This window comes from Amycolatopsis sp. NPDC004747 (assembly GCF_053601335.1).
On sequence record NZ_JBSGBQ010000011.1, the window covers coordinates 230,048 to 284,434 of the forward strand.

Annotated in this window: 59 protein-coding genes (1 of these 59 running past the window's edge); 26 read left to right on the forward strand and 33 right to left on the reverse strand. The window is 72.1% G+C overall.

Features of this window, described 5'->3' with window-relative positions; all coding sequences use genetic code 11:
• Positions 1-470: 470 nt before the first annotated feature.
• Both ACWEGE_RS20085 and ACWEGE_RS20090 read left to right on the forward strand, forming a co-directional pair.
• Complete coding sequence (locus ACWEGE_RS20085; protein ID WP_449661951.1) at positions 471-971, forward strand: RNA polymerase sigma factor; 501 nt, start codon at positions 471-473, stop codon at positions 969-971.
• Positions 968-1,945 carry a hypothetical protein gene (locus tag ACWEGE_RS20090; RefSeq protein WP_449661952.1) on the forward strand — a complete coding sequence of 326 codons (978 nt, stop codon included), beginning with the start codon at positions 968-970 and terminating at the stop codon, positions 1,943-1,945. Before ACWEGE_RS20085 ends, ACWEGE_RS20090 begins: the two co-directional genes overlap by 4 nt.
• On the opposite strand, the gene ACWEGE_RS20095 is transcribed toward ACWEGE_RS20090, so the two are convergent.
• Positions 1,935-2,873, reverse strand: coding sequence for a hypothetical protein (locus ACWEGE_RS20095; RefSeq protein ID WP_449661953.1), 939 nt, complete (start codon positions 2,871-2,873; stop codon positions 1,935-1,937). The two genes, ACWEGE_RS20090 and ACWEGE_RS20095, sit on opposite strands and share 11 nt — an antisense overlap.
• A 141-nt stretch (positions 2,874-3,014) precedes the next feature.
• Between ACWEGE_RS20095 and ACWEGE_RS20100 the strand changes: the two genes are divergently transcribed.
• Positions 3,015-3,401, forward strand: a complete 387-nt coding sequence (locus ACWEGE_RS20100; RefSeq protein ID WP_449661954.1) for a PPOX class F420-dependent oxidoreductase — start codon at positions 3,015-3,017, stop codon at positions 3,399-3,401.
• Here the strand turns inward: ACWEGE_RS20100 and ACWEGE_RS20105 are convergent.
• The 5 genes from ACWEGE_RS20105 to ACWEGE_RS20125 all read right to left on the reverse strand — a co-directional run bounded on the left by ACWEGE_RS20105 (position 3,385) and on the right by ACWEGE_RS20125 (position 6,916).
• Positions 3,385-3,861, reverse strand: a complete 477-nt coding sequence (locus ACWEGE_RS20105) for a GNAT family N-acetyltransferase (RefSeq protein ID WP_449661955.1) — start codon at positions 3,859-3,861, stop codon at positions 3,385-3,387. The two genes, ACWEGE_RS20100 and ACWEGE_RS20105, sit on opposite strands and share 17 nt — an antisense overlap.
• 79 nt (positions 3,862-3,940) lie before the next feature.
• Entirely contained in the window at positions 3,941-4,522 is a 582-nt protein-coding gene (locus ACWEGE_RS20110) for a TetR/AcrR family transcriptional regulator (RefSeq protein WP_449661956.1), read from the reverse strand.
• Between the two features lie 106 nt (positions 4,523-4,628).
• Positions 4,629-5,366 (reverse strand): bifunctional 1-(5-phosphoribosyl)-5-((5-phosphoribosylamino)methylideneamino)imidazole-4-carboxamide isomerase/phosphoribosylanthranilate isomerase PriA, encoded by a 738-nt coding sequence (priA, locus tag ACWEGE_RS20115; RefSeq protein WP_449661957.1) that lies wholly within the window; start codon positions 5,364-5,366, stop codon positions 4,629-4,631.
• A 36-nt stretch (positions 5,367-5,402) separates the two neighbouring features.
• Positions 5,403-6,020, reverse strand: a complete 618-nt coding sequence (gene hisH, locus ACWEGE_RS20120) for an imidazole glycerol phosphate synthase subunit HisH (RefSeq protein WP_449662028.1) — start codon at positions 6,018-6,020, stop codon at positions 5,403-5,405.
• Between the two features lie 32 nt (positions 6,021-6,052).
• Entirely contained in the window at positions 6,053-6,916 is an 864-nt protein-coding gene (locus tag ACWEGE_RS20125) for a hypothetical protein (protein WP_449661958.1), read from the reverse strand.
• Between the two features lie 169 nt (positions 6,917-7,085).
• Between ACWEGE_RS20125 and ACWEGE_RS20130 the strand changes: the two genes are divergently transcribed.
• From ACWEGE_RS20130 to ACWEGE_RS20140, 3 genes are all read left to right on the forward strand, one after another.
• Positions 7,086-7,262: a hypothetical protein gene (locus ACWEGE_RS20130; RefSeq protein ID WP_449661959.1), complete on the forward strand. Its 177-nt coding sequence runs from the start codon at positions 7,086-7,088 to the stop codon at positions 7,260-7,262.
• A 67-nt stretch (positions 7,263-7,329) separates the two neighbouring features.
• Positions 7,330-8,502 (forward strand): acyl-CoA dehydrogenase family protein, encoded by a 1,173-nt coding sequence (locus ACWEGE_RS20135; RefSeq protein WP_449661960.1) that lies wholly within the window; start codon positions 7,330-7,332, stop codon positions 8,500-8,502.
• A 36-nt stretch (positions 8,503-8,538) separates the two neighbouring features.
• Positions 8,539-9,081 (forward strand): NIPSNAP family protein, encoded by a 543-nt coding sequence (locus ACWEGE_RS20140; RefSeq protein WP_449661961.1) that lies wholly within the window; start codon positions 8,539-8,541, stop codon positions 9,079-9,081.
• Here the strand turns inward: ACWEGE_RS20140 and ACWEGE_RS20145 are convergent.
• Positions 9,067-9,633, reverse strand: coding sequence for an NUDIX hydrolase (locus ACWEGE_RS20145; RefSeq protein ID WP_449661962.1), 567 nt, complete (start codon positions 9,631-9,633; stop codon positions 9,067-9,069). The two genes, ACWEGE_RS20140 and ACWEGE_RS20145, sit on opposite strands and share 15 nt — an antisense overlap.
• A gap of 110 nt (positions 9,634-9,743) precedes the next feature.
• On the opposite strand from ACWEGE_RS20145, the gene ACWEGE_RS20150 reads away from it, so the two are divergent.
• Both ACWEGE_RS20150 and ACWEGE_RS20155 read left to right on the forward strand, forming a co-directional pair.
• A complete protein-coding gene (locus tag ACWEGE_RS20150; protein ID WP_449661963.1) occupies positions 9,744-9,968 on the forward strand; it encodes a hypothetical protein in 225 nt (74 codons plus the stop codon).
• A complete protein-coding gene (locus ACWEGE_RS20155) occupies positions 9,965-11,083 on the forward strand; it encodes a hypothetical protein (protein ID WP_449661964.1) in 1,119 nt (372 codons plus the stop codon). Before ACWEGE_RS20150 ends, ACWEGE_RS20155 begins: the two co-directional genes overlap by 4 nt.
• Here ACWEGE_RS20155 and ACWEGE_RS20160 read toward each other — a convergent pair.
• Positions 11,061-11,954, reverse strand: a complete 894-nt coding sequence (locus tag ACWEGE_RS20160; RefSeq protein WP_449661965.1) for a transketolase family protein — start codon at positions 11,952-11,954, stop codon at positions 11,061-11,063. The two genes, ACWEGE_RS20155 and ACWEGE_RS20160, sit on opposite strands and share 23 nt — an antisense overlap.
• Positions 11,955-11,956: 2 nt before the next feature.
• On the reverse strand, positions 11,957-12,649 hold the full coding sequence (locus ACWEGE_RS20165; RefSeq protein WP_449661966.1) for a thiamine pyrophosphate-dependent enzyme: 693 nt from the start codon (positions 12,647-12,649) through the stop codon (positions 11,957-11,959).
• A 52-nt stretch (positions 12,650-12,701) separates the two neighbouring features.
• Here ACWEGE_RS20165 and soxR point away from each other — a divergent pair, with 52 nt between their 5' ends.
• Positions 12,702-13,163 (forward strand): redox-sensitive transcriptional activator SoxR, encoded by a 462-nt coding sequence (gene soxR / locus ACWEGE_RS20170; protein WP_449661967.1) that lies wholly within the window; start codon positions 12,702-12,704, stop codon positions 13,161-13,163.
• A gap of 34 nt (positions 13,164-13,197) precedes the next feature.
• Positions 13,198-13,731 carry an RNA 2'-phosphotransferase gene (locus ACWEGE_RS20175; RefSeq protein WP_449661968.1) on the forward strand — a complete coding sequence of 178 codons (534 nt, stop codon included), beginning with the start codon at positions 13,198-13,200 and terminating at the stop codon, positions 13,729-13,731.
• Between the two features lie 164 nt (positions 13,732-13,895).
• Here ACWEGE_RS20175 and ACWEGE_RS20180 read toward each other — a convergent pair whose 3' ends face one another.
• Positions 13,896-14,489, reverse strand: coding sequence for a TetR/AcrR family transcriptional regulator (locus tag ACWEGE_RS20180; protein WP_449661969.1), 594 nt, complete (start codon positions 14,487-14,489; stop codon positions 13,896-13,898).
• 206 nt (positions 14,490-14,695) lie between these two features.
• On the opposite strand from ACWEGE_RS20180, the gene ACWEGE_RS20185 reads away from it, so the two are divergent.
• Both ACWEGE_RS20185 and ACWEGE_RS20190 read left to right on the forward strand, forming a co-directional pair.
• Positions 14,696-16,870, forward strand: a complete 2,175-nt coding sequence (locus ACWEGE_RS20185; protein ID WP_449661970.1) for an MMPL family transporter — start codon at positions 14,696-14,698, stop codon at positions 16,868-16,870.
• A gap of 230 nt (positions 16,871-17,100) precedes the next feature.
• Positions 17,101-17,847, forward strand: a complete 747-nt coding sequence (locus tag ACWEGE_RS20190; RefSeq protein WP_449661971.1) for a transposase — start codon at positions 17,101-17,103, stop codon at positions 17,845-17,847.
• Here ACWEGE_RS20190 and ACWEGE_RS20195 read toward each other — a convergent pair.
• Positions 17,831-18,859 (reverse strand): epoxide hydrolase family protein, encoded by a 1,029-nt coding sequence (locus ACWEGE_RS20195; RefSeq protein ID WP_449661972.1) that lies wholly within the window; start codon positions 18,857-18,859, stop codon positions 17,831-17,833. The genes ACWEGE_RS20190 and ACWEGE_RS20195 overlap by 17 nt on opposite strands.
• Positions 18,860-18,896: 37 nt before the next feature.
• Here ACWEGE_RS20195 and ACWEGE_RS20200 point away from each other — a divergent pair, with 37 nt between their 5' ends.
• Positions 18,897-19,457, forward strand: coding sequence for a helix-turn-helix domain-containing protein (locus tag ACWEGE_RS20200; protein ID WP_449661973.1), 561 nt, complete (start codon positions 18,897-18,899; stop codon positions 19,455-19,457).
• A gap of 4 nt (positions 19,458-19,461) precedes the next feature.
• On the opposite strand, the gene ACWEGE_RS20205 is transcribed toward ACWEGE_RS20200, so the two are convergent.
• The 4 genes from ACWEGE_RS20205 to hisD all read right to left on the reverse strand — a co-directional run bounded on the left by ACWEGE_RS20205 (position 19,462) and on the right by hisD (position 22,771).
• Positions 19,462-19,620, reverse strand: coding sequence for a hypothetical protein (locus tag ACWEGE_RS20205; RefSeq protein ID WP_449661974.1), 159 nt, complete (start codon positions 19,618-19,620; stop codon positions 19,462-19,464).
• A 132-nt stretch (positions 19,621-19,752) separates the two neighbouring features.
• Positions 19,753-20,352: an imidazoleglycerol-phosphate dehydratase HisB gene (hisB, locus tag ACWEGE_RS20210; protein WP_325152295.1), complete on the reverse strand. Its 600-nt coding sequence runs from the start codon at positions 20,350-20,352 to the stop codon at positions 19,753-19,755.
• Complete coding sequence (locus tag ACWEGE_RS20215; protein ID WP_449661975.1) at positions 20,349-21,449, reverse strand: histidinol-phosphate transaminase; 1,101 nt, start codon at positions 21,447-21,449, stop codon at positions 20,349-20,351. Before ACWEGE_RS20215 ends, hisB begins: the two co-directional genes overlap by 4 nt.
• On the reverse strand, positions 21,446-22,771 hold the full coding sequence (hisD, locus tag ACWEGE_RS20220) for a histidinol dehydrogenase (RefSeq protein ID WP_449661976.1): 1,326 nt from the start codon (positions 22,769-22,771) through the stop codon (positions 21,446-21,448). The genes ACWEGE_RS20215 and hisD overlap by 4 nt, the downstream gene beginning before the upstream one ends.
• Positions 22,772-22,854: 83 nt before the next feature.
• On the opposite strand from hisD, the gene ACWEGE_RS20225 reads away from it, so the two are divergent.
• Entirely contained in the window at positions 22,855-23,649 is a 795-nt protein-coding gene (locus ACWEGE_RS20225; protein WP_449661977.1) for a carbon-nitrogen hydrolase family protein, read from the forward strand.
• A gap of 148 nt (positions 23,650-23,797) precedes the next feature.
• Here ACWEGE_RS20225 and ACWEGE_RS20230 read toward each other — a convergent pair whose 3' ends face one another.
• From ACWEGE_RS20230 to eccB, 3 genes are read right to left on the reverse strand one after another with little or no spacing between them, the layout of a single operon-like run.
• On the reverse strand, positions 23,798-24,427 hold the full coding sequence (locus ACWEGE_RS20230; RefSeq protein WP_449661978.1) for a response regulator: 630 nt from the start codon (positions 24,425-24,427) through the stop codon (positions 23,798-23,800).
• Entirely contained in the window at positions 24,424-25,119 is a 696-nt protein-coding gene (locus ACWEGE_RS20235; protein WP_235190866.1) for a response regulator transcription factor, read from the reverse strand. Before ACWEGE_RS20235 ends, ACWEGE_RS20230 begins: the two co-directional genes overlap by 4 nt.
• An 11-nt stretch (positions 25,120-25,130) precedes the next feature.
• Complete coding sequence (gene eccB / locus ACWEGE_RS20240) at positions 25,131-26,552, reverse strand: type VII secretion protein EccB (protein WP_449661979.1); 1,422 nt, start codon at positions 26,550-26,552, stop codon at positions 25,131-25,133.
• 141 nt (positions 26,553-26,693) lie between these two features.
• Here eccB and ACWEGE_RS20245 point away from each other — a divergent pair, with 141 nt between their 5' ends.
• On the forward strand, positions 26,694-27,734 hold the full coding sequence (locus ACWEGE_RS20245; protein ID WP_449661980.1) for a type VII secretion protein EccE: 1,041 nt from the start codon (positions 26,694-26,696) through the stop codon (positions 27,732-27,734).
• A 27-nt stretch (positions 27,735-27,761) separates the two neighbouring features.
• Here the strand turns inward: ACWEGE_RS20245 and ACWEGE_RS20250 are convergent, their stop codons facing one another.
• The 7 genes from ACWEGE_RS20250 to ACWEGE_RS20280 form a co-directional block, all read right to left on the reverse strand.
• Positions 27,762-29,024 (reverse strand): glucuronoxylanase, encoded by a 1,263-nt coding sequence (locus ACWEGE_RS20250; RefSeq protein WP_449661981.1) that lies wholly within the window; start codon positions 29,022-29,024, stop codon positions 27,762-27,764.
• A 105-nt stretch (positions 29,025-29,129) separates the two neighbouring features.
• Complete coding sequence (gene eccD, locus ACWEGE_RS20255; protein WP_449661982.1) at positions 29,130-30,503, reverse strand: type VII secretion integral membrane protein EccD; 1,374 nt, start codon at positions 30,501-30,503, stop codon at positions 29,130-29,132.
• 34 nt (positions 30,504-30,537) lie between these two features.
• Positions 30,538-30,858, reverse strand: a complete 321-nt coding sequence (locus ACWEGE_RS20260; protein WP_013224119.1) for a YbaB/EbfC family nucleoid-associated protein — start codon at positions 30,856-30,858, stop codon at positions 30,538-30,540.
• Positions 30,855-31,325: a hypothetical protein gene (locus tag ACWEGE_RS20265; protein ID WP_449661983.1), complete on the reverse strand. Its 471-nt coding sequence runs from the start codon at positions 31,323-31,325 to the stop codon at positions 30,855-30,857. The genes ACWEGE_RS20260 and ACWEGE_RS20265 overlap by 4 nt, the downstream gene beginning before the upstream one ends.
• Positions 31,325-32,686: a WXG100 family type VII secretion target gene (locus tag ACWEGE_RS20270; RefSeq protein WP_449661984.1), complete on the reverse strand. Its 1,362-nt coding sequence runs from the start codon at positions 32,684-32,686 to the stop codon at positions 31,325-31,327. Before ACWEGE_RS20270 ends, ACWEGE_RS20265 begins: the two co-directional genes overlap by 1 nt.
• Before the next feature lie 3 nt (positions 32,687-32,689).
• The gene (locus ACWEGE_RS20275) at positions 32,690-33,721 is read right to left on the reverse strand and encodes a WXG100 family type VII secretion target (protein ID WP_449661985.1); all 1,032 of its coding nucleotides are present in this window, start codon (positions 33,719-33,721) and stop codon (positions 32,690-32,692) included.
• 46 nt (positions 33,722-33,767) lie between these two features.
• Positions 33,768-34,544, reverse strand: a complete 777-nt coding sequence (locus tag ACWEGE_RS20280) for a WXG100 family type VII secretion target (RefSeq protein WP_449661986.1) — start codon at positions 34,542-34,544, stop codon at positions 33,768-33,770.
• 144 nt (positions 34,545-34,688) lie between these two features.
• Here ACWEGE_RS20280 and eccCa point away from each other — a divergent pair, with 144 nt between their 5' ends.
• Complete coding sequence (gene eccCa, locus ACWEGE_RS20285; protein WP_449661987.1) at positions 34,689-38,615, forward strand: type VII secretion protein EccCa; 3,927 nt, start codon at positions 34,689-34,691, stop codon at positions 38,613-38,615.
• Here eccCa and ACWEGE_RS20290 read toward each other — a convergent pair whose 3' ends face one another.
• Entirely contained in the window at positions 38,616-39,116 is a 501-nt protein-coding gene (locus tag ACWEGE_RS20290; protein ID WP_449661988.1) for a hypothetical protein, read from the reverse strand.
• 170 nt (positions 39,117-39,286) lie between these two features.
• Between ACWEGE_RS20290 and ACWEGE_RS20295 the strand changes: the two genes are divergently transcribed.
• Positions 39,287-39,991, forward strand: coding sequence for a S1 family peptidase (locus ACWEGE_RS20295; protein ID WP_449661989.1), 705 nt, complete (start codon positions 39,287-39,289; stop codon positions 39,989-39,991).
• Positions 39,992-40,048: 57 nt separating this feature from the next.
• On the forward strand, positions 40,049-40,492 hold the full coding sequence (locus tag ACWEGE_RS20300) for a YdeI/OmpD-associated family protein (protein ID WP_449661990.1): 444 nt from the start codon (positions 40,049-40,051) through the stop codon (positions 40,490-40,492).
• Here ACWEGE_RS20300 and ACWEGE_RS20305 read toward each other — a convergent pair whose 3' ends face one another.
• Complete coding sequence (locus ACWEGE_RS20305) at positions 40,493-41,905, reverse strand: class I adenylate-forming enzyme family protein (RefSeq protein ID WP_449661991.1); 1,413 nt, start codon at positions 41,903-41,905, stop codon at positions 40,493-40,495.
• A gap of 30 nt (positions 41,906-41,935) precedes the next feature.
• Complete coding sequence (locus ACWEGE_RS20310) at positions 41,936-42,925, reverse strand: hypothetical protein (protein ID WP_449661992.1); 990 nt, start codon at positions 42,923-42,925, stop codon at positions 41,936-41,938.
• A gap of 217 nt (positions 42,926-43,142) precedes the next feature.
• Between ACWEGE_RS20310 and ACWEGE_RS20315 the strand changes: the two genes are divergently transcribed.
• The 6 genes from ACWEGE_RS20315 (at position 43,143) to ACWEGE_RS20340 (ending at position 47,217) form a co-directional block, all read left to right on the forward strand.
• Positions 43,143-43,487, forward strand: coding sequence for a WXG100 family type VII secretion target (locus ACWEGE_RS20315; protein ID WP_152603733.1), 345 nt, complete (start codon positions 43,143-43,145; stop codon positions 43,485-43,487).
• Positions 43,488-43,505: 18 nt separating this feature from the next.
• Positions 43,506-43,808, forward strand: a complete 303-nt coding sequence (locus tag ACWEGE_RS20320; RefSeq protein WP_003057455.1) for a hypothetical protein — start codon at positions 43,506-43,508, stop codon at positions 43,806-43,808.
• Positions 43,809-43,911: 103 nt separating this feature from the next.
• Positions 43,912-44,298 (forward strand): hypothetical protein, encoded by a 387-nt coding sequence (locus ACWEGE_RS20325; RefSeq protein ID WP_086847144.1) that lies wholly within the window; start codon positions 43,912-43,914, stop codon positions 44,296-44,298.
• Positions 44,295-45,602, forward strand: a complete 1,308-nt coding sequence (locus tag ACWEGE_RS20330) for a WXG100 family type VII secretion target (RefSeq protein ID WP_449661993.1) — start codon at positions 44,295-44,297, stop codon at positions 45,600-45,602. The genes ACWEGE_RS20325 and ACWEGE_RS20330 overlap by 4 nt, the downstream gene beginning before the upstream one ends.
• Positions 45,599-46,867 carry an alpha/beta hydrolase gene (locus ACWEGE_RS20335; RefSeq protein ID WP_449661994.1) on the forward strand — a complete coding sequence of 423 codons (1,269 nt, stop codon included), beginning with the start codon at positions 45,599-45,601 and terminating at the stop codon, positions 46,865-46,867. Before ACWEGE_RS20330 ends, ACWEGE_RS20335 begins: the two co-directional genes overlap by 4 nt.
• Complete coding sequence (locus ACWEGE_RS20340; protein WP_449661995.1) at positions 46,864-47,217, forward strand: hypothetical protein; 354 nt, start codon at positions 46,864-46,866, stop codon at positions 47,215-47,217. Before ACWEGE_RS20335 ends, ACWEGE_RS20340 begins: the two co-directional genes overlap by 4 nt.
• Before the next feature lie 221 nt (positions 47,218-47,438).
• Here ACWEGE_RS20340 and ACWEGE_RS20345 read toward each other — a convergent pair whose 3' ends face one another.
• The 4 genes from ACWEGE_RS20345 to nadA form a co-directional block, all read right to left on the reverse strand.
• Entirely contained in the window at positions 47,439-48,575 is a 1,137-nt protein-coding gene (locus ACWEGE_RS20345) for a S8 family serine peptidase (protein ID WP_449662029.1), read from the reverse strand.
• Between the two features lie 88 nt (positions 48,576-48,663).
• Positions 48,664-49,557, reverse strand: coding sequence for a carboxylating nicotinate-nucleotide diphosphorylase (gene nadC, locus ACWEGE_RS20350; RefSeq protein ID WP_449661996.1), 894 nt, complete (start codon positions 49,555-49,557; stop codon positions 48,664-48,666).
• Positions 49,554-51,197, reverse strand: a complete 1,644-nt coding sequence (locus ACWEGE_RS20355) for an L-aspartate oxidase (protein WP_449661997.1) — start codon at positions 51,195-51,197, stop codon at positions 49,554-49,556. The genes nadC and ACWEGE_RS20355 overlap by 4 nt, the downstream gene beginning before the upstream one ends.
• Positions 51,194-52,204 carry a quinolinate synthase NadA gene (gene nadA, locus ACWEGE_RS20360; protein WP_449661998.1) on the reverse strand — a complete coding sequence of 337 codons (1,011 nt, stop codon included), beginning with the start codon at positions 52,202-52,204 and terminating at the stop codon, positions 51,194-51,196. The genes ACWEGE_RS20355 and nadA overlap by 4 nt, the downstream gene beginning before the upstream one ends.
• Positions 52,205-52,317: 113 nt before the next feature.
• On the opposite strand from nadA, the gene ACWEGE_RS20365 reads away from it, so the two are divergent.
• Complete coding sequence (locus ACWEGE_RS20365; protein ID WP_449661999.1) at positions 52,318-52,950, forward strand: NUDIX hydrolase; 633 nt, start codon at positions 52,318-52,320, stop codon at positions 52,948-52,950.
• 40 nt (positions 52,951-52,990) lie between these two features.
• Entirely contained in the window at positions 52,991-53,707 is a 717-nt protein-coding gene (locus ACWEGE_RS20370; RefSeq protein ID WP_449662000.1) for an LON peptidase substrate-binding domain-containing protein, read from the forward strand.
• Between the two features lies 1 nt (position 53,708).
• Here the strand turns inward: ACWEGE_RS20370 and ACWEGE_RS20375 are convergent, their stop codons facing one another.
• Positions 53,709-54,387: the 3' portion of a M48 family metallopeptidase gene (locus tag ACWEGE_RS20375; RefSeq protein ID WP_449662001.1), read on the reverse strand. Its footprint extends 356 nt past the window's final position; only the last 679 of its 1,035 coding nucleotides appear in the window; the start codon falls outside the window, past its right edge; the stop codon is at positions 53,709-53,711.

Consider the following 54,387-nt stretch of genomic DNA (forward strand, 5'->3'; position numbering starts at 1 on the left):
TACGTACTCCAAGCCGTCTTACAAGCCGACCACAGGACCGAGTGGGCCGGGGTTCTTGCCTACGATTGGCTCCTCGAGACTAACCTCAACCACCCGGCATGGAACCGCGTCCTGCAGGCGCTTCTCCGCGCGACGCCACGGGACAAAGCGGTACACGAGTTGGCCGCCCGGTGGCTGGAGGCACACCGTAGCCATCCAGCCCGTAGCCGTGTAGAGGCGCTGCTATCGCGCGCACGCCGCTTATGACGGGACTGCGGGGACCTCGGGCAAGCAGCTTCGCGTAGCGCACTTCAGCATAGTCCCCCGGCCGGCGGCCACGATCAGATGCAGGCCAATGACCTTCAGTGACGTCCCGCCGCGGGGGCGATCGGCGCGTCGGCTCGATGACCTCAGCACCCGACAAAAACTTCCACCCGCCGTGCAGCGGCACGGCCCCCTCGCGCGTCCACAGGGGTGACGAGAGGACGCGTGTGACCTTCGAAGACTTCGTGGCGGAGCGGCTGGACGGGCTGCTCCGCTACGCCACCGTCCTGACGAACGACCCGCACCTGGCGCAGGACGTCGTCCAGGACGTGCTCCTGCGCGCCCAGCAGCGGTGGGACGGCATCGCCGCGCCGCCGACCTACGTGCGGCGGATGATCACCAACGAGTACCTCTCGTGGCGGCGGCGGGCGGTGCGGCGGATGGTGTCCAGCAGCCACGACGTCCTCGACGCGCTCAGCCCACCCGAACCCGACCCGTCGGCCGCCTACGACGAGCGGGACGCCATGCTCGGCCTGCTCGCCACGCTGCCGCGCAAGCAGCGCGCGGCCGTCGTGCTGCGGTACTACGAGAACTACACCGACGCCGAGATCGCCGCGGTCCTGCGGTGCGGCGTCACCACCGTCCGCAGCCAGATCTCGCGGGCGCTGGCCGTCCTGCGCCAGGCCGGGTTGCCGCACACCACCGTCACCACCGGAGCCCCCGAATGACCCGCAGCGAGCACGAGACCGAGACGCTCATCCGGGACAGCCTGGACCGCCTCGCCGCCCGCGCCCCGGACGGTCACGCGGTGCGCGACGCGCTCGCCCGCGCCGGGCGGAAGCGACGGCCGGCGACCCGGCTGGCCCTGGTCGCCGCCGCGGTGGTCGTGGTGGTCGTCGGCGCCTTCTCCGGCATCCAGCTGCTGACCCGGCCGGACCTGACGCCCGCGGCGAACCGCCCGGTGCTCACCTACGAGCCGGGCTGGCTGCCCTCCGGCCTCACCGAACAGCACCGCGGCGGCGGTCCCGGGATCACGCCGCAGGTCCGGCGGTGGATGGCGGGCCAGGCCGCGGTGACGCTGCTGGCGTACTCGACCGCCGACCCCGAGTGGGCGCAGGCCCCGCTGAAGATCGCGTCGATCAAGGACCAGGTCCTGGTGCACGGCCGGGTGGCCATGGTCCGCGGCTCCGGCAGCACCGCGGAGCTCACCTGGCTGGCCGACGACTCGCACGTGCTCTGCGCGGCGGTCACCGGGATCCCGGACGCGCGTGCGGTCGCCCAGCGGATCGCCGACTCGGTCACCGTCGAGCCGGTCGGCGTCCGCGGCGAGCTGCGGTTCGGCCCGCTGCCGCCGGGGCTGGCCGAAGGGTCCACCGCGGTGCGGGGCACCGGCCCCGCCGACGCGACCACCGAGCTGACCGCGGTCGACCCGGCCCGGCCGTTGATCCCCCTCGTGTACGCGACCGCCGACCCGGGCGCCCCCGGCCTGTCCGGCGCCACGCCGGTGACCGTCCGCGGCGGCGAAGGCTTCTTCGTCGCGGCGCACGACGGGCGGGACGCGCTGGTCGCGGTCCGGCTGCCGTCGGGACGCTGGCTGCGGGTGTCGGGCGCCCGGCCCGAAGCCGAGCTGATCGCCATCGCGAACGGCGTCCAGCTCGACCCGGCGCCCGACTACCGCTGGCTGGGGCGGCCTACCAGTTGACCATCGGGAACCAGATGATCCCGAGCCTGCCCAGCACGCGGACGTCCCAGTAGAGCAGCGTGAACGTGCCGCCGACGAGCAGCGCCGCGCCGGTCACGGTCGCGATCCGCGCCGGCTTCGCGGCCAGCCAGCGCTGCACGCGCCCGCCCGTGGCGTAGGTCAGGATCAGGAACAGCACGGCCATGACGACGATGTTGCCGAGCGACTGCAGCGCGAACGCGGCGGCGCCGTAGAGGACGTTGTGCTGCTCGGCGGCGCTGCGGAACATGATCCGGAACAGCGGGTACGGCCGTCCGATGAGGAACCCGCCGATGAGCGCGCCCATCAGGACCAGCGGCGCGGCGGGGTGGCGGCGGGTGAAGCCCTCGAAGGGGTTGCGGAGGATGCCGAGGGCGATCAGGCCCATCAGCAGGAAGACCAGGCCGACGACGCCGAAGGCGACCATGGACTGGATGCTGCGCGGGGAGAGCCCGGTGGTCTTGGCGGTGTCGAACTGCGGCATGCGGGTGCCGACGAGCGCGACGATCACGCCGTAGCCGACCGACACGGTGAGCATGCCGGCGGCGATCCAGCCGAGCGGCTTGAGCGCGTTCCGCTTCGTGCCGGTCTGGTCGCCCACCAGCGGGGCGACGGCCCCGAACGCGGCGATGTTGCAGGCGGTGAAGGAGCCCGCGAGGCCGGAGACGAACGCGAAGAGCGTCCCGGCCAGGACGCCGCTGATCGGGGTGGCCTTGGCGTCGTGGCCGAGCAGGCCGTTCGCGACGTTGTCGCCGATCACGGAGTCGACGAAGGGCGCCGACCAGATGGCGGTCAGCACGAACCCGGCCACGATCGCGGCCACCGCGATCGCGGCCCGGCGTGCCGGATAGGGCCCGGCGCCGAAGAAGCCTGCTTGCGGGTGAACCGGAACTTGCTGCTTGACCGCCATCGATGCCCTCCAGTGTGCGGGGAATCCAGCACTTCGAAGCGTTGCAGCCGGACACGTTGAAACGCTTCGGCCGAGCGTGTGGGTTTTTGACACCGAAAGGCCTAGGCATTTTTCCCGCTGGTCACGGACTACGGTGGGCCCATGACCACCGAGACCGACCGCCTCGCCGCCGAGCGCTACGTCGTCCTGACCACGTTCCGGCGCGACGGGCGGGCCGTGCCGACCCCGATCTGGGTGGCCGGCCGCGACGGCGAGCTCGTGCTGTGGTCGGTGCGGGACACCGGCAAGGTCAAGCGCATCCGCAACGACGGCCGGGTCGAGGTCCAGGCCTGCGACGTGCGCGGGCGGAAGACGCACGGCGCGAAGGTCTCCGGTCGGGCCCGGCTGCTGGACGCCGCCGAGACCGAACAGGTCCGCCGGGCGATCGCCCGCAAGTACGGCGTCGTCGGGCGCGTCACGATGTTCTTCTCGAAGCTGCGCGGCCCGGCCGACCGGACGGTCGGCATCGCGGTCAAAGTGGACGGCTGAAGCTGCGGAACCCGCGCCGGAGGTAGTTCGGCAGGGCGTTCGGGTGATCGAGGGTCGAGGTGTGCAGCCAGACGCGCCGCGTCCCGGGCAGCGCCCACGCGTCGGCGACGACGAGGGTCAGCGCGAACCCGCCGAGTCCTTTCCCGACGAACTCCGGCACCAGGCCGAACGTGGTGATCTCGACGTCGTTCCCGGGCTGCGGCTCGAAATCCGCCGCGCCGGCGATTTCCCCGCGGTACTCGATGAGCCGGTATTCGCGGTGCGGCGCGGCGAGCCAGCTGTCCCATTCGGCGTCCCCGCGACCGGCGCTCGGCCAGCGGTACGGCGTCCCGATCCGGACGTGCAGCTCCCGGATCAGCGGCCCCGCCGCGACGGTCCGGAGCGCAACCCCCTCGACGAGCGGCGCAGGATTCAGCTGCCCGGCGGCGGTCATTTCCAGCTCGGTGACGATCTCCTCCACCCGCGGCAACCTACGACTCCGGGGGACCGCTGTCAGCCGCTTTTCGGGGTCAAGCGGCGACCCGCAGGAGGGCGCTCGATTACGCCGGCTGCCCGGCCAGCAGCCGCTCGACCAGCGCCGTGACGAGGTCGTGGCGCTGCTCGTCGGTGAACAGGTCCGGCAGCGTCAGCCGTTCCATGATCAGCCAGTTCAGCGCGAGCCAGAGCAGGACGACCATCGTGCCGTCGCCGGGCAGGCCGGACTTCTCGTGGTACCCGACGTTGAAGTCGACGTCCGCGCGGATCCGGCGGGTCAGCACGTCCCGCAGCTCCGGACGGCGGGTGGCTTCCAGCCGCAGTTCCAGCATGGCGAGGAACCCGGTCGGGAACGCGGCGACGCGGTCGACGAGTTCGTGCATCAGCGCGGTGACGCGGGCCCGGTCGCGCGGCCCGTCCAGACCGCCGGCGATGACCTCCTCGTCCACCAGCCGTTCGTAGACCCGCTCTCCCGCGTGCGTGAGGATTTCGTCGCGGCTGGAGAAGTAGTTGGAGGCCGTGCCGACCGGCACGCCGGCCTGCTGGTCGACGGCGCGGAAGGTCAGCCCGCGGGCCCCCTCGCCGGCCAGGACTTCGATCGCGGCGTCGAGCAGGGCCGCGCGCCGCTCGGGGTTGCGTCGCACCATGACGTGAGCTCCCGGAGTAGGACTTCAAGCAAAGTACTACAACCGGAGTGATTTTGCTTCGGCCGACGCTCCCGCGTCACCTCGAGGACCGCGGAGCCCTGCTCGGCTAGACCTTCGCGACCGCGGCGAGGGCCTCGGGCAGCGTGAACGCACCGGCGTAGAGCGCCTTGCCGACGATGGAACCCTCGACGCCGTCGGACGCCAGGCCCGCCAGCGCGACGAGGTCGGCCACGCTCGACACGCCGCCGGACGCGATCACCGGTGCGTCGGTGCGGGCGACGACGTCGCTCAGCAGCTCCAGGTTCGGGCCGCGCAGCGTGCCGTCCTTGCTGACGTCGGTGACGACGTAGCGGGACGCGCCGTCGCGGTCGAGGCGCTCCAGGACGTCCCAGAGGTCGCCGCCGTCGGAGGTCCAGCCGCGGGCCGAAAGCCGGTGGCCGGCCTCGGTGATCCGCACGTCGAGGCCGATCGCGACGCGGTCGCCGTACTCGCCGATGACCCGGGCCGTCCACTCCGGGTCCTCGAGCGCGGCGGTGCCGAGGTTGACCCGCCGCGCGCCGGTGGCCAGGGCGGCCTTCAGCGACGCGTCGTCGCGGATGCCGCCGGAGAGCTCGACCTGCACGTCGAGCCGCCCGACGACCTCGGCGAGCAGTTCCCGGTTGCTGCCCTTGCCGAAGGCGGCGTCGAGGTCGACCAGGTGGATCCACTCGGCGCCGTCGCGCTGCCAGGCCAGTGCGGCCTCCAGGGGGCTGCCATAGGAGGTCTCGGTGCCGGCCTCGCCCTGGACGAGTCGCACGGCCTGGCCATCGGCCACATCAACGGCGGGAAGGAGCGTGAAAGTCACGCGGGTAACTCTAGGGCGGCGACCCGGATCACCCGGTCAGAGGGTCGCCAGCCAGTTGCGCAGCAGCTGCGCGCCGGCGTCCCCGGACTTTTCCGGGTGGAACTGGGTGGCCCACAGCGGCCCGTTCTCGACCGCGGCGACGAAGTCCTCGCCGTGGTGGGCCCAGGTGACCTTGGGTTCCTGCCCGGGCAGGCCGTCGAGCTCCCACTTGCGCGCGGCGTAGGAGTGCACGAAGTAGAACCGCTCCTCCAGGTCGAGCCCGGCGAACAGCCGCGAGTCCGCGGGCGCGCGCACGGTGTTCCACCCCATGTGCGGCAGGACGTCGGCGTGCAGCCGGTCGACGACGCCGGGCCACTCGCCGGTGCCCTCGGTCTCCTCGCCGTGCTCGACGCCGCGGGAGAAGAGGATCTGCATGCCGACGCAGATGCCGAGCACCGGGCGCCCGCCGGCGAGCCGCTTGCCGATGATCCGGTGTCCCTGCACCTCCAGCAGCCCGGCCATGCAGGCGGAGTACGCACCGACACCGGGAACGACCAGGCCATCGGCTTCGACGGCGGCATGCGGGTCGGCGGTGACCTCGACATCGGCCCCGGCGCGCGCCACAGCGCGTTCGGCGGAGCGGAGGTTGCCGGAACCGTAGTCGAGGATCACCACACGAGACACGCCACCCAGCGTAGCCGTCGTGCTCAGCGGCGCTCGAAGGAATAGACGTCGGTCACGGTGTTGCAGGGCGACGGCGGCACGACCTCGACCCGCAGCACCCCGTCGTCGTAGTCGACGCCTTCCGGGGTGAACGTCCCCGTGCAGGTGCTGACCAGCGGGACCTGGCGGATTTCGTGCACGCGCGCGGTGACGTCGCGGCCGTTCAGCGGCCGGGCGAGGTCGACCTGCAGGAGCTGCAGGGTGGTCGGGTAGAGGTCGTTGTACGGATCGCTGGTCGCGCAGACCAGGCGCGTCGCCGAGACGAAGTCGCAGCCCTGGGCGCTGCGGATGGGGTGGTCGAGGTGGATGCGGGCGACGACCGGCAGGTCGCCGGCCGCTTTCGGGCCGCGGGGGTTGAGGAAGGGCGTCGGCGAGACGAAGAGGCGGTCGATCTCGCCGAGCGGGCCGGAGACGAGCCACTGCCCGTCGGGGGTGGCCGCGACCTGGGCGTTCGCGTTGGCGGCCGGCTCGTCCGGCTGCAGCGGGTGGACGAACTCCGTGGTCGTCCCGTCCGGCTTGGTGACCAGGTACATCTTCGTGGCGGGCGCCGGCGTGCGGGTGTCCTGGTAGACGTCGAAGACGTAGCCGCGCAGCGAGTCCGGGTCGCCGACGTGGCCCCAGCCCTCGTCCTTGAGCGGCTGCGGGATGGTGGCGCCGTTGCGGTAGACGATCTCGGGGGCGTGGCCGGGCAGCCGGAGGGTCGCCAGGCCCTCACCGCTGATCCGGTTCTCGGCGGTGGTGTGGCCGACCTGCTGCCAGCGGCTTCCGTGCGCGGCGGCGACGCCGGGCGCGGCGAGCAGGGTGGCCGCGGTGAGAGCGAGCAGGCTTGCCGTCCGTTTTGCGCGCATGTGCGCTCCTCGGGAGTTGAGGCCTTGGCGGCGGCGGAGCCATCCTGCCACAGAGGGCACGTTCGCCGGAAAAATCTTGAAGAGACCCGTTTGAGCGTCCCACCACCCGGGTATCACTCACCCGTTCGTGTGCGTTCAGCCGCCGCGACCGGACGCCAGGGAGGCGAAGATGGCCGAGGACGATCTGCTGTCCGAGATGCTGCACGCCTGGCGCGAAGACATCGAAAGCGTGCCGTTCCCGCAGTTCAGCGAGCTGCTGATCCCGCGCCAGCAGACCCGGCCGCGGTGCGTGCCGAGCGCGTCTGCCGCGCGCGTGACGAACGCCACGCGGAGAACAGACGCCTGACGGTGTTTTCCCGCGGGGGCTGTGGTTTCCTGCGGTGGCCGCATCGACGCGTCCCCCGGGAGCCCCCATGAGTCGCACGCCCGACCCGCACGACTTCCTCGACCTCGACGCCGGGCTCGCCGAGGAGGAACGCGCCATCCGCGACGCCGTCCGCGCGTACGCGAAGGACCACCTGCTGGACCACGTCGCCGACTGGTACGAAACGGGCGCGCTGCCCGCCGCGGAGCTGGCGAAGGGCTTCGGCTCCCTCGGCCTGCTCGGCATGCACCTGGAGGGCTACGGCTGCGCGGGCACCAGCGCCGTCGCGTACGGCATCGCGTGCCGTGAGCTCGAGGCCGTCGACTCGGGGCTGCGCAGCTTCGTCTCGGTGCAGGGGTCGCTGGCGATGTACGCGATCCACAAGTGGGGCAGCGAAGAGCACCGGCGGGAATGGCTGCCGCGGATGGCCACCGGCGACGCGCTGGGCTGCTTCGGACTGACCGAGCCGGACGCCGGCAGCGACCCGGGCTCGATGCGCACGCGCGCGGTGCGCGACGGCGGCGACTGGGTGCTTTCGGGCACGAAGATGTGGATCACCAACGGGACCGTCGCCGACGTCGCGGTCGTCTGGGCGCAGACCGACGACGGCATCCGCGGCTTCGTCGTCCCGACGTCGACGCCGGGCTTCACCGCGAACGAGGTCAAGCACAAGCTGTCGCTGCGGGCGTCGCTGACGGCGGAACTGGTGCTCGACGGCGTCCGGCTGCCGTCGTCGGCGGCGTTCCCCGAGGTCCGCGGGCTGCGCGGGCCGCTGTCGTGCCTGAACGAAGCCCGCTACGGGATCCTCTTCGGCGTCGTCGGCGCGGCGCGCGCGTGCTACGAAGCCGCGTTGGAGTACACGCTCTCGCGGTCGCAGTTCGGGAAGCCGCTCGCCGGGTTCCAGCTGACCCAGCGCAAGCTCGCCGACCTGGTCGTCGAGGTCAACCGCGCCGGGCTGGTGGCGCTGCAGATCGGGCGGCTGAAGGACGCGGGCGCGCTGCACCACAACCACGTCAGCTTCGGGAAGATGGCGAACGTCCGCTCGGCGCTGGAGGTGGCCCGCACGGCCCGGTCGATGCTGGGCGCCAACGGGATTTCCCTGGAGTACCCGGTGATGCGGCACATGGCGAACCTCGAGACGGTGCTGACGTACGAGGGCACCGAAGAGATGCACGCGCTGTCGCTCGGTCAGGCGGTCACGGGGCTGGCGGCGTTCCGCTGATCGTTTTTTGTCGGTGGTGGCCGCTAGCTTGCGGCCATGACGTTCTCCGAGTTCGAAGCCGTGGTGGAGCTGCGGCGGTACACCTTGCACCCCGGCCGGCGCGATGAGCTGATCGAGCTCTTCGAGCGCGAGTTCGTCGAGCCACAGGAGGCGGCGGGCGCGCACTTGTTCGGGCTGTTCCGCGCCCGGGCGGCCCCGGACGAGTTCGTGTGGCTGCGCGGTTTCCGTTCGATGGAGTCCCGCAAGGCGGCGCTCGAGCAGTTCTACTTCGGCCCGGTGTGGCAGGAGCACCGTTCGGCGGCGAACGCAACGATGATCGACTCCGACAACGTCCTGCTCCTGCGCCCGGTCCGGCGAGGCTTGGCCGCACCACCACCGGGCGCGGGCGTACACGTGACGGTGTCGGCGCCGGCTCCCCCGCCGGAGTCGGCGTTCGCGGCGTTCGAGACGGAGCCGTCGGAGAACACGTTCCCGCAGCTGCCGGTCCGCACGGACGGCCCGTTCTCGGTGCACTTCAGCCGGCGGCCATCGGAGTCGTCGTTCGAGCTCGTGCCGACTTCGCGGTCACTGATCCGGTGAGAGGAGTTCGATGAGCCCGGTGGGGTAGAGGATCTTGCGGCCGTCCCGGAAGTCGGCGAGGTCGACCCAGCGCGCGGTGCCGGGGTCGTCGAGGATCTTCATCTCGTCACGCCGGTAGAAGCGGTCATCGACGAACTCGGCGGCGAAGACGAAGGCGATCTCGTGCCCGGGCCGGTCTTGCCAGGTGAAGACGTTCTCGAGCACACCGAGCCGGTCCCCGACCTCGATCTCGGCGCCGAGCTCCTCGCCGAACTCGCGAACGAGGGCGTCTTTGCTGTGCTCGCCGAACTCGATCCCGCCCCCGAGCGGCCGGTGGAAGGTCTCACCTTTGACGTCGTCACGCGCTTCGAAGACGAGCAGAGAGTCCCCCCGCCGGATGACGGCGAGCGCGATGGGCCGGATCGATGACATGGCGGTCACGCTATCGACCCGAGCCTCCCGAAGCACGAGCCATCCGATACCGGCCACCACGATCACACCGAAAACCCCGGCGGCGAGCCAGGCCCACCCACCACCGAACACCCCGGCCACGGCAACGACCACGATCCCCACGAGAGGCACCACCCAGGGCGAAAACCCCATCCCCACCCCGTCCCACACACCTCGACTGGGCCTGAATGCTGGCCTAACATGGTCGGATCCTGGAGGGCGGGGTGAGGGCCATGAGCCTGCTGCGGCTGGTGTTCGGCGCCGCCCGGACCGCGCCCTTCGCCCGGTACGAAAATCCGAGCTACCGGCAACCCGGCGATCGTGAACGCGACCCCGAACCCGTCGACGACGACGAGCCGTGCCCACGGCCCGGCTGCAAGGGGCGCGTCAAACGGAACAACCACGGAGGCCGTAGCTGTTCGAAGTGCGGCTTCAATCCATCGGCGAAGTCTCGATGACTGCCGGGGCTTCACTAACCGATGCCGCCACGTCGGCCGGCACCCGGATCGGCCGCTACTTCGGGATCGTGGGAATGATCCCGTCCCTGTTCTTGGTGGTGTGGGGCGCCGTTTTGATCACGAGCAACTCCTGGCGCGGCCGCCCGGACTTGCATCGGCTGCACGAATCCTTGTCCGGGTGGACTCCAAGCAGCTACGCAGGAGCACTGCTGTGGATCTTGCCGGCGTCACTGATAGTCGGCCTGATCTTGAATCCGCTGCAGTTCGGGATGACTCGGCTTCTCGAAGGTTACTGGGGGAGCTCGGGGCCTGCTCGGCTGTTACTACGCTGGCGGATCGGCCGCCATCGCCGCCGGTTGGACCTGCTCGACGACCGGCGAAAGGCGCTTCGCCGTCGCCGGATCGCCGGACTCGACCGGCTCCTGGAAGACCTCTATGACGAAGACCCGCAGACTTGGGATGCCAGGACCAGGGAAACGCGCCGCAACGAGATCTTCGATTCTGCCGCAGGAGCGACCTTTGCGGGGTTACGAGCGGCCGAGGACGCGCTCTTCGGGATCATCCATTCCTATCCGGCCATAACCAGAACGATGCCTACGCGCGTGGGCAATGTGCTGCGTGGTGCCGAGGACCGCGTCGGCAAACAGTACGGGCTCGATGTCATCCTCACCGCTCAGCACTTCTCCCTCGTCGCCGAGCAGCGGCACCTGGACCACTTGCGAGACGCTCGTCAGCAGTTCGACATGACTGTGCGACTCTGCGTGGTCTTCATGGTTGCCACCATCATGACGTGCGCCTTCCTCGCGACTGATGGTCTGTGGCTGCTCGTGGCTCTTGTCCCGTATGCCCTCAGCTGGCTGGCTTACCGCGCCACAGCGGCATCCGCAGCCGACTACATGACCATTATGGCCACAGTCGTGGATCTCAATAGGTTCAAGCTGTACGAAAGCCTCCACACGGAAATACCGCGCAACAGCGTGGAGGAACGCCGGAACAACGAGAAACTCATGAAGCTGATAGAGCATGATCGTAAAGTCGTTGTCCGCTACAAGCACCCCGCCGCCGGTACCCCCAGCACCGGCGAAACCCCGCCTACTCCCCCAAAAACTCCCTGATCGACACCCCAAGAGACCCGGCATCCAGCCCGTGCGCCAGATCGTGGTCCCCGATCCCCCCGTACATCCGAACCTCCGCATCCCGCCGCACGCCCAAAGACCGCAACCGGTGCGGCACATCGGAAAGCGCCTCCGTCACCCAGAACGCCGACGTCCCCGCCAGATACGGCTCCACCAGCACCACCGACGCCGAAGACGCGAGCACCGCCGACCGCAACCCCGCCCCGTCGAACGGCCGGATCGTCGACGCATACAACACCGTCACGTCCAGACCCGCCGTCGCGCGCAGGACGCGGTCCAGCACCGGGCCCACCGCCACCACGACGCCGGACGAGCCGGAACGCAGCCGGGTGAAACCCACCCCCAGGTGCGGCGAAGCGTTCTCCTGCGCCGACAACCGCAGGTACACCCGGCCGTCCCCGGGGATCGACTCCAGCAGCAGCCGGTTGGCCTCGGCCGGGTGGCCCGGCACGTGGACCGTCCAGCCCGGCAGCGAGTCGATCAGTGCGACGTCGGCCGGGGACTGGTGCGTGCGTCCCGCCGTCGGCATGTCGTACGACGCTCCCCACGACACCAGGACGCCGCCCGCCTCCTGGTGCGAAAAGTCCAGCTTGATCTGCTCGAAAGCGCGCTCCACCAGGAACGACGGGAAGGTGTGCACGATCGGCCGAAGCCCCGCCAGCGCCAGGCCGGCGCCCGTGCTGACCAGCAGCTGCTCGCGGATCCCGACGTTGATCACCCGCTTCGGGTGCCGCCGCGCGGCGTCGGCGAGCTGGGCGGCCGAAATGTCGGCCAGCACGACCGCGACGTCCGGGTCGGCGTCGACGATCCGTTCGGTGGTGGCGAGGAACTCCTCCCGCATCGACAGCATCTTCAGCCCTTCGGTTCGACGACGGCCACCACGGCCAGCGGCCGGCCGGGGTGGGCGGTGGTGAACGCTTCGAACAGCGCGTCGTGATCACGGCCGGACACCGTGCGCGTCTCCCAGCCTTCGACGGCGAAGCGGCGGGCGATGCCGCCCGGCCAGCCGCGCGTCGACGACTGGTTGTCGACCACCACCGTGGTCAGGTTTTCGAGGCGCTCGCGCGCCGCGACGACGATCGCCTCGTGGTTCGAGCCTTCGTCCAGTTCGGCGTCGCCGACCAGCGTCACGACCTTCGCGCTCGTCAGGCCGCCGGCGCGCAGCCCGAGCGCGGTGCCGAACGCGATCGGCAGGCCGTGGCCGAGGGAGCCGCTGGAGATTTCGACGCCGGGGACGCGCTGCCGGTCGGGGTGGTGCCCGAGGCGCGACGCCGCGTCGGACCACGTTTCGAGCTCCGCTTCGGCGATGAAGCCTTTGGCGGCCAGCACGGCGTAGTACGCCATCGGCCCGTGCCCCTTGGACAGCAGGAACCGGTCGCGGCCGGGCTCGCGGAAGTTTTCGGGCGTGACGTCGAGCACGCGGTCGTAGAGCACCCACAGGACGTCCAAAGTGGACTCGGCCGCGGCGTGGTGCTTTTCGTCGCCGGTCATCAACGAGATCAGCCGGGGCAGATCGGCGTAACCCGGTTCGGTCGCAGTGGTCATGACCCGACCATGCAACCTCGACTAAACTCGAAGTCAAGGATAGCCTGACCTGGTGACCAGGCTCGCTGAACATCTCAGCATCGGACAAGTGGCGGAACGCAGCGGGGTTCCGCACACGGCACTGCGGTTCTACGAGGAGAAGGGGCTGATCAGTTCGGAGCGGTCGGCGGGCAACCAGCGCCGCTACGCGCGTTCGGTGCTGCGCCGGATCGCGTTCATCCGCGCCGCGCAACGGGTCGGGCTTTCGCTGGAGGACATCAGCGCGGCGCTGGCGACGCTGCCAGCGGACCACGCCCCAACCAAGGCGGACTGGGCCCGGCTCTCCCGCGACTGGCAGCACGAGCTCGACGCGCGCATCGACGCCCTGCAGCGGCTCCGCAACCGGCTCACCGGCTGCGTCGGCTGCGGTTGCCTGTCCCTGCGCAGCTGCGCGCTGTACAACAACGACGACGAGCTGTCCCGCTTCGGGCCGGGCGCGAGCAAGCTCCGACCGGCGGTCGAAGGCGGCATCTAAACCGCTTGCACGCGGGGAGGATGCTGGAAAGGCAATGAACGAAAAGGAACTGATCCGCATCTCGAAGCGGCTGTCGCGCCACCTGCGCCACGACCCGGCCGCCCTCGGCCTGACCCTCGCACCCGGTGGCTGGGCCCCGGTCGAAACCCTGCTGCGCGCGCTCTCGATCTCGCGTGCGCAACTCGACGAAGTGGTCGAGAAGAACAACAAGCGCCGCTTCGCCTTCGACGAATCGGGCACCCGCATCCGGGCGAGCCAGGGCCACAGCGTGGCGGTCGAGCTGGGCCTGCCGGACGCGACCCCGCCGGACGTGCTCTACCACGGCACGGTGGCGAAGTACCTCGACGCGATCTTCCGCGAAGGCCTGCGCCCGATGAACCGCCACGCGGTCCACCTGTCGGCAACGGTGGAAACGGCGAGAGCCGTCGGCGCCCGCCGAGGCAAGCCGCTGATCCTCCGGATCGACGCCGCGGCGATGACGGCGGCCGGGCACGCGTTCCAGGTGAGCGCCAACGGAGTCTGGCTGACGTCGGCGGTGCCGCCGGAGTACCTGTCACCGACCGGCTGACTTGCGCCCGGAAGTGCCGGGCCGGGCATCTCGCGTGACTGGGCGGGCATCTCGCGTGACTGGGCGGACATCACGCGCGGTCGGAGGCGGAACTCGCGTGACCGCGGCCGGATCTCGCGTGATTGAGCGGGCAACTCGCGTGATTGAGCGGGCATCTCGCGTGATCAGAGGGGCGACACGGCGCTGAGCGCTCGGCGGCGGGGGCGGCCCAGGAGGCGGCGGCCCACATCCAGGAGCTCCGCGCGCAGCTCTTCGTCACCGAGCCCGGCCAGGTCCGGGGAGCCGCCCGCCATGGCGATGCCCGTCAGGGCGACCAACGCGTTGACGCGGGTCGTCGTGTCCGGGTCCGGGCCCGACAGGATGCCCAGCAGTGCCTGGCCGAACCCCTCCGTGCCGCCGTGGGCGGACTTCTCGATCGCGCGGGCGATGCCCGGGTCGCTCGAAAACAGCGCCACCAGCGCCCGGTGGCGGATCACCAGGTCGACGAAACCCTCCAGCAGCAGGTCCACCTGCGCGCCCCGGCGCTTCTGCGCCGCCGCGCGGCGGACCAGTTCGTCCAGGTCGCGGACGCCCGGCTCGGCGACCGCCTCGGTGATCTCCGCCTTCGTCTTGAAGTGGTAGTACACAGCCGCCTTGGTGATGCCCAGCGCGTCGGCGATCATCTGCAGCGAAGTGCCCTCGACCCCGTGTTCGGTGAACAGGCGCAGCGCGGTCTGCAGCAGTCGGGTCCGGGTGTCCTCGGCCGGGCCGGCGGTCATTCTTCCTCCTCAGCGAGCCGTCGGAGCCTACGTCACGCCCTGTCGATCGGCAAACCGCGTTACTAGCCGAACGGCTAGGAAACCCCCTTGCTGTTCGACAAGTCACATACTTGCCGATCGGCTTGGGGTCTTCCTTGCCGATCGGCTAGCTTGGAAGAGACACTGTGGAGTGAACCAACCCCGTTCGGGCGAAACGGAGCTGACTCGTGGCGACCTTCCTGTACCGGCTCGGCCGGTTTTCCTTCCGGCGCAGAGCGCTGGTCGCGGCCGTCTGGGCGGCGGTCCTGGTGGCGCTGGGCCTGGGCGCGCTGACGCTCTCGAGCCAGCTGTCGAACTCGGTGACGATCCCCGGCACCGAGTCACAGCGGGCGGTCGACCAGCTGACCGAGAAGTTTCCGCAGGCCAACGCCGGTGGCGCCACCGCGCGGGTGGTCATCGAGGCCCCGGCCGGGACCACGGTGACCGACGCGAAGGGCAAGGCGGCCGTCGAAGCACTCGTCGGGCAGCTGAAGACGGCGCCGAAGGTCGCCGCGGTGGTGGACCCGTTCCAGGCCCGGTCCATCTCACCCGATCAGCACGTCGCCCTCGCCCAGGTTAGTTACGGAGCGAAAGCGTACGAACTGACCGACGAAGACCGCCAGGCGCTGCTGGACACCGCGAACGCCGCCCGCACGGCCGGGTTCACCGTCGAGTTCGGCGGCGACGCCGTGCAGGGCACGCCCGCCACCGGGGCCACCGAAGGCCTGGGTGTCGCGGTCGCCGCCGTCGTGCTGGTGATCACGTTCGGTTCGCTGCTCGCGGCCGGGATCCCGCTGCTGACCGCGCTGGTCGGCGTCGGCACCGGGATGGCGGGCATCTTCCTCGCCTCCGGGTTCCTCGAGCTGAACTCGAACACGCCGGTCCTGGCGCTGATGATCGGCCTGGCCGTCGGCATCGACTACGCGCTGTTCATCGTGTCGCGCTACCGGCACGAGCTGGGCATCGGTCGCGACCCCGAAGAAGCCGCCGGACGCGCCGCGGGCACCGCCGGCTCGGCCGTGGTGTTCGCCGGGCTCACCGTCATCATCGCGCTGGCCGGCCTCACCGTGATCGGCATCCCGTTCCTCGGGCAGATGGGCGTCGCCGCCGCCGTCACCGTCGCGGTCGCCGTGCTCATCGCCCTGACGCTGCTGCCCGCGATCCTCGGCTTCGCCGGCCCCCGGGTGGCCGGCGGCCGCATCCGGCTGCGTCGCAAGCCGGTCGAAACGACGCACGGCGAACGCTGGGCGCGGTTCGTCGACCGCCACCGGATCCCGGTGCTGCTGGTCGCGCTGGCCGGGATGGCCGTCGTCGCGCTGCCGGCGCTGAGCATGCAGCTCGGCCTGCCCAACGACAGCACGGCCGCGCCCGAGTCCACGCAGCGCAAGGCGTACGAGATCGCCAGCCGCAGCTTCGGCGAAGGCTCCAACGGGCCGCTGCTGGTCGTTGTCGACGTCTCCGCCAGCGCCAACCGCCAGGCGGCGCTGGGCCAGGCCGCGGCCGACATCCAGAAGCTCCCGGACGTCGCCGCCGTCACCCCGCCGCGGCTCAACCAGGCCGGTGACACGGCGTTGCTCACGGTGATCCCGAAGAGCGGCCCGAGCAGCGCGCAGACCGAGGACCTGGTGGCCGCGATCCGCGCCGAATCCGGCTCGCTGGACGCGAAGCTGGCGGTCACCGGCCAGACGGCGGCGAACATCGACGTCTCCGAGAAGCTGTCGGACGCGATGCTGCCGTACCTGGCGCTGATCGTCGGGCTGGCGTTCGTGCTGCTGATGCTGGTGTTCCGCTCGGTGGTGGTGCCGCTGAAGGCGACGATCGGCTTCCTCGGCTCGGTCGCGGCGACGTTCGGCGCGGTGGTCGCGGTGTTCCAGTGGGGCTGGCTCACGGACCTGCTGGGCGTCGAGTCGACCGGCCCGATCATGAGCATGCTGCCGATCCTGCTGATCGGCGTGCTGTTCGGGCTGGCGATGGACTACCAGGTGTTCCTGGTGACGCGGATGCGCGAGGAGCACGTCCACGGCGCGGAGCCGCAGGAAGCGATGGTCACCGGCTTCCGCCACGGCGCCCGGGTGGTGGTCGCGGCGGCCCTGATCATGATCAGCGTCTTCGCCGGCTTCATCCTGGCCGAGTCGTCGCTGATCCAGTCGATCGGCTTCGCGCTGGCGTTCGGCGTGCTGGTGGACGCGTTCGTGGTCCGCATGACCCTGGTCCCCGCGGTAATGTCACTGCTCGGCCGCGGCGCGTGGTGGCTGCCGAAGTGGCTGGACCGGATCCTGCCGGACGTGGACGTCGAGGGCGAGAAGCTGACGAAGCACCTCGACGAGCCCGAGGAGCGGGAACTGGTCGGCGCGAACCGCTGACCCTGGTTGTCCACAACCTTGCGGGGTTGTGGACAACCAGGCTTCGGCCAGGGGTTTCGTCGGCCCCTACCGGTAGACTGGACGTGGGACGCCCCCTTTGGGAGGGCAGGGTTCCGGCAAAGTCGTGTTGGTGCAGACAGGCACAGCTCTCGATGGTGATCATGTGGTTGTCGAAGCCCATGATCTGTGAGAGAGCCGTCCCTGCTGTTGCATCTTGTCCCGTCCCTGCCGTGTTGCCCCGACTGGCCAGCGCCGACCTTGATCAAGTAGCTGATCTGCGCGATTACCTGGCCCTGGTGCCTGATCCGCGCAAGCGGCGCGGGGTGCGGCATCTGCTGGGATCCGTCCTGGCGCAGGCCGCGGCCGTGGTCGCGGCCGGGGCCCAGTCGTTCACCGCGATCGGGGAATGGGCCGCCGACGCACCACAGCAGGTGCCGGCCCGCCTCGGCGCCCGATTAGATCCCCGCCGCGACCGGCACATTCCCCCGGACGAGACCACCATCCGGCGAGTGCTCTATGACATCGACGGCGACGACCTCGGCTTCCCCGCCACCACCCAGGTCTTCCAGACCGCCCGCCACCGCACCGACCGCACCACCGGAAGACGCGAAACCCACACCGGCTACGGCATCACCAGCCTGCCCTCAGACACCAGCCCAGCCGCCATCGCCACCCACCTACGCCGACACCGGGAAATCGAGAACCGGCTGCACTGGGTCCGCGACACCACCTACAACGAAGACCACTCCCCCGTCCGCACCCGCACCGGACCCCGCGCCATGGCCACCCTGCGCAACCTCGCCATCAGCGCCCTCCGCACAGAAGACCACAACAGCATCGCCACAGCCCTCCGCCACCTGGCCCGCAACCCCACCCAACCACTCACACTCCTCGGAACCACCCCCATGACCAGCACAAACAACTTTGCCGGAACCCTGCCCGGAGAGGGTGGGGGCAGGCTCAGCCGCCCAGCTTGATCGCGAGGCGTACGTCACCGGCATACGCCTCCGGCTGTTCCCAAGCCGCGAAGTGCCCTCCGGCCGGGTGCTCCACATACTCACGCACGTTCACGAACGCCTCCGCGTAGCTCCGCGGCTCCGGTTTGGTGTCACGCGGGAACACCGACAGCACCGTCGGCGCGCCCACCCACGCAGGGAGGACCGCCGGCTCGGTGTAGGTGGCGAACGACGTTCCGATCGCGCCGGTGACCCAGTACGCCGTGATCCAGGTGAGCAGTTCGTCAGTCGTGAAGGCCCCCTCGTCGGACCAGGACTCGAGTTTCTCGGCGATCCACGCCGCCAGGCCGGCGGGTGAGTCGCCGAGGGCGACGGCGAGCGTGTTCGGCTTCGTCGACTGCTCGGCGATGTACCCGCCCTCCGCCCGGAACCACTGCGCCGCCCGGGCGAGGTAAGCCGCCGCGTCCGGGGCGAGCTTCGCCGGGTCCGCCGTGAGCGCGTGCTGCGGGGCGATGTTCGTCAGGTGCAGTGCGGCCACCCGGTCGGGGTGTTCCGCCGCGAGGATTTCCGCGACGGTGCCGCCGACATCGCCGCCGGACAGCGTGTACCGGGCGTAACCGAGCTCGGCGAGGGCGTCCGCCACGACGCCGGCGATGCGGGCGGCCGACATCCCGGGCGTGGTGAGCGGAGCCGCGAACGGGAAGCCCGGCAGCGCGGGCACCACCACATGCACGTCCGCGAGCAGCGGCAGCACGCGCTCGAACCGCAGCACCGAGTCCGGCCAGCCGTGCAGCAGCACGACGACCGGCGCGTCCGGATCCGCGGCCCGCTGGTGGATGACCCGCAGGTCCCGCACCGTCACCCAAGGGAACGCGGCGATGCGGCGCTCGTGCACGGCCCAGTCGTATCCGTCCGCCCAGCGTTCGAGGAGCGCGTCGAGACGGCTGCCGCCGATGCCGCGCGTGCGGTCTTCGCTCCACGGGGTCGTGACCCGCCGCGTCCGCCGGAGCCGGTCGCTTGTCTCGTCGTCCATGTGTATCAGCGTACACATGATGTGTATGCTCGTACACATGACTTCGCGCGACGCCGCCGCGACCCGGCAGCGGATCCTCGAGCACGCCCGGCGCCAGTTCGCCCGGCACGGCTACACGGCGGTCACGGTCAAAGGCGTGGCCGACGCCGCGGGCGTGTCACCCAACCTCATCACGCGGTACTTCGGCGGCAAGGACGGCCTGTTCCTGGCCGCGACCCGCGTGGAGATCCCCGTCGCGGACTCCTTCGACGGCGACCGCGCCACGCTCGGGGCCCGCCTCGCGGCGAACATCGTCCGGCGCTGGTTCGGTGCCCCGGGGGAGGACCCGCTGCTGGTGCTGCACCGCGCGTCCGGCGAGCGCCCGGAGGCGGCGGAGGCGCTGGCCGCGTTCCTCGACACGAACTCGCTGGAACCGCTACACCGCTACCTGCGCGACAGCGGCCTCGACGACGCGGACGCCCGCGGGCGGGCCGCCGCGATCGACGCCTTCGTGCTCGGCGTCTCGACGCGCCGCCGGGTGCTGCGTTCCGAGCTCGGCGATCCCGCGGAACTCGAGGCGTGGCTGGGCGCCACCATCCAGCGCCTGGCCGACGAGTGAGCGGCTAGCTCGAGAACCAGAAGATCGCGCCGCCGATGGCCAGGACGGCCGCGATACCCAGGACCACGGCCAGGAACTTGGCCGTCTTCCAGGTCGACCAGACCCCGCCCACCAGGAAACCGCCGAGGGCGAGCAGGAGCACGCCGACCACACCACTGTTCACGCCGGTTAGCGTGCCACACGGCCCTGGAACCGGTCGTGCTGGGCAGGGCCGCTGCGGGAGCGCACCTCGGCCGAGCGGGCGGCCGCGGTCCGCGAGGGACCGATCGACGTCACCGCGCCCGCGTGGTTTGGCTCAGAGCACGCCCTTCGTCGACGGGATGCCGCCCGCGCGCGGGTCCGGCTCCGTCGCCGCGCGCAGGGCGCGCGCCACCGCCTTGTACTCCGCCTCCGCGATGTGGTGCGGGTCGCGGCCGTGGATCACCCGGACGTGCAGCGCGATCTGGGCGTGGAACGCCAGCGAGTCGAACACGTGCCGGGTCAGCACGAACGGGTAGTTGCCGCCGATCGTGAACGTGTTGAACTGCTCCGGCTCGCCCACGTGCACGCAGTACGGGCGGCCCGAGACGTCGATCGCCGCGTGGGCCAGCGTTTCGTCCATCGGGATCCAGGCGTCGCCGAAGCGGCGGATGCCGCTCTTGTCGCCCAGGGCCTGGCGGATCGCCTGGCCCAGCACGATCGCCGTGTCCTCGACCGTGTGGTGGGCGTCGATGTGGACGTCGCCGGTGGCCTCGACCTTGAGGTCCAGCGAACCGTGGACGCCGAACGCCGTCAGCATGTGGTCGTAGAACGGGACGCCGGTCGAGATCTCGACCTCGCCCGTCCCGTCGAGGTCCAGCTGGACGGCGATCGAGGACTCCTTGGTGGTCCGTTCGACCTTGCCGATGCGGGTCATCGCGAGACCTCCTTGCTCGCCTCGAGGAAGGCGTCGTTCTCTTCCGGGGTGCCGATGCTCACGCGCAGGTGCCCGGGGATGCCGGGGTCGCGGATCAGCACCCCGCGGTCCAGATAGGACTGCCAGGCCGCGTGCGGATCACTGAACCGTCCGAAGAGGACGAAGTTCGAGTCGCTCGGCACCGGGTCGTAACCCAGTCCGGCCAGGGCTTCCACGACGCGGTCGCGCTCCGCCGCCAGCTTGTGCACGCTGGCCAAAGTGGCGTCCGCGTGCCGCAGCGCCGCCCGCGCCGCCGCCTGCGTCAGCCGCGAAAGGTGGTACGGCAGGCGCACCAGCTGCAGCGCGTCGACCACCGCCGGCGCCGCCGCCAGGTAGCCGAGCCGCCCGCCCGCGAAGGCGAACGCCTTGCTCATCGTGCGCGACACGATCAACGAAGCCGGGTAGTCCGCCAGCAGCGAGACCGCGCTCGGCTGCGACGAAAACTCCGCGTACGCCTCGTCGACGACGACGATCCCGGTGGCCGCGTCCAGCACCGCACGCAGCTCGTCGAGCGGGATCGACCCGCCGGTCGGGTTGTTGGGGCTCGTGACGAACACGATGTCCGGCCGCCGGGACGCGATGACCGCGGCCGCCGCGGCCGTGTCGAGCGTGAAGTCGTCCCGGCGCGGCGCCGGCACCCACTCGGTGCGCGTGCCCGAGGCGATGATCGGGTGCATCGAGTACGACGGCTCGAAGCCGAGCGCGCTGCGCCCGGGCCCGCCGAACGCCTGCAGGATCTGCTGCAGCACCTCGTTGGACCCGTTCGCGGCCCAGACGTTCGCCTCCGACAGCACCACCCGCGTCGACACGCTCAGGTAGTCGGCCAGGTCCTGCCGCAGCGCCACCGCGTCCCGGTCCGGGTAGCGGTGCAGCTCGGCCGCCTCGAGCCGGACCGCCTCGGCGACGTCCGCGACCAGCTCGGGCGGCGGCGGGTACGGGTTCTCGTTCGTGTTGAGCCGGACCGGGACGTCCAGCTGCGGCGCCCCGTAGGGCGACTTGCCGCGCAGGTCCTCGCGCAGCGGCAGCTGGTCCAGGGTGACCTCTTCGCCGATCGTCATCGGAGCGACCCCCCGAAACGGGCGGCGACGGCCTCGCCGTGCGCGGGCAGGTCCTCGGCGTCGGCCAGCGCGACGACCCGGCCGGCGACCTCGCGCAGCGCGTCCTCGGTGTAGTCCACGACGTGGATGCCCTTGAGGAAGCTCTGCACGGACAGGCCCGAGGAGTGGCGGGCGAACCCGCCGGTGGGCAGCACGTGGTTGGACCCCGCGCAGTAGTCGCCGAGCGAAACCGGGGCGTACGCGCCGACGAAGATCGCGCCCGCGTTGCGGACCCGGGCCGCGACCGAACGCGCGTCCGCCGTCTGGATCTCCAGGTGCTCGGCGGCGTAGGCGTCGACGACGCGCAGGCCGTCGTCCACAGTGGACACCAGAATGATGCCGGACTGCTTGCCCGCCAGCGCTTCCGCAACGCGTTCGGTGTGCTTGGTCGCGGCGACGCGGTTCACCAGCTCCTTGTCGACGGCGTCGGCCAGCTCGACGGACGTCGTGACCAGCACGCTCGCGGCCAGCGGGTCGTGCTCGGCCTGGCTGATCAGGTCGGCGGCGACGTGCACCGGGTCCGCCGTCTCGTCGGCCAGGATGGCGATCTCGGTCGGCCCGGCTTCGGAGTCGATGCCGATCAGGCCGCGCAGCAGCCGCTTGGCCGCGGTGAGGTAGATGTTGCCGGGGCCGGTGACGATGTCGACCGGGGCCAGCTCGCCGCCGTCGGTGTCCGTGCCGCCGTACGCCAGCAGCGCGACGGCCTGCGCGCCGCCGGCCGCCCACACCTCGTCGACGCCGAGGAGCTCGGCCGCGGCGAGGATGGTCGGGTGCGGCAGGCCGCCGAACGCCGCCTGCGGCGGCGAGCAGACGACCAGCGAGCCGACGCCGGCGATCTGCGCCGGGACGACGTTCATCACCACGGTCGACGGGTACACGGCCAGCCCGCCCGGCGCGTACAGCCCGACGCGCTCGACCGGCACCCACTTCTCGGTGACCGTGCCGCCGTCGACGACGGTGGTCGTGACGTCGGTGCGGCGCTGCTCGGCGTGCACCTTCCGGGCCCGGGCGATGGACTCCTCCAGCGCCGCGCGCACGGCCGGGTCCAGCTGCTCCAGAGCCTGCGTCAGCGCCGCCCGCGGCACCCGCACGGACGTGGGCCGGACCTTGTCGAACTTCTCGGTGTACTCGAGGACGGCTTCGACACCGCGGTCGCGGACCGCCTCGACCACCGGGCGCACGTGATGCAGCGCCGCGTCCACGTCGTATTCGGCGCGTGGGAGCGTGGCGCGCAGTTCGGCGGCGGTCGGGACCTGCCCGCGCAGGTCGGTGCGGTTCAACATGCCCCCAGGGTACGAGGTCACGCCCAGCGCCTTTTCAGCGATACTCCCCGGTGACGGCCGATCCCAGCATGCAGGAGGCAGCGGTGGCGCGAATCGCGTTGTGCCAGGTCAACTCGGGTGACGATCCGGAGGCGAACCTGAAACTCGTTCGCTCCGGCGTGGAGGCCGCGGCGGCGGACGGCGCGCGGATCGTCGTGTTCCCCGAAGCCACCATGGCCCGGTTCGGGCGGCCGCTCGAACCGGTCGCGGAGCCGCTGGACGGCCCGTGGGCCTCGGCGGTGGCCGCGGTGGCCGCCGAGCACGACGTGGTCGTCGTCGCCGGGATGTTCACCCCCGCCGACGGGGAGCGGGTGCACAACACGCTGCTGGTCACCGGCGCCGGGCACCACCTCGGCTACGACAAGATCCACCTCTACGACGCGTTCGGCTTCGCCGAGTCCGACACGGTCGCGCCCGGTTCCACGGCAACCACGTTCGAGCTGGACGGCGTCGTCTACGGCGTCGCGACCTGCTACGACGTCCGGTTCCCGGAGCTGTTCCGCGCGCTGGCCGACGACGGCGCCGATGTCGTGCTGCTGCCGGCGTCGTGGGGCGCGGGCGAGGGCAAGCGCGAGCAGTGGGAGGTCCTGGTGCGGGCGCGGGCGCTGGACTCGGGCTGCTGGGTGCTGGCCTGCGGCCAGGCCGACCCCGCGGCGACGGGCGTCACGGTCAACCCGAAGGCGCCGACGGGGATCGGGTACTCACTGGCCGCCGACGGCTTCGGCCGGGTGACCGCCCAGGCCGCGGCGGCGCCGGAGACGCTGCTGGTCGACGTCGACCCGGGCGTGTCGGCCAAGGCCCGTGCGGCGACCGGGGCCCTGGCCAACCGGCGGCTCTGAACCCGGAACCCGCGTGATCCGGCCCGGATCCCGCGTGATTGAGGCCGGATCTCGCGTGATTGAAGCCGTAACTCGCGAGTTGCGGCCCCGATCACGCGAGATCCGGCACCAGTCACGCGGGTGACGGGTTCGATCACGTGGGTTACGACTAGCGGAGGAGGCCCTCGCGGATGGCGACCCGGACGAAGCCCGCGCGTCGCCGTTCGCCGGTCTTGTCGCGGATGCGGTCCAGGTAGGAGCGGACCGTGCGGACGCTGATGTTGAGGATCTCCGCCACGTCGACGTCCCGCTCCCCCGCCGCCACCAGGCGCAGCACCTGCTTCTCCCGCTCCGACAGCACGATCTTGGGCCCCGCGTGGCGCTCTTCGCTGTCCTGGATGATCATCCCGGCCAGCGTCGGCGACACGTACGCGTTGTCGTCGGCGATCGTGCGGATCGCGCGCAGGAGCTCGTCGCTGTCGACGTCCTTGGACAGGAAGCCCTTCGCGCCCGCCTGCATCGCCCCCAGCACCTCCGGCTGCTCCGCGTGCGCGGACACCACCAGCACCTTGTGCCCCATCTGCCCCACTTCCAGGACCGCGGCCGCGTCCTGGACACCACGGAGCTTCAGATCCAGCACGACGACGCTGCCCGACGGCTGGTCCTGGACCGCGAACCGGGCCACCGAATCCGCCACCGCGCCGAGCTCGATGTCCGGGGCTTCGGTCAGCACGCGGGTCAGCGCGTACCGGTAGAGCGGATGGTCCTCGATCACGCCGACGGAGATGCGCCCGCTCATTTGCGGCCGCCGCGCCGCGGACCGGCTTCACCGATCAGGCCCCGCCGGATGGCCTCCTTGACCAGCCCGGGCCGCCGGCGCTCGCCCGTCTTGTCGCGGATGCGGTCCAGGTAGCCGCGGACCGTGCGGACGCCGATGCCGAGGATCAGCGCGATGTCGACGTCCCGCTCCCCCGCCGCCACCAGCCGCAGCACCTGCTCCTCGCGCGGGGACAGCTCAGCCTCGGCCGACACGGCGGGCCGGTCGGCGTTGTCCTTCATGATCATCCCGGCGACCACCGCCGAGACGTACGCGCCGCCGCCGGCGACCGTCTTGATCGCGATCAGCAGCTCGTCGGCGTCGACGTCCTTCGACAGGAACCCGCGCGCCCCCGCCGCGATCGCCCCGAGCACGACTTCCGGTTCCGCCTGCGCGGAGACCACGAGCACGTGGTGCCCGAGCTCGCACACCTCCAGCACCGCCGCCGCCCCCGCGACGCCCGGCAGGCCCAGGTCGAGCAGGACCACGCTGCCCGGCGGCTGCCGGTGCACGTGGAACCGGGCGACCGAATCGACGACCGCACCGAGCTCGACGAAGTCGGCTTCGGCCAGCACACGTTCGACGGAGACGCGGTACAGCGGGTGGTCTTCGATGACCGCGACCCGGACCCGCCCCTGGTCCAGTTCACCCTCGGTCGGACGCTCTTCTGTCATGTGCACGACTTTCACCCCGTTCCACCCGACGGAGCCGGCCGGCCGGCCGTGGCCGGGTCCAGCGCGGGGCCCGTCGGCACCAATGCCAGCAAACTACCCGTGACCGGCGGTTTGGCGACGCCTCCGTAGCCGAGCGAGGCCAAGGCCTGCGCGTTCACCACCGGGTACTTCCGGCCCGTGTCGGTCACCAGGTACGCGGTGACCGAGCCGGCTTCGACGACGACGGCTCCCCCCGAGGGAGGTACGAAAACCTCGTCCGCCACCCTTGCTTCGGTCCGGGTGGCCACGCGGATGGCTTTGGCCCCAACGGGAAGCGGGAATTCGGCCGAAACGAGCAACCGGCTGCCCTGAACGCACAGCGCCACCGAGTTCCCGGTGATCGGTGCCTTGCCGGGGATCCGGTCGGGGTAGGCGGCCGGGTCGGCGCCGCCGGCCCGCGGCGCGGCGACCTTCGGGACCGCGGCGACGTCGGCCGCGCGGACCTCCACCGGCGCGGGCGGCCCGGGGTAGGCGGCGGCGTTGGCCTCCGTCGTCACCAGCAGGCTCGCCTCGGTCTGCCCGACCGGTTCGAGGCCCTCGCGGCGGACCAGGTAGTACGACGTGGCGGTGCCGGGCGCGGCCAGCGCGTCCACGACGGCGAGGACCTCGCCGACGCGGGTGCCGCGGCCGCCCACCGCCGGCCCGGGATTCCCGGCGCCGGCGACCGGCAGCGCGGTGAGGTCGCGGCCCGCCGGGACGGTGTCGAGCCACCGCGACGCCACCGCGATCGTCGGGTAGCTGTCGAACTGCAGCGCGGTCGCGGCTTCGTCGCTCAGCTTGTGCCGCCGTCCGCCGGCGAGCAGGAACCGCTCGCCCTTCGGCAGCCGCACGATCACGCCCTGGTCCCGCGGCAGCTCCACGCCGGAGGCGGGCGCGGCCAGCAGCACGGCGGTGCGCGGCTCGGCCGAGGCGGGCGCGTCCTGGGTGGTCCGGCTGCAGCTGGTCCACGGCGTGCTCACCAGCGCGCCCGGCGCGGGCAGCGAGTCGGGCGCGCCCGGGATGCCGATCTGGTTGCCGCGGCCCGCTTTGCCGAGGTTTTCCGGCGACACGGAAACGGTCGCGTCGCCGGCACCGCCGGCCAGCAGCCGGGCGGAGGCGTAGTTGAGCACCGGGTGCAGCACGCCGTCGGCGCCGAGCACGAACCGCGCGCCGGTGCCCTCCTCGACGATCACCTTGCCGCCGGCCAGCCAGTCCTTGCCGCCGGAGGGGTTCAGCAGCCCGATGATGCCGAAGACGGCGGTGACCAGGAGCGCGGCCACGACACCGAGGACCGTGCCCAGCACGAGCCGCCGGCTGGGCGAGACGGGGTGGTTGGCGTCGGCGGCGACGAGCGCGGAGACGAGCCTGCGGCGGAGGAACTGGTACGCCTGGATCTGGTCCCGCTGCGTCCACACGCTGCTGTGCCCCCGGCTGTGTGCGTCGTCCTCCCGAGTGCTCGATGCTAGGCACCGCACCGGACAGCGGCGAGGGTAATTTTTACGCCCACGCGGTATCCGGACAGGCAGTAGCGTCGAAGGCCGGGGAAAGGGGAGCCCGTGTCCGTCGATACCGCCGTCCACCTGGCACCGTCCCGGCCTTCGCCGGCGCCGCTGGCGTGGCTGCTGCCGATCCGGCCGCTGCAGGCGGCGCTGTGGGAGATCGCCGCGATCGCCGTGCTGCTCGCGTGGCTCGTCGACGGCGTCACGCAGCCGGTCCGGCTCGGCGTCGCCGTCGCCGCGGGCTTGCTCGTGCTGCTGACGTCGGTGCGCTTCGCCGGCCGGCACGCGGCGGGCTGGGCGCTGACGTGGACGGCGTTCCGGTTGCGCCGGCACGACACCCGCCGCGACGGCCCGGACCCGCTGCTGCGCGTGGCCGGGCCGGTGAAGGTGCGCCAGCACGTCGACCGCGCGGGCAACCGCTTCGGCGTCGCGGAGATCGACGGCGGCTGGAGCGCGCTGGTCCGCCTGACACCCGGCCCGGGCGCGCCGGGGCCGCTGGTCGAGGCCCTGCGTTCGGCGTACCGGCGCGCGGACATCCCCCTGGCGTCGGCCCAGCTGCTGACGTGGGCGATCCCGCGCGGCGACCAGATGCTGCGGGTGCGCTGGCTGGCGGTGCGCTACCGGCCGGACCTGGCCCCGATCGCGGCACTGGCCCGCGGCGGCGGCGAGCTCGGGGCCCTGCGGAGCACGGCGTCGGCGGCGCTGAGCTTGATGGGCGCGCTCGCCGAAGCCGGCTACCAGAGCACGGTGCTGGAAGCCGGAGAGCTGGCGAAGGAGCTCCGGGTGGCATTGGGCGCCCAGGGAACGGCGTCCGGCCCGCCCGAGCGGTGGAAGTCCTGGGTGTGGGGCGATTCCACCCAGGCGTGCTTCGCACCGCGGTCACCACGAACGCTGGACCTGGCGGTACCCGGTGCGGCCTTCACGGCGACGTCGTACACGCTGACAAGGACGGCGGGCGGCAAGGAGAAGACGGAGGTGACGATCCGGGTGGGGGCACGGGCGAACGCTCCGGTTCCCGTGCCGCCGGCGGCGATCCCGCTGCACGGCCGGCACGAGTCCGGAGTCCGCCGCACCCTCCCCCTGGCCCTGGACGGCTGACGAGACGGCGACAAAGGTCAACCCGGGTCAATTCACCACGAAGGTCCGAATACTGCGCGCGGGCAACTGCGCGGTGAACGCCCCGTTCGAAATCGTCACATCGGTGGACCGCGCAAGATTGGCGCTCTGGTTCGTCACCCAGGTCTGCGCCACCGCGGAACCGACATCCCGGACGGTGAAGGCAAGATCGACCGCCGAGGTGTTCTTGTTGATGGCGACGACAACGATCCGCGTCCCGCTCTTGAACGCCGAGACGTAGACGTTCGCCTGCGGGTTCGCGGTCGCGGTGATCCGCGAGAACCCCGGCCGGACCCACTTCGCGAAGTGCGCCATACAGGCACCCCGCTTGCTGATCTGCCCGTCCTCGCGCATCGGCCCGTAAGAACGGCGGATGTACCACCACACGTACGTCTGGAACCGGCCATCCACCAACGCGCGGTGAACGTGCTCGCCGACGTCGAGCGCCTGCGGCCACAGGTCGGCCGAGTCCGTGCTGTTCGGGTAGTAGACCTCCGTCATCCACAGCTCTTTCCCGGCACCCTTCTGCTGGAAGAGCGGATAGGGCAGGTCCGCGAACGAAGTGCCGTAGAGGTGTGCGCCGATGATGTCCACGTTCGCCAGAGCGGCGGCGTCGTCGAGGATCGGATCGGACATGTTCTTGCGGTACTGGAACGACTCGGGCGCAATGACCTTGGTGCTGAGCACGCCCGCGTTCTCGCGCAGGAACCGGACGATTTCGCTTGAGGTCCACGCCGTCCACGCCTGCGCGTAGTCCGGCTCGTTCTGGACCGAGATCCCGTACAGGGGCACCCCGTTGCTCGCCATGAACGCGGTGAAGTCGTTCAGGTGCTGGGCATAGGCGCCGTAGGCGTTGTACCGCAGCCGTTTGCCCCCGGAGAAGCTCTCGGTCATCGACGCGGGCGGGTTCCACGGCGAAGCGATGACCTTCGCCCCGAGCTGGCTCGCCCGCTTGGCCGTGGCGACCTCGCGGCTCCAGTTGTTGCGGTCCTCGTGGACGGGGATGCGCAGCACGGTGAACCCCAGCTGCCCGGTGCCGTTGCCGAACGCCGTCTCGCGCTGGGCGGCGGTGAGATCGCTGATCCAGACGGTGTGGTTCATCCCGCCGAAGCCCAGGATCGTCTGCTGCACGTTCGACGGCTCGACGACCACCGCGGTGGCCGCCGCGGCCGGTGTCCCGGCGGCCAGCACCGGCAGGGCGGCGCCCGCCGCCAGCACGGTCCGCCGGCGCAGGAGGGGCAAGTTCTCGGACAGGTCTCGACGTGGTGACACGGCATCTCCCTGGAGTCGACTGGCGAACAGCCTGGGAGCGCTCCCGTGATCAGTCTTAACAGTGTCCGCGTGGCACGGTCAATGAAACGTTCAGTCGAAGACCGCTCAGCCCCGGACGGCCTCGTACACCCCGGCGATCATCGCCACCACCGGCACCAGCGACAGCAGCACCAGGAACTCCGTCACGTCCAGCAGCCGTGACCAGTAGGGCGAACGCAGTCCGCGCGCCACCCGCGTCGCGTACACCAGGCACACCACCGCCGCCAGGACCACCGCGCAGCCGGCCGCGAACACCGCCGTGCGGTTGCCCGAGGCCACCAGCCACACCCCCGCGCACACCAGCGTCGGCACGCCGAACCCGATCAGCACCAGCCGCTGCGCCCGGCCCGCGTAGGACCGCGAGCGGAGAATCCACGCCAGACCGAGCAACCCCGCCAGCCCCGCCTCCCACGGGCCCCCCGAAGAGAGCACCACCGAACCGGCCAGCACCACCAGGCCCAGCGCCACCAGCAACCCGGTCAGCACCGCCTGGGCGCGGGACGTCCGGCCGATCATCTCGGTGCCCAGCGACGGCTGCTCGTCCGCCCGGAACGCCTCCATGTCGTCCGGCACGCGGGGCAGCGGCAGGCGGGCCAGGCGCAACGCCAGCATCGGTGCCACCGCCGCCAGCGCCGTGCACAGCACCGCGACCACCGCCGCGGCCGAACCGGCCGATACCCCGGCCAGCAGCACGACTCCGGTCGTCACCGCGCCGAAGCCCGCCGCGCCGGTGATCGCCACGAACCACGGCAGGCGGTCGGCCACCGAAACCGCCGCCAGCACGCCGTACACCGTCACCGCCGCGAGGCCCGCGGCGAGTGGGCCCGCCGACAGGGAGAACAGCGGATGCGGTGGCAGCACCGACATCCCGGCCAGCAGCGCCACGCCGACGCCGGCCACCGAGCCGGCCGCGCCCGCCTCGGCGTCGCCGTAAGCGCGGCTCAGCGCGCCGCCGCCGAGCAGCAGCACCAGGGCCAGGAGCCCGGTACCGATCGGCGCCAGCACGCTGCCGGACGCCGCCGCCTGCACCAGCAGGCCACCCGCCAGCAGCAAGACCACCGCGGCGACCAGGCCCGAGCGCCGGGCCACCGACGGGCCCCAGCCCCCGGACGTGTCGGCGACGCTGGCGATCGAATCCACGACGTCGTCGAACAGCAGCGGACCCCGCGGGCGCTCCCGCGGGGTCAGGTGCAGCACTTCGCCGTCCCGGATCTGGGCCGCCGCGACGCTGAGCCCCAAGGCGAGCGGTGCCCCGCCCAGCCGGGACAGCACCCAGCCCGGGTGCTCGGCCGACGCCTGGCCGGACGCTCCCGCCAGCCGGACCAGCTGCGGGACGAGCTCGGCGAACGTCGACTGCTGCGGCAGGGCGACGTCGACGCGGGCCCGCGGCGTGACCACCGTGACCCGCCGGGTCGTGCCGGTCAAAGATGCCGTGCTCATGCCGCCTCCGCGGGAGGAAATACGTCAGCGGTCATCACACGTCTTTCGCGGCCGCGATCACCGGCGCGAACTTGGCGGAAGACGCCTCGGCCAGCTTCTGCAGCCCGGCGTTCACCGCCTCCAGCACGATCTCCGAGAGGTTGCGGGCGTCGTACTCGCGGATCGCGCGCGGGTCGATGTCGATCGAGGTGAAGCGGCCGTCGCCGCGGAGGGTGACGGTGACCTCGTTCTGCCGCGAGTGCGCCTTGATCTCCATCGCCTCGACCGTGCGCTGGATCCGCTGGACCTCTTCGGTCTGCTTGCGCACCTGCGCCAGCAGCTCGTCCATGTCGGGCACCGCGTACGGATCGGTCACTGTGCTTTCCCTTCGTGCTGGCGGACGTGGACGCTGGCCACGAACCGCTGGAAACCGGGTGAGAGCCGCCGGGCGGCCGCGGGCGCGGCCGTGCAGGCGAGCTCGAGCACCAGCCGCTCCGCCGGCGTGGCGCCGGGGACGGTCAGGTGCACCTGGGTCTGGATCAGCTCGGTGCCTTCGCCGGTGCGCAGGCGCAGCAGCTGCATGACGGCGGGAGCGGCCGCGTCGCCGACGTCGCGGCGGCTCAGCACCTCGATCCCGGCCAGCGTCCGCGAAAGCCGTTCGACGGCTTCGGCGGCGATGGCGTCGATCGTGGCGTCGTCCGGCCGCTGCTGCACGCTCACGGTGATGTTCGGGACGAACTCGCCCGGTGCGGCAGCGTGCACGGCGACGAACACCGCGCCGGAATCGCCCGGGTCGACGGCGGTCCAGCCGTCCGGGATGACGAAGTCGAGGGGAAGCGTCATCACAGCCCCACGTACGCGACGGCGTCGTCCCAAGCCGCGCCGACGGCGTCGGCCGCGTCCGAAGCGGCGTGGCTGACCGCGTCGACCGCCGCGCCGCCGTACTCGCCGATCGTGTGGCCGAGCTTCGGCAGGTCGATGTCGATCTTCGCACCGACCCCCAGCCCGAGGCCGAGTGCCGCGCCCGCCTTGAAGTTCACCTTGAGGTGCCCGGCGTCGTAGACGGCCTGGGCGTCCAGCTGCGCGCCGAGGCCGTACTGCAGGGTGCCGTTGGCGCCGACGCCGATGCCCGCGACGTCCGCGGCGACCTCGCCTTCGACCTTGCCGCCGACGAAGGCGTTCGCGTGCGCGCCGACACCGTGGGCGCCGATCGTGCCGGACGCGCTCGCCTCGCCGCCGGCGAACACCGTGCCCTTGGCGTGGGCTTCGGCGACGCCCCACTCCTTCTTCGCCTCGGCCTCACCGTGCAGGGCCGCGAGTTCCGCGTGCCCGGACGCGGACGCGTCCCAGCCCTTCGACGTGATCTTCCCGTCGTACTCCGGGGACCAGCCGTCCTGCTCGTGCTGGAACTTGTAGTAGGTGATCTCGGTGTTGCGGCCGATCTTGTTCTTCAGGCCCTCGGGCTCCGGCTGCCCGAACGGCGTGTCCGCCTTCTTCGGCGCGCGGGTGCCTTCGAGGCCGTCCCAGGTGAGCTTCTTCCAGCCGGAGTTGCCGAACCACGACGGCACGGTCCGCGGCCGCTTCCGGCCGTCCAGCGGCTCGCCGTTGAGCCAGTGCAGCGGGCCGCGCGCCCACTTGCCGAGCTCGTGCTCCAGGCGTCCGACACCTTCGGGCGGGAACAGCTCGGCGAGGGCGTCGGAGAACTCGTCGACGACCTGGCGGGCCGCGGCGACGCTCTGTTCGCCGAGTTGCCGCGCGGCCTGGATGAACGCGCCGACCGAGGCGGAGTTCACCGCGCGGGCCTGAGCGGTCAGCTGGGCGGCGTAGGAGTCGAACTGCGCGAGCACCGAGTCCACGGCGGCTTCCGCGGACTGCACGAGCCGGGCCGCGGTGCCGAGCCGGTTGGCCTGGTCGCCGAGCTTCGCGGCCGTTTCGGCGAGCTCCTTGCCGAGCTCGCCCGCGGCCGCCGCGAACGCGGTGTAGGCGTCGCCGTCCCAGTCCGCGTGCAGGGTCTTGGCGGACTCGTCGATTTCCGTTGCCCGGCCCGAAACCGCCGACGCCCGGCCGGCGGCCCGCTGCGAGGCGGCGCTCAGCGCGCCGGGGTCGCCGGTGACGCGCCGCCGGCACTCGACGAGCACGCGTCGGTACCCGGACAGCACGGAGCTGACCACCCCCGACGCGTCGACCACCCCCGAGCCCGCCACCGGCTAGTTCCCGGCCGCGTCGTAGCCGACGTGCTGGCTGAAGTGCTTGCCGTTGTAGTCCAGATCGATGTCGAGGTCGAAGTCCTGCCCGCCCGGAGCCTCCACAGTGGACTCACCGGTGGTCAGGTTCGTGTGGATGACGACCTCGTCCGCGTGCCCGGCCGCCGGGGCGGGCAGGGGCGCCGGAGCGGGCTGGGGCGCCGGGGCCGGCGCGGGGATCGACGGCGCCGTCGCCGGGTGGTCGACGGGGATCCAGCTGTTCGCGGGTGTGGCACCGCCGCTGGAACCGCCGCCGGTGGCGAGCGCGGGCGGGGTGTAGTCAGTGAACGAGGGCTGCTGCGGGATCCCCCCGCCGCTCCCGCCCGCCACCGCCTGCTGCCCCGACGGGCTCGCCACCGGCGGCGGGGTCTGCGGCGCGGTGACCGGGGTGGTCCCGATCGACGGCTGAGCTGTCGCGCCCGAACTGCCGGAGGAGTGGTGGAAGAGCTTCTCGATCTCGCCGATGACCTGCGCGAGCGTGGTGACCTGCTGGGCGAGGTCCACCGCGCCGAGCGCCTTGAGCAGCGCGCCGATCGCGGTGATGAACGCCCGCAGCGACGCACTCGTCGCGGTCGACAAAGCGACCGCGGCCCCGTAGGTCCACCAGTTCGACATCAGCGCGGCGACCGTGGGGTTCACCGCGGAGACGACCGCGCGGTAGGCCTCCTGCGCGGTCTTGATCAGCGTCCCGGAGACGCCGAGCAGCTCGGCGCCCTTCTGGACGACGTTGATGATCTTCGTCAGCTGGTCCAGTGAGTCGCTGATCTTCTTCAGCGCCGACTCGCTCGCCGCCCCGGACCAGATCTTGCCCAGCTGGTCGGCGGCCTTGGTCAGCTCGTTGTACATCGACAGGAACTGCTCGGCCTTGCGGACCAGGTCCACCACGTGCTTCGCGATCTGCTCCGGCTGGCCCGTGACGATCTGCGGCAGGATCGTGATCGGCCCGCCCGAAGACGCGGTCGCGTCCATCGCGCTGGAGTTCGGGAAAGTCAGCATCGGTCCTCACAGGTTCCTTGGGAGCGGAGTTCGAGGGGGCGGACGATCAGACGACGGAGGCGGGCCGGTAGACGCTGACCTTCGCCAGCCCGCCGGTGCGGGCGTCGAGCAGCCCGTGGTTGTAGAGGCGGCCGCCGTCGCCGGCGACGCCGATGACCGGCTGGCGGTCGGAGAACAGCAGCGGCTCCACGACCACGACGTCACCGCTGTGCACGCCGCCGGGCACGTCCGAGAACGTCCGCGCGGTGCCCGCGTAGACCTCGATCAGGCCGACCCGCGCCTGGTTGTCGGCGTCACCGGCGAGCCAGTCGTTGAAGTCGGCGACACCGTGGAAGCGCGTGTCGGTGATCGGGTGGTCCCCGAGCCTGCCCAGCCGCGCGTCCCCCAGGTAGCGCAGCACGTTCCCGACCGACGACGGCTCGCCGTGGGCGCCGGCGCTGTCGTTGATGGCCAGGGTGGCGAGCTCGGAAGCGTGGGAGCTGCCCCAGATCGACGAAGCCGGCGTCGACGATCCGCCGTGGTGGCCGCCGCCGTAGCCGGAGGCGACGTCCTGGTCGGCCGCCTGGTAGGCGTCGGCGCTGGCCTTGACGAGCCCGTTGACCTGCTGCAGCAGCTGCAGCAGCGTGCGGACGGCGGTGATCTGGCCGGAGTGCAGGGCCGCGTTCGCGGCGGCGACCGCGCTGCCGAACGTCGCGAACGACACCGGCGGCACGACGAGCCGTTCGAGGTCGGCCACGGCGTTGATGCCGTGGGCGATGATGCCCCCGACGTTGCCCACGGCGGAGCGCATCGCCTCGGGCTCAGCCCGGTACTCGCCGGCCATGGGTCTCCTTCCCGGGGGGTGTGCTGAGCCCGAGCGTAAGTTCGGCCCCGGAAGCGGGCGGACGGCAAAAGTACCCACCGTGCGCGGGCGGTAAGTGGCCAAAATACCGGTCAGAGCCGCCCCGATCCGCTGGAGCATTGCTGCATGAGCCTCACGCCCGAGCGCCCGTCCGAGATCGTGCTGCAGTCGCCGCCGATGCTCCCGAAGAGCTCGTCCGGCGGCATGGTGCAGCTGATGATGTTCCTGCCGATGATGCTCGGCATGGGCGCGATGTCGTTCGTCTACATCGGACGCGACGGCGGGGTGATGACCTACGTCTTCGGCGCCCTCTTCATCTGCGCGATGGGCGGCATGGTGGTGATGTCGCTGGGCCGCGGCGGGATGGCGAAGAAGGCGCAGATCAACGACGAGCGCCGGGACTACCAGCGCTACCTCTCCGGGCTGCGCGCCCAGGTCCGCGACATCGCCGACGGCCAGCGCGCGGCCATGGTCGCCGTCCAGCCCGACCCGGCCGACCTGTGGGCCTACGTCGAGACCGGAAAGCTGTGGGACCGTCGCCGCGGCGAGCCGCAGTTCGCGCAGGTGCGCGCGGGCACCGGGCCGCAGCGGCTCGCGACGCCGCTGAAGGCACCGCAGACCGTGCCGCTGGAGGACCTGGACCCGGTGTCCTCCACCAGCCTCAAGCACTTCATCCGCACCTACTCGACGGTCGACGGCCTGCCGGTCGCGCTGTCGCTGCGGTCGTTCGCCGCGGTCACCGTGGCCGGGCGCCGCCCGGCCGTGCTCGGCCTGGTGCGGGCCCTGCTGTGCCAGCTCGTCACCTTCCACTCCCCCGCCGACCTGCGGATCGCCCTCTGCGTGTCACCGGACCGGCAGCACGACTGGGAGTGGGCGAAGTGGCTGCCGCACGCGACGGCGGCCGGCGCGGCCGACGCCGTCGGCGCGCGGCGGCTGGCCGCCGACACGGCGGCCGGGCTGGCCGTGCTGCTGGGCGCCGACCTCGGTGAACGCCCGGCGTTCAGCAGGCGCGCGGCGGCCGAGCTCGACCTGCCCCACCTGGTGGTCCTCGTCGACGGCGGCAACGCCCACGGCGAACCCCGGCTGGTCGGCCCGGACGGACGGCTGGGCGTCACGGTGATCGAGGTCGGGCAGGAGCACCCGCGGACGTCGTCGTCCGAGAAGCTGCTGAGCCTGCACACCGCGCCGGAGTCGCTCGGCATGGTCGTCGGCGACGGCGGCGAGCAGCGGCTCGGCTTCCTCGGCCGCCCGGACCTCCTCGACCGCGGCGCCGCGGAAGCGCTGGCGAGGATGCTGACGCCGTTGCACACGCCCGCCGCGGTCGTCGGCGAGAAGCCGATGTCGTCGACGTTCGGGCTGGCCGGGCTGCTCGGCATCGGCGACCCGCGCGACACCGACACGACGGTGACGTGGGCGCCGCGGGCGGCCCGCGACCGGCTGCGGATCCCGCTGGGCGTCAACCCCGAAGGCCGTCCGGTCGAGCTGGACCTCAAGGAGTCGGCCGAGGGCGGGATGGGCCCGCACGGCCTGGTCATCGGCGCGACCGGCTCCGGCAAGAGCGAGCTGCTGCGGACGCTGGTGACGGCGCTGGCCGTGATGCACAGCTCCGAGACGCTGAACCTGGCGCTGATCGACTTCAAGGGCGGCGCGACCTTCGCCGGGATGACCGGGCTGCCGCACACCTGCGCGGTCATCACGAACCTGTCCGACGACCTCGCGCTGGTCGACCGGATGGCGGACGCGTTGAACGGCGAGCTGCTGCGGCGGCAGGAACTGCTGCACGCGGCCGGGAACTACGCGTCGGTGCGCGACTACGAGAAGGCCCGCGCGGACGGCGCGGCGCTGGAGCCGCTGCCGTCGCTGCTGGTGATCATCGACGAGTTCAGCGAGCTGCTGTCCTCGCGCCCGGAGTTCATCGACCTGTTCGTCGCGATCGGCAGGCTCGGGCGGTCCCTCGGGATCCACCTGCTGCTGGCCTCGCAGCGGCTGGAAGAGGGCCGGCTGCGCGGGCTCGACTCCCACCTGTCCTACCGGATCGGGCTGCGGACGTTCTCCGCCGCGGAAAGCCGCGCGGTGCTGGGTGTCGCCGACGCCTACCACCTGCCACCGGTCCCGGGTTCGGCGTACCTGAAGTCGGACACCGAAACGCTGATCCGGCTCAAGGCCGCCTACGTCTCCGGGGAACTGCCGCCGCGCAGCACGGTCGTGCGCGAGGACGGGCAGGAGCTCGGTGTGCTGCCGTTTTCCCTGGCGCCGGTGGAAATCCCGGTGACGACCGAGGTGTCCGCGGCGCCTTCGGAGGAGGGCACCGGCGAGACGATCATCGGCGCGATGCTGTCTCGGCTGGAGGGCCGCGGCCCGGCGGCGCACCAGATCTGGCTGCCGCCGCTGGCCGAACCGCCGACGCTGGACCAGCTGCTGCCGCCGCTCGGCGAAGACGCGGCCCGCGGCCTGTGCCCGCTCGGCTGGGGCGGCAACGGGAAGCTGACGATCCCGGTGGCGCTGGTGGACAAGCCGTTCGAGCAGCGCCGCGACCTGCTGTGGGCCGACTTCTCCGGCGCGGCCGGGCACGCGCTGATCGTCGGCGCGCCGCAGAGCGGGAAGTCGACGCTGATGAAGGACATCGCGGGCATGCTCGCGCTGACCCACACCCCGGCCGAGGTCCAGCTGTTCGTGCTGGACATGGGCGGTGGCGCGCTGGCGCCGATCGCCGGGCTGCCGCACGTGTCCGGGTACGCGACCCGCCGGGACGCGCAGCGCTGCCGCCGGGTCGTGGCCGAGCTGACGACGTTGCTGGAGCAGCGCGAGGAGTTCTTCGCCGCGCAGGGCATCGAGTCGATGGCGGCGTTCCGCGCCCGCCGTTCCGAATACACCGAGAGCACCGACGAGCGCGAGTTCGGCGACGTGTTCCTGTTCGTGGACAACTGGACCACGATCCGCCAGGAGTACGAGCAGCTGGAGGAGCAGATCACCGGACTGGCCGCCCGCGGGCTCGGCTTCGGCATCCACGTGATCGTCTCGCTCAACCAGTGGATCGGCGTCCGCGCCCAGCTGCGCGACGCGATCGGCACCCGCTTCGAGCTGCGCCTGGGCGACCCGATGGACTCCTCGATCGACCGCAAGGTGGCGGCGAACGTCCCGGCCGACCGCCCAGGCCGCGGCATCACGGCGGAGAAGCTCCACTTCCTGGCGGCGCTGCCCCGCATCGACACCGACCAGCACCCGGAGACGATCGGCGCGGGCGGCGTCGACCTGGTGCGGCGGATTTCCGAGGCGTGGCAGGGGCCGCGTGCCCCGCAAGTCCGCCTGCTGCCGCCCGAGGTGCCCCTCGACGGGTTGCCCCCGGCCCCTTCGCGGCAGATCACGCTGGGGATCGCGGAATCGACGTTGCGCCCGGTGTACCTGGACTTCGCGGCGGACCCGCACTTCGTGGCGTTCGGCGACGTGGAGTCCGGCAAGTCGTCGCTGCTGCGGGCCATCGCTTCGGGGATCACGTCGGCGTACCCGCCGGAAGAGGCGGCGATCATCGTGGCGGACTACCGACGGGGTCTCCTGGGCGCGGTGTCCGAGCCGCACCTGCTGGGGTACGCGGGCGCCGAGGGGAAGCTGACGGACCTGATCGCGGAGTGCGCACAGGCGATGCGCAACCGCCTGCCGGGGCCGTCGGTGACCCCGGAGCAGCTGCGCAACCGGTCGTGGTGGCGCGGGCCGGAGCTGTTCGTGCTGGTGGACGACTACGAGCTGGTGGCCACGGTGGGGCGCAACCCCCTGCAGCCGCTGCTGGAGTTCCTGCCCCAGGCCCGAGACATCGGCCTGCACCTGGTGATCGTCCGCGGCTCCGGCGGCGCGGGGCGGGCGTTGTTCGAGCCGGTGCTGCAGCGGTTGCGGGAACTGGGCTCGCCGGGGTTGATCATGTCCGGCACGAAGGACGAGGGCGCGTTGCTGGCGGACGTGAAGCCGTCACCCCAACCGCCGGGGCGCGGGACGCTGGTGTCCCGGCGGCACGGGACGGGGCTGGTGCAGGTGGCGTGGACGAAACCGGTGGAGTCCTGATCAGCGGACGGGTGCGGTCATCTCGGTGTCGAAGCGGTAGTAGCAGACCGCCCGGTGTTTGCCGTCGGTCCAGCTGTCCGGGGTCAGGACCTGGACGTGCGCGCCCGGGATCGGGTGGGCGGCGGCGGTGCAGCGGTCCAGCGTCCGCTGGTAGGGCTGGTCGACCTCGGCCGTCGACCCCTCGGGGACCGGGAGCACGGCGAACGCCTCCGCGGTGTGGCCGCCGGTGCAGGGCCTCAGCAACACGTCGACCTCACCCGTGCCCGTCGGGGACCAGAAGCACTGGCCCGCGGTGACATCGAGGCCGTGGGCCATGCCTTCGGCCGGCGGTTCGTCGCGCGGGGTCCTGGTGGCGGCCCGGAAGGAGAGCGCGGCGACGACCATCAGCAGGCCGAAGAAGACCACCACGGCCGCGTGGCGTCTGGCCGGCCGCGGGTGCCGGCGCCGTTCCTCGCGCATCAGCTCGTCGAAGAGCTCGGGATCGTGCTGTGGTACGGACATCGTTCCCCCCTCGGGGGAACTCTAGCGGGCCGAAGGCCGCCGCGGTCGCCGGTCACCGTCCGCGGCAACCCGACTTCGGTAGGTTCCGAAAATCCTTCACGGCTCTTACGTTGGGCTGGCCGTCCCGTTCGGGGCGGATATCCGGATCACCTGGGCCGAAGGGCATTTTCATGCGAATGTCGAGGGCTGTGGCCGCGGTGGGAGCTGCCGCCGCGGCGCTGAGTCTGGTCTCAGCAGGGGTTGCGGACGCCCAGCAGGACATCATCGGCGGGAGCACGGTCTCCTCCGCGCCGTGGGGCGCCCAGATCTACTGGAACAACGTCACGACGTACGGCGGCTTCGAGTGCTCGGGGACGATCATCGCCCCGCAGTGGGTGCTCACCGCCCAGCACTGCCTGAACTCGCCGGGCATGCACGTCAAGGTCGGCAACGTGACGCTCCAGCAGGGCACGAACGCCACCGTCGACCAGCAGAAGGCCTCCCCGAACGGGGACATCGCCCTGCTGCACCTGACGACGGCGGTCAGCACGACGTACATGAAGCTCGGCACGGGCAACCCGCCGACCGGATCGACCAACCAGATCTACGGCTGGGGCCGCACGCAGGGCAGCAACCCGCCGTCGAGCACCCTGAAGACGGCCAACGTGCGCGTGACGGGCCTGAGCTCGGACGCCTACGGCGGCACGGCGATCGCCAGCCAGGGCATCAACGGCTCGGCGTGGCACGGCGACTCGGGCGGCCCGCAGCTCTACAACGGCGTCCAGGTCGGCGTGTGCTCGACGGGCAGCAACTCGGGCTCGAACACGCAGGGCACGCAGAACTACGCGAGCATCGCCTCCAGCCGCAGCTGGATCCGCACCACCGCCGGGGTCTGACCGACCGGGTGCCGCGTGCCGGCCGCCCGCGCGGCAGGCACGCGGCATACTCGCGGCATGAAGTTCAGCACCCAGGTCCTGCTCGGCGGCAAGACCGCGACCGGCCTGCCGGTTCCCGCCGACGTCGTCGAGGCGCTCGGCGCCGGCAAGAAGCCCGCGGTCACCGTGACGCTCGGCGGTCACACGTACCGCACCACGGTCGCCAGCCGCGGAGGGCAGTTCCTGGTGCCGCTGAGCGCGGAGAACCGCGGGCAGGCCGGCGTCGCCGCCGGGGACGACGTCGAGGTCGAGATCGCCCTCGACACCGCGCCCCGCGAACTCGAGATCCCCGCCGACCTGGCGGAAGCGCTCGCCGCCGACGAGGCCGCCCAGGCCCGGTTCGAAAGCCTGTCCTACAGCGCGAAACAGCGGTTCGTGCTGCCGATCGGCCAGGCGAAGACCGCGGAGACCCGGCAGCGGCGCGTCGCCAAGGTGATCACCGACCTGCGCGCCGGGAAGTAGTCAGTCCACAATGGACGCCCGCAGCGCCGCCTTGTCCGGTTTGCCCGACGGCGCCACCGGAACCGACCCCACGAAGCTGAACCGCGCGGGCACCGCCGCCTCCCCCAGCTCGGCCGCCACCGCCTTGCGGACCTCGTCGAGGTCCGGCGAACGGCCCGGCGCCGGGACCAGGAACGCGTGCGCCGCCTCCCCGGTCCGCTCGTCGGGCACCGCCACCACGTAGGCCTGGTCGACGTCCGGGCAGGCGGCGATCGCCCGCTCGATCGGGCCGGTGTAGTGGATGATCGCGTTCACGATCACCACGTCCCGCGCGCGGCCGGACAGGTGCAGGTAGCCCTCGGCGTCCACCGAGCCCAGGTCCTGCGTGCGCACCCAGCCCTCGCGCAGCACTTCGGCGGACCCGGCGGGATCACGCCAGTAGCCCGCGAACGCCGACGGCGTGCGCACCCACACCTCGCCGCCGCGCACCGAGATCTCCACCGTGTCGCAGGCCTTCCCGACCGACCCCAGGCCCTCGTCGGCCCGGCAGATGGTCAGCATCCCGGTCTCGGTCTGGCCGTACGCGTGGTGCATCGCGGGCCCGATCCGCTCCGCCGCCTCGGCGAGCTTGTGCGGCGGCACCGGCGACCCGGCCACGATCAGCCGCCGCAGGCAGCTCAGGTCGACGTCGGTTTCCCGCAGCACGTCGAGGGTCTGGTGCAGGCGCGGCACGGTCGTCAGCGCCGCCGTGATGCCCAGCCGCGGCAGCACCGACAGGAAGTCCGGCAGCGCTTCCGGGATCACCGCCGTGCCGCCGGCGAACAGGCACACCCCCAGCTGCTCGACCATCACCGCGCTGGCCAGCGACCCGAACAGCAGGTACCGCCCGAACCCCGCGCCGAGCCGTTCGTGCGCCGAGCCCGGCACCGGCGGCCGCCACACGCGGCCTTCGGTCAGCGCGCGGTAGCTGTAGGCCACGCCCTTCGGGACGCCGGTGCTGCCGCTGGTGAACACGACCGTCGCGACGTCGTCGAGCTGCCCCTGCGGCACCGGCTCGGTGAACCGGGCCAGCAGCGCAGGCCCGATCCGCAGCACCGGCACCTCCGCGGGCACCGGCACCGCGTCGTCGGTGACCACCACCGCGACGTCGCCGAGGATGTGCCGCAGCTGCGCCTCCGGCAGGCCGGGCCGGACCGCGACCGCGCGGGCGCCGAGCACGTGCACCGCGACGAGCGCCGCGAACCCCTCCGGGGTGACGGCGGTGGCCAGCCCGACCCCCTCGCCCGGGCCGGCTCCCGCCGCCCGGAGCCCCGCGGTGAACCGGCCGATCAGCTCCCGCAGCTCGCCGCGGGTGGTCACCCGCGAGCCGTGTTCGAACGCCGGGACCCCCGGGGCGCGGTCCAGCTCGTCCAGCAGTGCCTGCGGGTGGACCATCGCGACCGCCTTTCGCCGGGGTGTCCCGGTCTACCGGGCGGATCTCAGAATTTCGGCAGAACCGACCCGCTCCCGCGGGAGCGACCGCAGGGACAGCGTGCCCGCGAGGGCGAGCGCCCAGATCAGGCCGGTGGCGGCGGCGAGCGTCCAGAAGTCCGGGTGCACGATCGACTGGCCGCGCTCGGCCTGCCAGGTGAGCAGCGCGATCAGGCCCAGGTAGCCCGCGCCCGCGGTCCGGACCAGCCGCCGGCGGACGACGTCGGATTCGAGCACCCGGTGGCGGCGGGCCAGCAGGAGCAGGCCGAACGCGACCAGCGGCAGCACCTGCAGGCCGTGGATGCCGACGAAGTGCGGGATCCGCAGGTCCCCGCCGACCGTGCTCCAGCCGACCACCGGCAGCCCGGGGCCGCCGTCCTCGACGCCGACCGAATGCGCGCCGAACGTCGAGTACTTGCCGTTCGCCTCGAGCACCGCCTGCTGGGCCGGGGTCGGCGAGAACATCAGCGTCGCGACGTACATCCCGACCACGGCGATACCGGCGCCCCAGCGCAGCGCCGAGCGCAGCGCGCGGTCCGGGATGCGCTGGAACAGCAGCAGGACGGCGACGGCGGCGGTCATCAGCCACGCCGTGTATGCGCCGCCCGCGACGACGTTGTTGATCGCGGCGTCGGCCGGCGTCGACTGGTTGAAGTGCAGCGTGCGGCCGCGGACGACGATCTGCCACACCAGCAGCACGAAGTCCAGGCCGATGCCCACGGCGAAGACCGTGCCGAACCACCAGCCGGTGCGGCGGCCGCGGCGCACGTGCGTGAGCAGCCACGCCAGCGTCAGCGCGTAGAGCCCGATCGAAACGGAGAACTTGAACGGCTTGAGCCAGATCGGCGCGTTGACCAGCGTGCGATCATCGAGCAGGAGACCGAGCAGCGAGACCGCGCACAGCACCCCCATCGCCCCGGCGAGCACCACCAGCGGGCGGTGCCACGCGCGGACCGTGACCAGCGGATTTCCCTTGTCTGCCATGGTCTCAAGCCTGGCGCCGGCACGGCTCGAGGTCACTGGAGCGCACCACCGTCGGCGGGTGGGGACCGCCCTACCCCCGCCCGCGTGGGTAATAGTGCCGTCAGTACGACCGGCAGTTGTGCCGTTTGACCACACTGGCCTCTTTTCTAGCGTGACTTTCACACCGCGCGGACCACCGCGCCAGGGGAATTCGCTTCAGGAAGGAGGTGGCCCGTCGATGTCCAGTCCGGGATTCCAGGCAGATTCCGCTGCCATGACGCGCGCCGTCCAGGGTTTCGAGGAAACCGCGACGAACGCCAAGTCCACGATGGCCAGCTTGGAGTCCGAGCTGACCGAGGCGCTGCGCAACTACAAGGGTGACCAGGCCGTGGCCTTCTGGGACCTCCAGCGGCGGCTGCAGGAGAAGATGTCCGCCGCGGTGAAGGAGCTCGACACGATGTCGCAGCTCGTGCACACCAGCCACGCGAACTACGGCCGCGGCGACGCCGACGTCCACCAGAGCTTCCAGGGGGTCGGCAACACCCTCGAGGGCTCGGGCGTGCTCCCCCGCCTCAACCCCTGACCCGAGAGGACGCCCACCATGGCCGACGTCGTCGAAATCAACTTCGCCGCGCTGCAGCACAGCTCGGCATCCCTGGCCGCCAAGGCCAAGGCGCTCACCTCGCAGCTGGAGCAGCTGCACCAGAACCTGCAGCCGATCACCGCGACCTGGTACGCCTCCGGCAGCTCCGCCGGTGACGCCGCCCGCCAGGCCGAGACGCGCCTGCGCCAGGCCACCGCGGACATCGTCGCGATCATCGCGCAGTTCGGCGGGAAGGTCGGCGAGGCGCACGACCTCCAGCAGTCGCTGGAGAACCGCAACCAGGGACTGTTCGCGGGCTGAGCCGCACCCCAGACGTCGGTCGGCCGGTGCGGGAAACCCCCCGCTCGCACCGGCCGACCGGCTTTCCCCACGTCAGCCCCATCGCGCCAGAGAGCCGGGACCGATGCCAGACCAGTCGTACTACGTCCACCTGGAATCGCTGAAGGACTTCGTGCGGGAGCTGGAGACCCAGATCCACGCGATGTCGAAACCGAACGACTTCCTGCTCACCCTCGGCGAGGAGCCGCTGCTGTTCGGCGAGTTCGGCGAGGCCGGGTCGCTGGCCGACGCCCACCGCGCCGCCGTCTCGGAGATGCAGGGCCTGCTCGACCAGGTCCGCAGCGCGATCGGGTTCGCACAGGACGTCACCACCACGGTCGCCGACGGCTACCAGCACGCCGACCAGTCGGTGGCCGGGGACCTGCACGCTTCGGGCGCCGTGACCGGCCTGCTCGACCCGGTCCTGGGCCTGCTGGGCGGCGGAGACACCGACGGGAGCCGCAAGGGATGACGAACACCGCGCACACGAACTTCGCCGCGTACAGCCACCAGCAGCTGTACGCGATGCTGCAGGCCGGCGACCCGAACAGCGCGCGGCACGCCGCCGAGAAGTGGAAGTCCGCCGCGCTGCACCTGCACGAGCAGGCCCACAACCTGAACGCCGAGCTCACCGAGTTCAAGGACCAGTGGACCGGTGGCGCGGCCGACCAGTACCAGCGGATGATCATCGACCTCGCGAACGGCATCTCGAAGGTGGCGCAGACCGCGGAGGCGATGAACGTGACGCTCGGCGACGCCGCCGACGCGCTGGTGAAGGCCAAGAAGGAGATGCCGCCGCCGGTTTCGGTGCCGGACGTCGCCCCCGCCGACGTCGCGCTCGCGGTGAACCCGCCGCTGCTGCCGCCGGACGCCTCACCGGCCCTCGTGCAGGCCGCGGCGCAGCAGCGTCAGCAGGCCATCGCGAACGTCGAAGCGCAGCAGGCCGCCGCGAACGCCGCGGGCTCCGCGCACGGCAAGGCGATCGTCGTGATGACCCAGCTCGCCGGGGAGTACACCGCCGCGGAGGAGTCGATCCCGGCGTCGCCGAACGCCGTCCCGACGCCCCCGGCCCCGCCTGCCGGTGGCGGTGCGGGCAGCGCCGGTTCGCCGGGGCTCGTCGGCAACGGCATGACCGGTGGTGGTGGCGTCGTCGTCACCCCGGCCGACGGGCACCCGCTGCCCGGCGGCGGGACGACGACCCAGCCCGGGACGACCGTGCCGACGTCGAACCCGCTGTTCGGCGACATGTTCACCGCCGGGCTCGCCGCGGCTTCGGCCGCCGCGTTCGGCCGGTTCGGTTCGATCATGCCGAAGGTGCCGTCGTGGGCGACCGGCAAGGATCCCAAGGACGACAAGGAACAACCGCCGGGCACGAAGCTCGGCGGGGGCGGCGCCGGCGTCGAAGGCGGCTCCGGCGGCGGCATCCCGATCGGCGGCGGTGACGCGCCTTCGCTCGGCGGAGGCGGCGGCGGTGTCCCGGTCGGCGGCGGGCTCACCGGGCCCGGCGAAGTCCCGGCGGCGCACTCCGGCCTGGCCGGCGACGGCGGCGCGGGCAACGCGCTGAGCGGGCTCGCCGGCGGCGCGGCCGGGGCCGCGGCGGCGTCGGCGGCCAAGGGCGCGATGCCGATGATGCCCATGATGCCGATGGGCATGGGCGGCGGCGGGGACATGGGCTCCGGGCGGCGGATCCCGGCGTGGCTGGTGGAGACCGAGAACGTCTGGGGCCAGTCGGCGCCGGTCGCGCCGCCGGTCATCGGCGAAGACAGCGTCTTATGACGGCGGCGGGCTACCGCGTCGCCCCGGCACGCCTGGACACCGCGGCGGGCGAGTTCGGGTCACGGGCGGACGCGGTGGGCGCGGTGCAGTCGGCGGTGGCGGGCGAGAAGCTGCCCGCCACCGCGTTCGGCCAGGTGAGCGAGTCGGCCGCCGCGGCCAAGACGTTCGAGAAGACGATGACCGAGCTGGGTGCGAAGCTCGAGTCGAGCGTGTCCCGGCTGCGGACGCTCCAAAGTGGACTGACCGCGTGCGCGGCGGGGTACCGGCGGGCGGACGCGCAGGTGGCGGCGATGTACCGGGCACTGCTGCCCGAGGATCCGTTGCCCCGCGCGGGAAATCCGGCCGGGATCGGTGGCGCGGCCGACACCGGGGCCTGGGCGCACGCGATCGCGGCCAACCGGGCCAAGGTCGCCGACGCCTTGACGGCCGAGCGGTTGCGGCTGGCGGCGTTGACCGATCCCGACGACGTCGCGCGGTCGCAGGCGCGGATCAAGCTGTACGAGGACATCCTCGCCCACGACCGGCAGATCCTCCGGTTCGATCCGGCCGGCAACGGGCGGATCGCCGAGCTGGTCGGGCACATCGAGCCGGGGACGCGCAACGTCGGGCTGTTCGTGCCCGGCGTCAACACGCAGCTGGCGAACTTCGACGCCTACGCCGGTCTGGGACGCAGCTTGGTGGCCGCGGACCCGACCGGGCGCACGGCGGTCGTCGTCTGGGCCGACGGGGTGTTCCCGCAGGGCCCGGTGGCGCAGGGGCCGGACGCGGGGTACGCCCAGGCGATGGCGCCGGACCTCAAGCACTTCGCCGACGACCTGCGCGGCGAGATCGCGAGCCACGCGGGCTCCGGCGTCACGCTGACCGCGATCGGGCACAGCTACGGCGGGGCGACGGTCGGGCTCGCGGAGACGCACGGCCTCGACGTCGACCGCGTCCTGCACGTCGAGTCGGCCGGCATGGGCCACGGCGTGTGGTCGACGGCCGACCTGCCGGCGAGCCAGGCCGGGGTCCAGCGGTTCTCGATGACGGCCCCGCTGGACCCGATCGTGCTCGCCCAGGGCAACGCGTGGGGCCTGGAGTGGACCGGCATCGGCCACGGCGCGGACCCGGACGTCTTCCCGGGCGTCACCGAGCTGCCGACCGGCAACGACGCGTCCGGTTCGGCGATCTGGGGCGTGTCGTCGCACAACGACGTGCTGAAGCCGGGTTCGGACTCGTGGACGAACATCTACCGCGTCCTCACCTCGGGCGGTGACCTCCGATGACCCCGGAACTGACCCGCCTGGCGGCCGAGCTGACGACGGTGATCGACGACGTCGCGGCGTCCTTCGGCGGCTCCGCGGACCCGGCGCTTTCGGGCGAGCTGGACTGCGACCCGACCAGCCCGGGCCACCTGCTGTGCTGGCAGTACGGCGTCCGCGTCGACCACCCGGCGGCACCGGAAACCCGCCTGGCGGCCCTCCTCCCGGCGTTACACCGCGAAGGCTGGGAATCCCACGACCGCAGCACCCCCCGCGAGCAGATCACCCGCTTCACCCGCGAAGGCGCGGACTTCACGATCCACGTCGCCGGCTCGGTCACGATCATCGGCTCCACCCGCCCCGTCCCCGCCTGACCGTGTCGCCCCGCCAATCACGCATGATGCCCCTCCAATCACACGTGATGCCTCCCCAATCACGCGAGATCCGCCTCCAATCACATGAGATCCGTCCCCGATCACGCGAATCCCGGCCCCGATCACCGGAGTCCGCGTGCCGAAAGGGGTATCTCGCGTGATCGAGCGGGCATCACACGTGATTGGAGGGGCATCACATGTGATTGCGGGGACGACACGGGTTACGGGGTGAAGCGGGAGGGGCGCCAGCCACGGCGGCGAGCCCGGCGCACCGCCGCCACCGTCACCCCGGCCGCCGCGGCCAGGGCGACTCCGGCCAGGGCGATCGTGCCCGCCGGGACGTTCGACGGCCGGGGCGCGGGCGCGGCGGCCGGGACCACCGCCGGGGCCGAGGCCGAAGGCGGGAGTGCGCCCGGCGGGGGAACGTCGGCCGGCAGGGTCGACGACACCGCCGCGTACGCGTCCAGGACTCCCCAGCCCAACCGCGGATCGTGGCCACCGGACGGCGCGCGGTGGGCCGTCAACGTCAGGCGCGTGACGACCTGGTCGCCGGAAAGCTCCGGGTGGTAGGCCCGCACCAGGGCCGCGACCCCGGCGACGTACGCCGCCGCGAGGCTCGGGTCGGTCAGCGGCCAGCGGTGCGCCACCGCGCCGCCCGCGCCCGCCGATGTGCTCACCAGCTCCGCGCCCGGCGCCGCGATGCCCAGGTGGTCGCCCGCTTCCGTCTGCACCGGCTCGCCCGCGGGGTTCACCGACCCGACGGCCAGGACGCCGGACGTCGCCGTCGGGTACGTCCGCGCGCCCTGCTGGGTCGCCGACGCCGCCGAGACCACCACCGCCCCTCGCGAACGCGCCCGCGCAACCGACGCCGACAACGCCGGGCTGTCGGCCGCCGCGGGCACGGCGACCAGGATCACGCCCGCGCGCCGGTCCACGGCCCGGTCGATCGCCTCGGCCAGCTCGCCGGGGTCACCGCCGTCGCCGGTGGTGTAGCGGATCGGCAGCAGCCGCACGCCGGGCGCGACGCCGGCGAACGTCGTCGACGGATCCGGCTGCGCGCCGACGATCCCGGCCGCGATCGTGCCGCGGCCGTCGCAGTCCGTGCGCTCGGTGCCGGCCCCGGCGTCGAGCTGGCCGGGGGCGAACTGCGCGTTCTGCCCGTCGACGCCGGTGCCGACCACGGCCACCAGCTGGCCGCCGCCCCGCGTCAGCGGCCACAGCCGCGCCGGGTCGACCAGGCGCTGCCCCCACGGGACCTCACCGGTGTAGGTGCCGGACGGGTTCGCGCACCCCTGCGCCGAAGCGGCCGGTGCACCCAGCACACCCGACGCCGTCAGAAGGCCTGCCACCGCGAGCACCGCCGGTAACCGCACCCGAACCCCCGAAACCGAAAGACGGTGGCGGACAAGGAATTCCGCCACCGCCAGTCTAGCCCGGAACGACGTCTCAGCGAAGGTCCATGCCGAGATCCAACACCGGCGAGGAATGCGTCAGCCCGCCCACCGACAGGTAGTCCACACCGGACAGTGCGTAGGCCTTACCACGGTCGAGGGTGAGCCCACCAGAGGATTCCAGCCGCGTCTTCGGCGAGACTTCGTCGCGGCGCGCCACCGCCCGGCGGCAGTCCTCCGGCGTGAAGTTGTCCAGCAGCACCTCGTCCGCCCCGGCGGCCAGGGCCTCCTCCAGCTGGTCCAGCGTGTCGACCTCGACCTCGCAGGCCAGTTCCGGCGCGTGCGCCCGGGCCGCGGCCAGCGCCGCGGTCACCGAACCCGCGGCGACGACGTGGTTGTCCTTGATCAGCACCGCGTCGCCGAGACCCAGCCGGTGGTTGACGCCGCCGCCGCAGCGGACGGCGTACTTCTGCAGCAGCCGCAGGCCCGGCAACGTCTTGCGCGAGTCCCGGATCGCGCACCCGGTACCGTCCACTTCGGACACCCAGGCGGCGGTCGCGGTGGCGACGCCGGAGAGGTGGCACAGCAGGTTCAGCGCCGTGCGCTCGGCCGTGAGCAGCCCGCGCACCGGGCCGGCCAGCACCAGCGCGGGTTCACCCGCGACCAGCCGGTCGCCGTCCTCGCGCCGGGCGAGCACCTCGTACCCGTCGCCCAGGACCATGTCGAACACCGCCAGCGCCACCGGCAGGCCGGCGACGACGCCGTCGGCGCGCGGGGTCAGCTCGGCGACCGCGGCCGCGTCGGCGGGCACGGTGGCCGCCGTCGTCGCGTCCGGCCCGTACCGCAGGTCCTCGCCCAGCGCCGTGGCCACCACGCGCTCGACGTCGTCGACGTCCAGCCCGGAGGCCGCGATCAGCCGGCGGACGGAGTCGGAGATCGGGAACGTCATGCCACGCCCTCCAGGGGGATCGGGTCGGCCAGCACGGGCTGGCCGGACGGGCTGAGCCGGATGAGCTGGCTGCGCCGCCAGCCGTCGTCGCGCGACGGGAAGTCGGTGCGCACGTGACAGCCCCGCGACTCGGTGCGCCGGACGGCCGCGGCGAGCAGCGCCTGCGCCACCACGGTCAGCGCCGCGTCCTCGACGCCCGCGTGTGTCCACAACGGAGTGTCCGAAAGCGACAGATCCAGCACCGAGCCGGCGGCCGCCAGGCCGTCGGCGTCCCGGCCGATGGCCGCGTACCGGCTCATCACCCGCTGCAGGGAGTCGCGCTCCGCCGCCGGCGCGGTGGTCCGCGACGGCAGCCGCCCGCGCGCAGGATCGGCCAGCAGCCCGGCCGCGAGGTCCGCCGCGACGGCCTCCGCGACGCGCTGCCCGACGACCAGGCCTTCGAGCAGGCTGTTGGACGCCAGCCGGTTCGCGCCGTGCAGCCCGGTGCGCGCGACCTCGCCGGCCGCGTAGAGCCCGGCCACCGACGAGCGTCCGTCCACAGTGGTCACCACGCCGCCGCACGAGAAGTGCGCCGCCGGGGTGACCGGGATCGGGTCCACGGCGGGGTCGAGCCCCAGTGCCGCGCACGCCGCGAACACCGTCGGGAACCGCTGCGCGAAGCCGGCGACCGAAGTCGCGTCGAGGAAGACGTGGTCGTCGACACCGCCCGGCGCCTCCGCCATCCGCCGGGTGATGGCCGCCGAGACGACGTCACGCGGCGCGAGGTCGCCGAGCGGGTGCACGCCCGGCATCACCGGCAGGCCGGCGCCGTCGACCAGCGTCGCCCCCTCGCCGCGCACCGCTTCGGTGACCAGCGGGCAGCGGCCGCGCGCGCCCGGGGTGTAGAGCACGGTCGGGTGGAACTGCACGAACTCGATGTCCGCGACGGTCGCGCCGGCCCGCAGCGCGAGCGCGAGCCCGTCGCCGGTGGCGATCTCCGGGTTCGACGTCGCCTGGTAGAGCTGCCCGAGGCCGCCGCTGGCCACCAGCACGGCCGAAGCGCGGACGGCGCCGGGCACGCCGTGGCGGTCGAGCACCGTCACGCCGGCGACCCGCCCGCCGGGGGTGAGCAGCGCGTCGACGGCGATGTGGTGCTCCAGCACCGGCACGCCCGCCTGCCCGGCCTGCGCGACCAGGGCGCGTTCGACTTCGGCACCGGTCGCGTCGCCACCCGCGTGGATCACGCGGAACGCGCTGTGCCCGCCCTCGCGGCCCCGCGCGAGCAGCCCGGAGGCCGCGACGTCGAACTTCGCGCCGTCCGCCCGCAGCCGGGCGACCGCGGCCGGGCCGCCGTCGATGATCGAACGCGCCGCCGGCTCGTCGCACAGGCCGGCGCCCGCGGTGAAGGTGTCCTCCGCGTGCCGGGCGACGGAGTCGTCGAGGTCGTGCTGGTCTTCCAGGACGACGGCGACGCCGCCCTGGGCCCAGCGCGTGTTGCCGTCCGCGACGGCGGCCTTGGTGATCACCAGGACGTGCAGCCCGAGGGCCTGCGCCCGCAGCGCCGCTGTCAGCCCCGCGACGCCGCTGCCGATCACGACCAAGTCGGCACGGGCTTCCCAAACCGGGGTTTTCGCCCGTGGGTCATTAACCGGCGTGGTCATTCGCCGCCGCCGGGCTGCCCGATCTCGATCATCCGCTGCACCGAAGCCTTCGCGCGGGCCGCCGTCTCGAGGTCGACGTGGACCTCGTCGAGGCCGTCGCGCAGGCAGCGCAGCAGCGCGGCGGGGGTGATCATCTTCATGTACCGGCAGGACGCGCGGTCGTTCACCGCGCGGAAGTCGATGCCCGGCGCGGCCTTGCGGAGCTGGTGGATCATGCCGATCTCGGTGGCCACCAGCACGGTCTTGGCCTTCGTGTCACGGGCCTCGTGGACCATGTCGCCGGTGGAGAGGATCTTGACCCGGTCCGGCGCCACGGCACCCTCGCCGGCCAGGTAGAGCGCCGAGGTGGCGCAGCCGCACTCGGGGTGGATGAACAGGTCGGCGTCCGGCTCCTCGGCGGCGCGCTCGGCCAGCTCGGCGCCGTTGATGCCCGCGTGGACGTGGCACTCCCCGGCCCAGACGTGCATGTTCTCCCGGCCGGTCACGCGCTTGACGTGTGCCCCCAGGAACTGGTCCGGCAGGAAGAGAACCTCCTGGTCAGCGGGGATGGAGGCGACGACGTCGACCGCGTTCGAAGACGTGCAGCAGATGTCGGTTTCGGCCTTCACCTCGGCCGTGGTGTTGACGTAGGAGACGACCACCGCGCCCGGGTGCTCGGCCTTCCAGGCCCGCAGCTCGGCGCCGGTGATGGAGTCGGCCAGCGAGCAGCCGGCCCGCGCGTCCGGGATCAGGACGGTCTTCTCCGGGGCGAGGATCTTCGCGGTCTCGGCCATGAAGTGCACGCCGCAGAAGACGATGGTGGACGCGTCGCTGCTCGCCGCGATGCGGCTGAGCGCGAGGGAGTCGCCGGTGTGGTCGGCGATGTCCTGGATCTCCGGGACCTGGTAGTTGTGCGCGAGCAGGACCGCGTCGCGCTGCTTCGCCAGGCGCCGCACCTCCTCCGCCCAGGCCGCGTTCGCCTCGACCCCGCCGTAGGGGGTGAGGTCCTGATCGAGCGTCGAAGTCATGGTTGGCCCTCCTGGACCTGTCTCCGGTTTTCGCCTTACAATCGAAAACCGTGCGAAGTCATCTTAACACCCAGGCCCCCTTGGCCCACGAGGTTTTGGGAGCGGTCCTTCAAGTGCGCTCGGACACACTGCGGGTGCTGTTGTGGCGCCGGGCACTGGACCCGCACCTGGGCCGCTGGTCGCTTCCGGGCGGGCGGCTTCGGCCCGACGAGGACGTCGAGACGTCGATCCGGCGCCAGCTCGCCGAGAAGGTGGACGTCCGCCAGCTCAAGCACGTCGAGCAGCTCGCGGTGTTCAGCGACCCGCACCGCGTCCCGGGTCCGCGCGTGGTGGCGACGGCGTTCCTCGGCCTGGTCCCGTCCGACGTCGACCCCGAAGTGCCCGAGGACACCGAATGGCACGACGTCGCTTCGCTGCCGCGGACGGCGTTCGACCACGAGGCGATCGTGCTGCGCGCCCGCGACCGGCTGCGGTCGAAGCTGTCCTACACCAACCTCGGCTTCGCGCTGGCGCCCGACGAGTTCACGATTTCGGCGCTGCGCGGCCTGTATTCGGCGGCGCTGGGCTACCGCGTCTCGGCGACCAACCTGCAGCGGGTGCTGTCCCGCCGCGGGCTGCTGGTGCCGACCGGCCACACGGCGCCGCCGGGGCGCTCCGGCGGGCGTCCGGCGGCACTGTTCTCGTTCGCCGGCAAGGGCATGCAGATCACCGATCCGTTCGCGGTGTTCAAGCCGCCGTCGAGGTGACCAGGCTGCGCCGACAGCGTTCTCCCTTTACCGTGGACGCGTGACCGAGCCGGAACCGGATAGTGACGCGACGACGACGATCCTGCCGTTGTTCCCGCTGCAGACCGTGCTGCTGCCCGGCACCAAGCTCCCGCTGCACATCTTCGAACCGCGGTACCGGCAGCTGACGGCGGACCTGGTGAGCGGCACGGTGCCGGGCCGCGAGTTCGGCGTGGTCGCACTCCGGTCGTCACTGACCCGCGAAGTCCGTGGTCTGGACCAACTGCACGAGATCGGCTGCAGCACGGTGCTGCGCGAGGCCAAACGCCTCCCGGACGGCCGGTTCGACGTGGTGACGCAGGCCCAGCGCCGCTTCCGCCTGCACGACCTCGACTGCGTGTCGGCCCCGTACCTGATCGCTTCGGTGGAGTGGGTCGACGACGACCCGGTTGCTCCCTCCGGCGGAATGGCGGAGCGCCTGGCAACGGTGGCCCGCGCGGCGCACCAGCGCTACTGCGAAACGGCCTGGCGCAGCGACGACTGGCACGCCCCGGCCCCGGAGACGACGATCGCGGAGCTGGCGTACGTCCTGGCGGCGGACTGCCTGCTGCCCTTGGAGGACCGCCAAGCGCTCCTGGAGGAACGCCACCCGTTGCGCCGGCTGCGGATCGCCTGCCGCCTGCTGACGCGAGAGGCGGGGTTCCTGAACACGCTGGGCGCGGTGCCGCTGCCGCCGGGCGAACTGACCGATCTCAGCCGCCCGGCCAGCCTGAACTGACTCAGTCGGCGGCGCCGTTGGTGTTGCCGAACTTGTTCCACACCTTGCCCGCCGCACCGGAAACCGCTTCGCCGACGTCGCTGAACACCTTCGTCAGCGGGTCCGTCGACGAGTTCCACGAGTCCTTGTACGACTTGGCCGCCGACTTCAGGTCGTCCTTCCAGTCCGACGACGGGCTGTCGGCATCCCGGCGCGCGTAGTCGCCCGCCAGGATCGCGCGGTACTCCTCCGAAGCCGCCCACTTCTGCAGCTGGGCCGCGCGGACCACCGCGAACGGGTGCGACTCGGTCTCGACGGACCTGAGCTTGATGAAGCTGTCCCGGATGTCCTCGACCGACTCGTACTCCGCGGCCTGCTGCAGGAACGACGGGACGTCGATGCGCGCCGGGTCGATGCCGCCCGCCACCTGGATCTGGGCGCGCAGCGCCGCCGTCGGGTCCTGGCTGCACAGGAGCCCCGCGCGGTCGCACGACAGCTCGGCCTTGCGGAACCACTCGCGCAGCGCCGCGATGACCGCCCGGATGCCGAGCGCGCTGACCGGCGTCCAGGACATCGCCAGCTGCAGGCCGATCAGGCGCACCATGATCGTGCGGTAGACCGCGTGCCCGGACAGCACGTGCCCCATCTCGTGCCCGATCACGAACCGCAGGGAGTCGATGTTCATCAGCTCGACGAGCCCG

Excerpts from the sequence above, each read along its gene's own strand:
- ACWEGE_RS20135 (WP_449661960.1), top strand. The coding sequence starts at position 7,330 with ATGAGTCGCACGCCCGACCCGCACGACTTCCTCGACCTCGACGCCGGG.
- ACWEGE_RS20125 (WP_449661958.1), bottom strand. The coding sequence starts at position 6,916 with ATGCGCGCAAAACGGACGGCAAGCCTGCTCGCTCTCACCGCGGCCACC.
- ACWEGE_RS20100 (WP_449661954.1), top strand. The coding sequence starts at position 3,015 with ATGACCACCGAGACCGACCGCCTCGCCGCCGAGCGCTACGTCGTCCTG.
- ACWEGE_RS20110 (WP_449661956.1), bottom strand. The coding sequence starts at position 4,522 with ATGGTGCGACGCAACCCCGAGCGGCGCGCGGCCCTGCTCGACGCCGCG.
- ACWEGE_RS20090 (WP_449661952.1), top strand. The coding sequence starts at position 968 with ATGACCCGCAGCGAGCACGAGACCGAGACGCTCATCCGGGACAGCCTG.
- ACWEGE_RS20175 (WP_449661968.1), top strand. The coding sequence starts at position 13,198 with ATGAACGAAAAGGAACTGATCCGCATCTCGAAGCGGCTGTCGCGCCAC.
- nadC (WP_449661996.1), bottom strand. The coding sequence starts at position 49,557 with ATGACGTTCCCGATCTCCGACTCCGTCCGCCGGCTGATCGCGGCCTCC.
- ACWEGE_RS20230 (WP_449661978.1), bottom strand. The coding sequence starts at position 24,427 with ATGAGCGGGCGCATCTCCGTCGGCGTGATCGAGGACCATCCGCTCTAC.
- ACWEGE_RS20340 (WP_449661995.1), top strand. The coding sequence starts at position 46,864 with ATGACCCCGGAACTGACCCGCCTGGCGGCCGAGCTGACGACGGTGATC.
- ACWEGE_RS20355 (WP_449661997.1), bottom strand. The coding sequence starts at position 51,197 with ATGACCACGCCGGTTAATGACCCACGGGCGAAAACCCCGGTTTGGGAA.
- ACWEGE_RS20315 (WP_152603733.1), top strand. The coding sequence starts at position 43,143 with ATGTCCAGTCCGGGATTCCAGGCAGATTCCGCTGCCATGACGCGCGCC.
- ACWEGE_RS20095 (WP_449661953.1), bottom strand. The coding sequence starts at position 2,873 with ATGGCGGTCAAGCAGCAAGTTCCGGTTCACCCGCAAGCAGGCTTCTTC.
- ACWEGE_RS20330 (WP_449661993.1), top strand. The coding sequence starts at position 44,295 with ATGACGAACACCGCGCACACGAACTTCGCCGCGTACAGCCACCAGCAG.
- ACWEGE_RS20335 (WP_449661994.1), top strand. The coding sequence starts at position 45,599 with ATGACGGCGGCGGGCTACCGCGTCGCCCCGGCACGCCTGGACACCGCG.
- ACWEGE_RS20295 (WP_449661989.1), top strand. The coding sequence starts at position 39,287 with ATGCGAATGTCGAGGGCTGTGGCCGCGGTGGGAGCTGCCGCCGCGGCG.
- ACWEGE_RS20130 (WP_449661959.1), top strand. The coding sequence starts at position 7,086 with ATGGCCGAGGACGATCTGCTGTCCGAGATGCTGCACGCCTGGCGCGAA.
- ACWEGE_RS20155 (WP_449661964.1), top strand. The coding sequence starts at position 9,965 with ATGACTGCCGGGGCTTCACTAACCGATGCCGCCACGTCGGCCGGCACC.
- ACWEGE_RS20275 (WP_449661985.1), bottom strand. The coding sequence starts at position 33,721 with ATGCTGACTTTCCCGAACTCCAGCGCGATGGACGCGACCGCGTCTTCG.
- ACWEGE_RS20180 (WP_449661969.1), bottom strand. The coding sequence starts at position 14,489 with ATGACCGCCGGCCCGGCCGAGGACACCCGGACCCGACTGCTGCAGACC.
- ACWEGE_RS20160 (WP_449661965.1), bottom strand. The coding sequence starts at position 11,954 with ATGCTGTCGATGCGGGAGGAGTTCCTCGCCACCACCGAACGGATCGTC.
- eccD (WP_449661982.1), bottom strand. The coding sequence starts at position 30,503 with ATGAGCACGGCATCTTTGACCGGCACGACCCGGCGGGTCACGGTGGTC.
- ACWEGE_RS20140 (WP_449661961.1), top strand. The coding sequence starts at position 8,539 with ATGACGTTCTCCGAGTTCGAAGCCGTGGTGGAGCTGCGGCGGTACACC.
- ACWEGE_RS20165 (WP_449661966.1), bottom strand. The coding sequence starts at position 12,649 with ATGACCACTGCGACCGAACCGGGTTACGCCGATCTGCCCCGGCTGATC.
- ACWEGE_RS20305 (WP_449661991.1), bottom strand. The coding sequence starts at position 41,905 with ATGGTCCACCCGCAGGCACTGCTGGACGAGCTGGACCGCGCCCCGGGG.
- ACWEGE_RS20300 (WP_449661990.1), top strand. The coding sequence starts at position 40,049 with ATGAAGTTCAGCACCCAGGTCCTGCTCGGCGGCAAGACCGCGACCGGC.
- ACWEGE_RS20215 (WP_449661975.1), bottom strand. The coding sequence starts at position 21,449 with ATGACGATCGGCGAAGAGGTCACCCTGGACCAGCTGCCGCTGCGCGAG.
- ACWEGE_RS20310 (WP_449661992.1), bottom strand. The coding sequence starts at position 42,925 with ATGGCAGACAAGGGAAATCCGCTGGTCACGGTCCGCGCGTGGCACCGC.
- ACWEGE_RS20280 (WP_449661986.1), bottom strand. The coding sequence starts at position 34,544 with ATGGCCGGCGAGTACCGGGCTGAGCCCGAGGCGATGCGCTCCGCCGTG.
- ACWEGE_RS20290 (WP_449661988.1), bottom strand. The coding sequence starts at position 39,116 with ATGTCCGTACCACAGCACGATCCCGAGCTCTTCGACGAGCTGATGCGC.
- nadA (WP_449661998.1), bottom strand. The coding sequence starts at position 52,204 with ATGACTTCGACGCTCGATCAGGACCTCACCCCCTACGGCGGGGTCGAG.
- ACWEGE_RS20200 (WP_449661973.1), top strand. The coding sequence starts at position 18,897 with ATGACTTCGCGCGACGCCGCCGCGACCCGGCAGCGGATCCTCGAGCAC.
- eccCa (WP_449661987.1), top strand. The coding sequence starts at position 34,689 with ATGAGCCTCACGCCCGAGCGCCCGTCCGAGATCGTGCTGCAGTCGCCG.
- ACWEGE_RS20265 (WP_449661983.1), bottom strand. The coding sequence starts at position 31,325 with ATGACGCTTCCCCTCGACTTCGTCATCCCGGACGGCTGGACCGCCGTC.
- ACWEGE_RS20325 (WP_086847144.1), top strand. The coding sequence starts at position 43,912 with ATGCCAGACCAGTCGTACTACGTCCACCTGGAATCGCTGAAGGACTTC.
- ACWEGE_RS20150 (WP_449661963.1), top strand. The coding sequence starts at position 9,744 with ATGAGCCTGCTGCGGCTGGTGTTCGGCGCCGCCCGGACCGCGCCCTTC.
- ACWEGE_RS20320 (WP_003057455.1), top strand. The coding sequence starts at position 43,506 with ATGGCCGACGTCGTCGAAATCAACTTCGCCGCGCTGCAGCACAGCTCG.
- hisD (WP_449661976.1), bottom strand. The coding sequence starts at position 22,771 with ATGTTGAACCGCACCGACCTGCGCGGGCAGGTCCCGACCGCCGCCGAA.
- ACWEGE_RS20235 (WP_235190866.1), bottom strand. The coding sequence starts at position 25,119 with ATGACAGAAGAGCGTCCGACCGAGGGTGAACTGGACCAGGGGCGGGTC.
- ACWEGE_RS20195 (WP_449661972.1), bottom strand. The coding sequence starts at position 18,859 with ATGGACGACGAGACAAGCGACCGGCTCCGGCGGACGCGGCGGGTCACG.
- hisB (WP_325152295.1), bottom strand. The coding sequence starts at position 20,352 with ATGACCCGCATCGGCAAGGTCGAACGGACCACCAAGGAGTCCTCGATC.